Source organism: uncultured Aquimarina sp. (assembly GCF_947492405.1).
Classification (GTDB): Bacteria; Bacteroidota; Bacteroidia; order Flavobacteriales; family Flavobacteriaceae; genus Aquimarina.
In genome coordinates this window covers 115,343-173,013 of record NZ_CANLMP010000004.1, presented here as the reverse complement: position 1 = coordinate 173,013, position 57,671 = coordinate 115,343, and the positions used below count along the sequence as shown (strand labels likewise).

At 32.7% G+C, this 57,671-nt stretch carries 45 protein-coding genes and 12 tRNA genes (2 of these 57 running past the window's edge); 19 read left to right on the top strand and 38 right to left on the bottom strand.

Annotation, left to right across the window (positions count from 1 at the left end; translation table 11 throughout):
- The 3 genes from Q0829_RS15430 to Q0829_RS15420 all read left to right on the top strand — a co-directional run.
- Positions 1-193 carry the final stretch of a branched-chain amino acid aminotransferase gene (locus tag Q0829_RS15430; protein WP_298544692.1) on the top strand. 881 nt of this gene lie to the left of the window's left edge, so the window shows 193 of its 1,074 coding nt (coding positions 882-1,074); the start codon falls outside the window, past its left edge; the stop codon is at positions 191-193.
- A 76-nt stretch (positions 194-269) separates the two neighbouring features.
- Positions 270-2,369, top strand: a complete 2,100-nt coding sequence (locus Q0829_RS15425) for a thiamine pyrophosphate-dependent enzyme (protein WP_298544691.1) — start codon at positions 270-272, stop codon at positions 2,367-2,369.
- Positions 2,370-3,354: 985 nt separating this feature from the next.
- Positions 3,355-3,777 carry a lipocalin family protein gene (locus Q0829_RS15420; RefSeq protein ID WP_298544688.1) on the top strand — a complete coding sequence of 141 codons (423 nt, stop codon included), beginning with the start codon at positions 3,355-3,357 and terminating at the stop codon, positions 3,775-3,777.
- A 59-nt stretch (positions 3,778-3,836) separates the two neighbouring features.
- On the opposite strand, the gene Q0829_RS15415 is transcribed toward Q0829_RS15420, so the two are convergent.
- Positions 3,837-6,503, bottom strand: coding sequence for a TonB-dependent receptor plug domain-containing protein (locus Q0829_RS15415; RefSeq protein ID WP_298544685.1), 2,667 nt, complete (start codon positions 6,501-6,503; stop codon positions 3,837-3,839).
- 181 nt (positions 6,504-6,684) lie between these two features.
- On the opposite strand from Q0829_RS15415, the gene Q0829_RS15410 reads away from it, so the two are divergent.
- On the top strand, positions 6,685-7,107 hold the full coding sequence (locus Q0829_RS15410) for a lipocalin family protein (protein WP_298544683.1): 423 nt from the start codon (positions 6,685-6,687) through the stop codon (positions 7,105-7,107).
- Positions 7,108-7,162: 55 nt separating this feature from the next.
- On the opposite strand, the gene Q0829_RS15405 is transcribed toward Q0829_RS15410, so the two are convergent.
- The 10 genes from Q0829_RS15405 to Q0829_RS15360 all read right to left on the bottom strand — a co-directional run bounded on the left by Q0829_RS15405 (position 7,163) and on the right by Q0829_RS15360 (position 13,976).
- Entirely contained in the window at positions 7,163-7,837 is a 675-nt protein-coding gene (locus Q0829_RS15405; RefSeq protein ID WP_298544681.1) for a hypothetical protein, read from the bottom strand.
- A gap of 138 nt (positions 7,838-7,975) precedes the next feature.
- A complete protein-coding gene (locus Q0829_RS15400) occupies positions 7,976-8,443 on the bottom strand; it encodes a hypothetical protein (protein ID WP_298544678.1) in 468 nt (155 codons plus the stop codon).
- A complete protein-coding gene (locus Q0829_RS15395; protein WP_298544676.1) occupies positions 8,440-9,381 on the bottom strand; it encodes a FecR domain-containing protein in 942 nt (313 codons plus the stop codon). The genes Q0829_RS15400 and Q0829_RS15395 overlap by 4 nt, the downstream gene beginning before the upstream one ends.
- 16 nt (positions 9,382-9,397) lie before the next feature.
- Positions 9,398-9,910: an RNA polymerase sigma factor gene (locus Q0829_RS15390; protein WP_298544673.1), complete on the bottom strand. Its 513-nt coding sequence runs from the start codon at positions 9,908-9,910 to the stop codon at positions 9,398-9,400.
- A gap of 67 nt (positions 9,911-9,977) precedes the next feature.
- Positions 9,978-10,571 (bottom strand): DUF3575 domain-containing protein, encoded by a 594-nt coding sequence (locus Q0829_RS15385; protein ID WP_298544670.1) that lies wholly within the window; start codon positions 10,569-10,571, stop codon positions 9,978-9,980.
- Positions 10,572-11,032: 461 nt separating this feature from the next.
- Positions 11,033-12,133, bottom strand: a complete 1,101-nt coding sequence (locus tag Q0829_RS15380) for a slipin family protein (protein ID WP_298544667.1) — start codon at positions 12,131-12,133, stop codon at positions 11,033-11,035.
- Between the two features lie 1,155 nt (positions 12,134-13,288).
- Complete coding sequence (locus tag Q0829_RS15375; RefSeq protein ID WP_298544664.1) at positions 13,289-13,453, bottom strand: hypothetical protein; 165 nt, start codon at positions 13,451-13,453, stop codon at positions 13,289-13,291.
- Between the two features lie 27 nt (positions 13,454-13,480).
- Positions 13,481-13,801 carry a hypothetical protein gene (locus Q0829_RS15370; protein ID WP_298544661.1) on the bottom strand — a complete coding sequence of 107 codons (321 nt, stop codon included), beginning with the start codon at positions 13,799-13,801 and terminating at the stop codon, positions 13,481-13,483.
- Between the two features lie 22 nt (positions 13,802-13,823).
- Positions 13,824-13,896: transfer RNA gene (locus tag Q0829_RS15365), tRNA-Phe, on the bottom strand.
- Positions 13,897-13,902: 6 nt separating this feature from the next.
- Positions 13,903-13,976: transfer RNA gene (locus tag Q0829_RS15360), tRNA-His, on the bottom strand.
- A gap of 83 nt (positions 13,977-14,059) precedes the next feature.
- Between Q0829_RS15360 and Q0829_RS15355 the strand changes: the two genes are divergently transcribed.
- The gene (locus tag Q0829_RS15355) at positions 14,060-14,917 is read left to right on the top strand and encodes a bile acid:sodium symporter family protein (RefSeq protein ID WP_298544659.1); all 858 of its coding nucleotides are present in this window, start codon (positions 14,060-14,062) and stop codon (positions 14,915-14,917) included.
- Positions 14,918-14,959: 42 nt separating this feature from the next.
- Here Q0829_RS15355 and Q0829_RS15350 read toward each other — a convergent pair.
- The 10 genes from Q0829_RS15350 to Q0829_RS15305 form a co-directional block, all read right to left on the bottom strand.
- Positions 14,960-15,031: transfer RNA gene (locus Q0829_RS15350), tRNA-Ile, on the bottom strand.
- Positions 15,032-15,163: 132 nt separating this feature from the next.
- A tRNA-Arg gene (locus tag Q0829_RS15345) sits at positions 15,164-15,235 on the bottom strand.
- A 169-nt stretch (positions 15,236-15,404) separates the two neighbouring features.
- A tRNA-Leu gene (locus Q0829_RS15340) sits at positions 15,405-15,477 on the bottom strand.
- 10 nt (positions 15,478-15,487) lie between these two features.
- Positions 15,488-15,559, bottom strand: a tRNA-Glu gene (locus Q0829_RS15335).
- Positions 15,560-15,710: 151 nt separating this feature from the next.
- Positions 15,711-15,783 (bottom strand) — tRNA-Asp (locus Q0829_RS15330).
- A gap of 52 nt (positions 15,784-15,835) precedes the next feature.
- Positions 15,836-15,906: transfer RNA gene (locus tag Q0829_RS15325), tRNA-Trp, on the bottom strand.
- A 13-nt stretch (positions 15,907-15,919) separates the two neighbouring features.
- Positions 15,920-16,001 (bottom strand) — tRNA-Tyr (locus Q0829_RS15320).
- A 13-nt stretch (positions 16,002-16,014) separates the two neighbouring features.
- A tRNA-Cys gene (locus tag Q0829_RS15315) sits at positions 16,015-16,087 on the bottom strand.
- 176 nt (positions 16,088-16,263) lie between these two features.
- A tRNA-Ser gene (locus tag Q0829_RS15310) sits at positions 16,264-16,350 on the bottom strand.
- Positions 16,351-16,356: 6 nt separating this feature from the next.
- A tRNA-Lys gene (locus Q0829_RS15305) sits at positions 16,357-16,429 on the bottom strand.
- 964 nt (positions 16,430-17,393) lie between these two features.
- On the opposite strand from Q0829_RS15305, the gene Q0829_RS15300 reads away from it, so the two are divergent.
- The 10 genes from Q0829_RS15300 to Q0829_RS15255 all read left to right on the top strand — a co-directional run bounded on the left by Q0829_RS15300 (position 17,394) and on the right by Q0829_RS15255 (position 29,307).
- The gene (locus Q0829_RS15300; RefSeq protein WP_298544656.1) at positions 17,394-17,897 is read left to right on the top strand and encodes a hypothetical protein; all 504 of its coding nucleotides are present in this window, start codon (positions 17,394-17,396) and stop codon (positions 17,895-17,897) included.
- Between the two features lie 128 nt (positions 17,898-18,025).
- The gene (locus Q0829_RS15295; RefSeq protein WP_298544653.1) at positions 18,026-18,706 is read left to right on the top strand and encodes a hypothetical protein; all 681 of its coding nucleotides are present in this window, start codon (positions 18,026-18,028) and stop codon (positions 18,704-18,706) included.
- Complete coding sequence (locus Q0829_RS15290; protein WP_298544650.1) at positions 18,707-19,720, top strand: hypothetical protein; 1,014 nt, start codon at positions 18,707-18,709, stop codon at positions 19,718-19,720.
- A 22-nt stretch (positions 19,721-19,742) separates the two neighbouring features.
- Positions 19,743-21,290, top strand: coding sequence for a phosphate ABC transporter substrate-binding/OmpA family protein (locus Q0829_RS15285; protein ID WP_298544648.1), 1,548 nt, complete (start codon positions 19,743-19,745; stop codon positions 21,288-21,290).
- The gene (locus Q0829_RS15280) at positions 21,290-22,258 is read left to right on the top strand and encodes an ABC transporter permease subunit (RefSeq protein WP_298544643.1); all 969 of its coding nucleotides are present in this window, start codon (positions 21,290-21,292) and stop codon (positions 22,256-22,258) included. Before Q0829_RS15285 ends, Q0829_RS15280 begins: the two co-directional genes overlap by 1 nt.
- 1 nt (position 22,259) lies before the next feature.
- Entirely contained in the window at positions 22,260-23,069 is an 810-nt protein-coding gene (locus tag Q0829_RS15275; RefSeq protein WP_298544641.1) for an ABC transporter ATP-binding protein, read from the top strand.
- An 82-nt stretch (positions 23,070-23,151) separates the two neighbouring features.
- Positions 23,152-25,089 (top strand): AAA family ATPase, encoded by a 1,938-nt coding sequence (locus Q0829_RS15270; RefSeq protein ID WP_298544639.1) that lies wholly within the window; start codon positions 23,152-23,154, stop codon positions 25,087-25,089.
- A gap of 8 nt (positions 25,090-25,097) precedes the next feature.
- Positions 25,098-25,655, top strand: coding sequence for a hypothetical protein (locus tag Q0829_RS15265; protein WP_298544637.1), 558 nt, complete (start codon positions 25,098-25,100; stop codon positions 25,653-25,655).
- A 29-nt stretch (positions 25,656-25,684) separates the two neighbouring features.
- Positions 25,685-28,402, top strand: coding sequence for an AAA domain-containing protein (locus Q0829_RS15260; protein WP_298544634.1), 2,718 nt, complete (start codon positions 25,685-25,687; stop codon positions 28,400-28,402).
- Positions 28,399-29,307, top strand: coding sequence for a 2OG-Fe dioxygenase family protein (locus Q0829_RS15255; RefSeq protein WP_298544631.1), 909 nt, complete (start codon positions 28,399-28,401; stop codon positions 29,305-29,307). Before Q0829_RS15260 ends, Q0829_RS15255 begins: the two co-directional genes overlap by 4 nt.
- Here the strand turns inward: Q0829_RS15255 and Q0829_RS15250 are convergent.
- On the bottom strand, positions 29,299-30,621 hold the full coding sequence (locus Q0829_RS15250) for a hypothetical protein (RefSeq protein WP_298544628.1): 1,323 nt from the start codon (positions 30,619-30,621) through the stop codon (positions 29,299-29,301). The genes Q0829_RS15255 and Q0829_RS15250 overlap by 9 nt on opposite strands.
- 30 nt (positions 30,622-30,651) lie before the next feature.
- Positions 30,652-31,536 carry a methyltransferase domain-containing protein gene (locus Q0829_RS15245; protein ID WP_298544627.1) on the bottom strand — a complete coding sequence of 295 codons (885 nt, stop codon included), beginning with the start codon at positions 31,534-31,536 and terminating at the stop codon, positions 30,652-30,654.
- Positions 31,537-31,709: 173 nt separating this feature from the next.
- Here Q0829_RS15245 and Q0829_RS15240 point away from each other — a divergent pair, with 173 nt between their 5' ends.
- Complete coding sequence (locus Q0829_RS15240; RefSeq protein ID WP_298544626.1) at positions 31,710-32,999, top strand: T9SS type A sorting domain-containing protein; 1,290 nt, start codon at positions 31,710-31,712, stop codon at positions 32,997-32,999.
- Positions 33,000-33,410: 411 nt separating this feature from the next.
- On the opposite strand, the gene Q0829_RS15235 is transcribed toward Q0829_RS15240, so the two are convergent.
- From Q0829_RS15235 to Q0829_RS15190, 10 genes are all read right to left on the bottom strand, one after another.
- Entirely contained in the window at positions 33,411-34,802 is a 1,392-nt protein-coding gene (locus Q0829_RS15235; RefSeq protein ID WP_298544625.1) for a cytochrome c peroxidase, read from the bottom strand.
- Positions 34,803-34,869: 67 nt separating this feature from the next.
- Positions 34,870-35,775, bottom strand: a complete 906-nt coding sequence (locus Q0829_RS15230) for a hypothetical protein (RefSeq protein ID WP_298544624.1) — start codon at positions 35,773-35,775, stop codon at positions 34,870-34,872.
- Positions 35,776-35,987: 212 nt separating this feature from the next.
- Positions 35,988-36,734: a DUF547 domain-containing protein gene (locus tag Q0829_RS15225; RefSeq protein ID WP_298544623.1), complete on the bottom strand. Its 747-nt coding sequence runs from the start codon at positions 36,732-36,734 to the stop codon at positions 35,988-35,990.
- A gap of 696 nt (positions 36,735-37,430) precedes the next feature.
- On the bottom strand, positions 37,431-37,976 hold the full coding sequence (locus tag Q0829_RS15220; RefSeq protein ID WP_298544622.1) for a 3'-5' exonuclease: 546 nt from the start codon (positions 37,974-37,976) through the stop codon (positions 37,431-37,433).
- Between the two features lie 13 nt (positions 37,977-37,989).
- A complete protein-coding gene (locus tag Q0829_RS15215) occupies positions 37,990-39,015 on the bottom strand; it encodes a C45 family autoproteolytic acyltransferase/hydolase (RefSeq protein ID WP_298544621.1) in 1,026 nt (341 codons plus the stop codon).
- 57 nt (positions 39,016-39,072) lie between these two features.
- Positions 39,073-39,618: a hypothetical protein gene (locus Q0829_RS15210; protein ID WP_298544620.1), complete on the bottom strand. Its 546-nt coding sequence runs from the start codon at positions 39,616-39,618 to the stop codon at positions 39,073-39,075.
- Between the two features lie 4 nt (positions 39,619-39,622).
- On the bottom strand, positions 39,623-40,318 hold the full coding sequence (gene prfH, locus Q0829_RS15205; protein WP_298544618.1) for a peptide chain release factor H: 696 nt from the start codon (positions 40,316-40,318) through the stop codon (positions 39,623-39,625).
- A gap of 350 nt (positions 40,319-40,668) precedes the next feature.
- Entirely contained in the window at positions 40,669-42,060 is a 1,392-nt protein-coding gene (locus Q0829_RS15200; RefSeq protein WP_298544615.1) for an RtcB family protein, read from the bottom strand.
- Between the two features lie 959 nt (positions 42,061-43,019).
- Positions 43,020-46,154, bottom strand: coding sequence for a carboxypeptidase regulatory-like domain-containing protein (locus Q0829_RS15195; protein ID WP_298544612.1), 3,135 nt, complete (start codon positions 46,152-46,154; stop codon positions 43,020-43,022).
- Positions 46,155-46,405: 251 nt separating this feature from the next.
- A complete protein-coding gene (locus tag Q0829_RS15190) occupies positions 46,406-47,095 on the bottom strand; it encodes a DUF2064 domain-containing protein (RefSeq protein ID WP_298544610.1) in 690 nt (229 codons plus the stop codon).
- A 203-nt stretch (positions 47,096-47,298) separates the two neighbouring features.
- On the opposite strand from Q0829_RS15190, the gene Q0829_RS15185 reads away from it, so the two are divergent.
- Positions 47,299-48,429 (top strand): DUF6569 family protein, encoded by a 1,131-nt coding sequence (locus Q0829_RS15185; protein WP_298544608.1) that lies wholly within the window; start codon positions 47,299-47,301, stop codon positions 48,427-48,429.
- A 62-nt stretch (positions 48,430-48,491) separates the two neighbouring features.
- On the opposite strand, the gene Q0829_RS15180 is transcribed toward Q0829_RS15185, so the two are convergent.
- The 4 genes from Q0829_RS15180 to Q0829_RS15165 form a co-directional block, all read right to left on the bottom strand.
- Complete coding sequence (locus Q0829_RS15180) at positions 48,492-49,373, bottom strand: aldose 1-epimerase family protein (protein ID WP_298544606.1); 882 nt, start codon at positions 49,371-49,373, stop codon at positions 48,492-48,494.
- A gap of 66 nt (positions 49,374-49,439) precedes the next feature.
- The gene (locus Q0829_RS15175) at positions 49,440-50,102 is read right to left on the bottom strand and encodes a hypothetical protein (RefSeq protein WP_298544604.1); all 663 of its coding nucleotides are present in this window, start codon (positions 50,100-50,102) and stop codon (positions 49,440-49,442) included.
- 93 nt (positions 50,103-50,195) lie between these two features.
- Positions 50,196-50,336 carry a hypothetical protein gene (locus Q0829_RS15170; protein WP_298544601.1) on the bottom strand — a complete coding sequence of 47 codons (141 nt, stop codon included), beginning with the start codon at positions 50,334-50,336 and terminating at the stop codon, positions 50,196-50,198.
- Between the two features lie 223 nt (positions 50,337-50,559).
- Positions 50,560-51,954 carry an RtcB family protein gene (locus Q0829_RS15165; RefSeq protein ID WP_298544600.1) on the bottom strand — a complete coding sequence of 465 codons (1,395 nt, stop codon included), beginning with the start codon at positions 51,952-51,954 and terminating at the stop codon, positions 50,560-50,562.
- Positions 51,955-52,086: 132 nt separating this feature from the next.
- Here Q0829_RS15165 and Q0829_RS15160 point away from each other — a divergent pair, with 132 nt between their 5' ends.
- Positions 52,087-54,564 (top strand): SIR2 family protein, encoded by a 2,478-nt coding sequence (locus Q0829_RS15160; protein ID WP_298544597.1) that lies wholly within the window; start codon positions 52,087-52,089, stop codon positions 54,562-54,564.
- Between the two features lie 68 nt (positions 54,565-54,632).
- Here the strand turns inward: Q0829_RS15160 and Q0829_RS15155 are convergent, their stop codons facing one another.
- Complete coding sequence (locus Q0829_RS15155) at positions 54,633-55,271, bottom strand: hypothetical protein (RefSeq protein ID WP_298544595.1); 639 nt, start codon at positions 55,269-55,271, stop codon at positions 54,633-54,635.
- A 447-nt stretch (positions 55,272-55,718) separates the two neighbouring features.
- Here Q0829_RS15155 and Q0829_RS15150 point away from each other — a divergent pair, with 447 nt between their 5' ends.
- On the top strand, positions 55,719-57,671 hold the 5' end (the start) of the coding sequence (locus tag Q0829_RS15150; protein ID WP_298544592.1) for a fibronectin type III domain-containing protein. It continues 3,024 nt past the right edge of the window; 1,953 of the gene's 4,977 nt are visible here — the first part of the coding sequence; it begins with the start codon at positions 55,719-55,721; the stop codon falls past the right edge of the window.

The following is a 57,671-nucleotide window of genomic DNA, read 5'->3' as shown; positions in this document are numbered from 1 at the left end:
ATTTGGAACAGGTACAGCAGTGGCAATTGCGATGATCGAAGCAATAGGATATAAAGATGAAGTAATCACTTTGTCTGATGATAATCCGGTAAGCCAGGATGTAAAAAATACATTGGATGAAATGAAGGCTCAAAAAAGAGAAGATAGATTTGGTTGGATCGTACCTGTAACTATTGAAGAGAAAGTAGGATAAGTAGTAATTACGAAGGAAGAATGTAGAATTACGATTATTCGTAATTCACAAATCACACATCAAAAATTAAAGAGAGATGTTAGCTGAAAAAACAATAGCAAAAGAAGTTCTAAAAAAAGCATTTAGTACATTATGTACTGCTAAAAGCATGACAGAACTATATGAAGAAAATTTTAAGACGGTTTCAAAATACGTTCATGCAACATCCAGAGGACATGAAGCCATTCAGATTGCCGTAGCTATGCAATTATTACCTCAGGATTATGCTTTTCCATATTATAGAGATGATTCGATGTTGTTAGGGATCGGAATGAGGCCTTACGATTTGATGCTGCAATTGTTAGCTAAAAAGAATGATCCTTTTTCTGGAGGAAGAACCTATTATTCTCATCCAAGTTTACGGGATGATGACAAACCAAAAATACCGCATCAATCGTCGGCTACAGGAATGCAAGCAATTCCATCTACAGGTGTAGCTTTAGGAATGCAGTATAAGGAACTGGTAGGAATTGATCATTTTTCAAATAGCGATTTGAGCAAGAGTGAGATAAATAAACAGCCTATGGCTGCACCTCTGGTCGTATGTTCGTTGGGTGATGCATCGGTTACTGAAGGAGAGATTGCCGAAGCATTTCAGATGGCGGCATTAAAACAATTGCCAATTTTGTATTTAGTACAGGATAATGGTTGGGATATTTCTGCTAATGAAGCAGAAACAAGAGCGCAAAATGCCTATGAGTATGCAGCAGGTTTCCACGGATTAGAAGCGATTACTATTGATGGAGCTAATTTTACTGAAAGTTATGTAGCTGTACAAGAAGCGATTCGAGTTATAAGAGAAGAAAGAAGACCTGTTTTAGTTCATGCGAAAGTACCATTGCTAAATCACCATACATCTGGAGTACGAATGGAGTGGTATCGAGATGATCTGGAAGAAGCACGTTCCAGAGATCCGTATCCAGTATTACGAAATCAATTATTAGAAGCTGGTTTTACTGAAGATGAGGTAAATACGATAGAAGCTGAAGCAAAGGAAATAGTTGCAAAAGATCTTCAGGAAGCCATGAAAGCAGAAGATCCAACACCAGAAGATTTATTTACAAATGATTTTGCTCCAACACCAATTACAGAAGAAACTGGTGAACGATCTCCAGAAGACAAAGAGGAAGTCGTGATGGTGGATTGTGCACTGTTTGCGGTAGAAGAATTAATGAAAAAACACAAAGAGTGTTTGTTATATGGTCAGGATGTAGGAGGAAGATTAGGCGGAGTTTTTAGAGAAGCTGCAACACTGGCACAAAAATTTGGAGACGAAAGAGTTTTCAATACACCAATACAAGAAGCTTTTATTGTAGGATCCACCGTTGGGATGTCTGCCGTAGGACTAAAACCTATTGTAGAAGTGCAATTTGCAGATTATATATGGCCAGGACTGAATCAGTTATTTACCGAGGTAAGTAGATCTTGTTATTTATCCAATGGTAAATGGCCTGTATCTATGATTTTAAGAGTACCTATTGGAGCATATGGTAGTGGAGGTCCATATCATTCTTCCTCAGTTGAATCTGTAGTGACAAATATAAGAGGAATCAAAATTGCGTATCCGAGCAATGGGGGAGATCTAAAAGGGTTAATGAAAGCTGCCTATTATGATCCTAATCCTGTTGTGATATTAGAACACAAAGGATTGTATTGGTCAAAGGTAAAAGGAACAGATGCGGCTAGAACTGTCGAACCTTCAGAAGATTATGTATTACCTTTTGGTAAAGCCAATATAGTACAACAAATATGGCCACAGGATGAAGAAGAGACCATGACGGTAGTAACATACGGAATGGGAGTACACTGGGCATTAAATGCAACAAAAGATCTGAAAAATGTTGTAGAGATTATAGATTTGAGAACGTTGTATCCGCTCGATGAAGAAACGATTATGGAATCTGTAAAAAAAACTAAGAAGTGTTTAGTAGTAACAGAGGAACCTACTAATAATTCTTTTGCCAGAGCCTTGTCTGGAAAGATACAGGAAGAGTGTTTCCGTTATCTGGATGCACCAGTAATGACAATAGGTTCTGAGAATATGCCAGCTATTCCTCTAAATAGCACATTAGAACAAACTATGATTCCGTCTACAGAAAAAGTAAGAACTAAGATAGAAGAACTATTGAGGTATTAAGAACATATGTAGAAAATAAAGTAACCCTCATTTGTTTCACTACAAATGGGGGTTGTTTTTTAAAATAATTTTAAAAGTAAGATAAAACTTACAAAAATGATATTTTTTATAAGTTTTTACGTTAAAAAGCATTTTTTTTAGATAAAATACTCAAAAAGTTTGGTGGATTAAAGAATAGTTGTATCTTTACACCAGAGTTAATGAGTTAGTGCTTTCATTTCCCCCAAGATGAAAGTTTTTATAAAAAGTGAGTTTTAATTTTAGAATAAGCCCCTAAATTAAGATGATTTGTGTGAAGAAAAAGAGCGTGGAGACGCTCTTTTTTGTTTTTCGGTATTTCCTTGTTACGTATTTCTTTTTGTTATATACTATTTTCTGATTTTCCACATTTAGGATGAATGGATAATTTAGTAGTGCTTTTTATTTTTGTAACATAGACTATTTATTTTAAAAAAGTAAGATTAATACTACAATTTTATAGTATTAACGTGTTTTTAGACTATAAAAAGTATTTATTTTCGATAAAATACACAAAAATTTGGTGGATTGAAAAATAGTTGTATCTTTACACCAGAGTTAATGAGTTAGCGCTTTCATCCTCCCCAAGGTGAAAGCATTTTATAAAAAGTGAGTTTTAATTTTAGAATAAGCCCCTAAATTAAGATGATTTGTGTGAAGAAAAAGAGCGTGGAGACGCTCTTTTTTGTTTCTTATCATTTTTAATATGAATATGTCATTAACGATCTATTATTCGAATTTATAGTATTATAAATACTTACGAATAGAATTTCCAAGTAATTAATTTTTAGGATGTGTGAATAAACATTTGTTAGTGTACTTATTTTAAGTTTTCATATCTATAAAATGATGGGATTCAGTTTTTACATTGTTTTTATTTAATGGAGATAATTTTTTCTGAAAAACGGTAGGGTGTTTTGATGAATATGTGTTTTAGGGTTGTAAAAAACGAAAAACACAAATACTCATGAAAAAAATCATTTTATTATTCGCAGTCATTATTTCAGTATCTATGATCTCTTGTCAAACAGATGATGATGCAGGACCAGCTGATACACAAGACAAATTTATTGGTAATTGGAAAATAACACAAGAATTTGAAAATGGGGTTGAGGTATCAATACCTGTTTGTAATTTAGAAGATAGACTTACGGTAACAGCTGACCAGAAATTCACCTCAGTTCTTTTCGATATAGAAAATGGAAACTGTGTGTTGTATGATACCAGAATAGGTAGTTGGGAAAATTTAAGGGACAATATATATAGAATTTCTTTTGATACAAATCCTACGGCATCAAGAGAAATTACGATCACATTTTCTGAAAATACAGCAACTTTAGTTTTCAATACTGAATTTGGAGAGCTTATACAAATCTTGACTAGAATTTAATATTGTACAATTAGAGAACAAAGCTGTATACTATTATAGTTTTGTTCTTTTTATGAAAACTAAAAATTAAAGCGCAATACGACATCAGGAGTGAAGCGTAACGATTGATTGTCGAAACTTTCAATAAAAAAATTAAAATTATTATCTACATTTTCTACATTTTCTTGGTAACTCTGACTAATTACGTTTTTTCTATTGTAGATATTTCTTATCGAAATTCCTATCATCCCATTCCAATCTTTTTCTTTATCCCATTTAAATCGATACACAGCAGAAGCATCTAATCGATGATAATCTTTAAATCTGCTGGAATTAAGCCCTCTTGGGTCTGTGACTGTTCCATCTAGATCATCATCATTCCTAATAAGTTGTGTAAATGGCCTTCCTGTCGTATAATTCCATCCTAAAGCAAACTCGAAATGATTAACTTTTAGGGTTTGTGAGAAATTAAATACATGACGTTGATCAAAGTTTCCCCGATAATAAGAATCTTGTACTATTGGAAAAGAGCTAATTGTTTTACTCAATGAATATCCTGCCCAAAATCTATAATTATTGATCCTTTTTTTTATTAAGAAATCTATTCCTATCCGTTCTTCTTCTCCATAAAATATAATGCTTTCATCATCATCTGGGAGTGCTAGATCTAATATAAAATCGCTCAATGAAGATACGTCTGTTATTTTTTTATAATACCCTTCTATATCAAAATTCCAGCCGCTATGCGTATACAAAGCTCCTAGAGTGAATTGCATACTTTTTAGAACTCGTATAGGAGTATTCTCAACATCGTCACCTTCAAAAGAGTTGTTAGAAAGAATCCAAATATTATCAGAAACGGGTAAGGGTTGAACCTCTCCAAACGGACTGTTATTGGTACTATAATTATTAAGTTGCTGATTTTTTAATTCAGCAGAAGTGTTTAAAGTAAAGTTATCCCATAACTCATAAGAAGAAAACATTCTGGGCTCTACAAAAAAAGAATTGGTATTACTTACTTGAGAACCTCTTACTCCAATATTTATATAGGTTTTAGGAGTTTTATATTTATATTCAGAATAGATAGTATGATTGGTTCCATTTCCATTAATAGTGAATCGATTGTCAAAATTATCAAAATCACCTATAGTTCTATTGATGACTTCATACCCTGTTTGATTATAGGTAAATTGATATCCAAGATCAATAGCATGTTTTTTGGTAATAGGAATATGTAATGAATACTCACCACCAATATCTTTTACAGTATTAGTAGTGGTTTCGACATCTAGAACAATGTTCCCAGAATTATCTCGCTCATCGATTAAATTATATCGTTGATCATAAGAAGATAAGTAGAAATTTATGTTTTGATGTATGTAATTGCGGTATTTTTTATCCCAGTTTAAACTGAATCCCAGGTTTCTAATTTTAAGAACATCTTTAACGGAGGATGTATTCGGAGAATTTCGTATTGTTATTGTTTTGTTGTTATCAAGTCGGTTTTCGGCAAAAATAGAGCTTAATTTTATCGTATTATCATCATTAGGTTTCCATAACATCTTGAAATTCGTATCTGAAAAAGAAAAATCATCCTCTCTAGAACGTTCCTCTGCTGTCTGCCCATCATTAGCATCAGGAATATTAGCTCGTGTATTCTGAAATACTTTTCTAACTAAATTATTATAAGCTAGGGTTTGATATACATCTGTTGTAGATCTTCTGCCAGCTAACATAATTCCTAACTTTTTCGACAATGGTAGTTTCAGGTAGGCATCAGTATGAGTAAGATTAAGACCACCCCCAACTTGTAATTTTTCTGTAAGATCATCATCGGATTCTATAACTATTACACCAGAGATTCTATCACCGTAACGTACACTAGTTCCCCCTCTATATACTGTAACATTATTGGTGATAAAAGGGTTGAATGATGAAATCTGATTGAAAAAATGCCCGTTTTGATACATTTTGATTCCATCCCACAGCACTAAATTTTGTCCAGGTGTACCTCCACGGATGTGCAGTCCCGCTGGATCTTCGGTAGGACTGCTAATACCTGGTAGTAATTGTAAACTTTGTAATACATCAGGTTCTACAAGTCCAGGTAACACACGAAGTTTTTTAGTAGATATATTTACCGAAGCATCTTGATTTTTTTGAATTCCTCCAGTTAGATATTCCTTTACTAATACCTGACCTAAACTCTGAATTTCTGGCCGTAAACTAATAGTATCACAAGATGTTGTAGTTAGTTCTGAAACTTTAATCGTTCTGTTTTGATAGCCAAAATATGCTATCGAAATAGAATCCCATGGATGAAGTTGTAATTCGAAATTCCCCATGTTATCTGTAAGGTCAATGGTTTTCTTATTTTGAATGATATCTGCTTGTGGTAACTCAAATTTAGAAATGGCATCTATGAGAACTCCACAAATAGTGACTTTTTCAGTATTCTTAACTAAAATGTAGTCAGTCTCACTTACTTTTTGTAATAGGTAAGGAGTTTGAAGTGCCATAATGTTCTGAAGATTGGTAATCGATAGATTTATTTTAGTAAGCTTCAATGCTATATCTTCAATAGCTTTTACATCATATGAAAAATTAAACTCTAATTGATCCTCAAAAGTTTTCAGTATAAAAACTAAAGATTGTCTTTCGGTTGTAGTTGGTAAATTTATTTCTTGAGAATATGAAATAATAGTACAAAAGAGTAGTAGAACTGGAATAAATCTGGATAATTTCACCTAATTTTTAAGCTATGTTTTAAAATTTTTAAAGATAACTATTATAAATGATTCTCAAAGGAATCATTACTCTGTATGAAAACAAAAGAGATTAAATAATATTTTTAAAAAAAAGTAGGGTATTTTGATTTCCGTATGTTTTAGGGGTAGTAAAACATAAACGTAAAAAGATAAAAACGACATGAAAAAAATCATTTTATTATTCGTCCTTATTTCTACATTGATCACTTCTTGTACATCAGATGATGATGGGGCAAGACCAATAGATATGGAAGATCCAATTATTGCAACTTGGAAAACAACACAAGCATTCCGAAATGGAGAAGAAGCAATACTAGGACCTTGCTATTTAGAAGAGACTATTGTTTTTACTGATGATGGGAAATTTATGCGTTCTGCCTATGAGATAGAAGATGGAAATTGCGGAGAAGAGTATATAAATACGGGTATGTGGGAGAATCTTGGTAATGGTAGATATAAAATAACTCGGGATAATTCACTAGCTGATCCAACAGAGGGAACTTTTACATTTTCAGGAAATACTATGACCATAGTAACGAATGACCAACTTGGGGAATTCAGAGAGGTATTAACCAGAGTGTAAATTACAAAATAGGTAAAAAGGTAATGACTTATTTATAGTTGTTGCCTTTTTTTGATTAAAAATTAAAACGAACTACAAAATCTGGAGTAAAGCGTAACGATTTATTTTCAAAACTTTGTAATAGAAAATTTGCATCTTGACCAATTCCTTGACTAATGATGTTTTCTCCATTGTAAATGTTTCTTAATGAAAAACCAATCATTCCGTTTGTTTCTTTTGATTTGTAGATCTTAAATCTGAAGGTAACAGATGCATCTAGTCTGTGATACGATTTAAATCTACTGGAATTAATCCCTCTAGGATCTATAACTCCACCATCAAGGTCATTATCATCTGGAAATATTCTAGTAAAAGGCCTACCTGTCGCATAATTCCAACCTAATGAAAACTCAAATTGATTAACTTTTAGCGTCTGTGAAAGATTAAATACATGAGGCTGATCAAAACTTCCATTGTAATAGTTGTCTTGAACTAAAGGAAAAGAAGCGATAGTTTTACTTAGTGAATACCCAGCCCGAAATCTATAATTACGAATTCTCCTTTTTAATAAAAAATCAACACCTATTCGTTCTTCTTCACCGTAATATATAAGGGTCTCATCGTTATCAGGTAATGCTAAGGTTAGTATAAAATCGCTTATGGAAGATATATCTGTTATTTTTTTATAATAACCTTCTATATCAAAATTCCAACCTTTATAGGTGTACAATGCTCCCAGCGTAAATTGCATACTTTTTACAAAACGTATAGGAGTATTTTCGAGGCCTTCTCCATCAAAAGAATTATTAGAAAGAATCCAAATGTTATCGGAAACAGGTAATGCCGGAAAATCTCCAAACGGACTGTTATTGGTACTATAATTATTAAGTTACTGATTTTTTAATTCAGCAGAACTGTTTAAAGTAAAGTTATCCCATAACTCATAAGAAGAAAACATTCTGGGCTCTACAAAAAAAGAATTGGTATTACTTACTTGAGAACCTCTTACTCCAATATTTATATAGGTTTTAGGAGTTTTATATTTATATTCAGAATAGATAGTATGATTGGTTCCGATGTAATCTGTTTCACTTACTTTTTCCAACAGAAAAGAAGTTTGAAATTCTATTATTCCTTGCAATGAGCTAATAGATAGATCCGCCCTTGGAATGTTCAGTAATACATTTTTGATAGCTTCGACATCATATGAGAAATTAAATTGATGCTCATTCTCGAAGGTTTTTAGAATATGTATTAGTGATTGATTATCCGATTTTTGTGATAAATTTATCTCTTTTGAATACCCAAAAATGGTGCAAAAAAGTAATAAAAATGTAGTTGGTTTAAATAATATCACTTAGTTTTTAATTCTATATTTTTTGAATTTTTAAATATATAACTAATATTCATGGGGTCAAAACAGGTTTGCAATGCTTTGTCAAGATCATTATGTACAAAGAAACCAGAGAATACACGATTTAAATCAACATTAGGGTTAGTTGTAATTTGAATATCATATTGTCTTTCTAACTCTCCAATAAGTCGCTGAAGCGTAACTTGACTAAAAGTACTTTTACCGCTCATCCAACCAGGTTTAGATTCATTAACTTCCTCTGGTTCTAAGGTACCTTCAATAGTAGATTTAACACCTTTTCCAGGAGTTAGTATAACTGTCTGTTGCGAGTTGGTTACTTGTACTTTACCTTCAAAACAATCAACCTCCATAAGTTTATTTCTCGAATACACATTGAATTGTGTTCCTAATACAGTTACATCTCCATTCTTGGTTTTTACTATAAAACTGGATCCTTTGGCTACATCAAAAAAGGCTTCTCCTTTTAGATGAATACTCCTATTTTCTGTAAATGATTTTTTATTATATTTTATAGAGGAATCAGCATTTAAGGTAACCAATGAGTTGTCCGGTAATGTTAAGGTTTTAGTTTCAGCTATTTCAGTATGTAACTCTGTAGATGAAAAGAATACCGTTCTTAGACCGAACAAAACCAGAATAGCTGCAGCAGCTGCGTACCACCAAGGACGTAATTTAAGTACTTTTTTTTCGGGGGAGTTTTTATATGTTTTATTAAATTCTTTTTGATCTTTAAGCCCTTTTTCGACATCAAAAACGGGGCGTTCAAATTTTTCGGCATTGCGTAGAATGTCCTTGTAAGCCAGATAATCGCTCGAATTTTCGAACTCTTTCTTCTCTTCATCAGAAATATCACCCGCCAACCATCTTCCTAGAAAATTATCTTTGTCCATATTGTTTTTATTACTGCTATCTGGCTTCATAATAAGTTAAATTACTTTATATGTTGCCTATTTTTTTCCTTAAAATAATCAATGCCAAATGCATTCTTTTTTCTACTGCTTTTACCGAAATACCAAGCATTTCCGCAATCTCTTTATAGGTTTTCTTTTCGATACGATTTAAAAGAAATACTTCTCTTTGACCTTCTCTTAAATTATTTATTGCAATATTTAATCGTTCCATAAATTCTTTTTCTTCCATCTGAAACTCAGGAGACTCATTGGTATACGTTTTTTGTTCCGTTGATTTATATTTTAATACCGTTTTCTGATGCTTATAATCATTGATCGAAGAATTATTAGCTATTTTGTAAAGAAAACTTTTGGCTGCTCCAAAAATGATTTTAGAACAATTAGTCCAAAGTTTAGCAAAACTGTCTTGTACAATATCTTGTGCTTTTTCCATATCACCATATTTATAATATAGATAATAACATATTTTTTCTGCGTGCTCTCGATATAGTTGTTCATATACTTTCTCATCGCAGACACTAATTACATTTTCGGGCATTTTTAAAAATTTTGGTCAGTCATTACTATACCGTAGTGTCGTATATAATTTTGTTAATTTAATAATATTACCAAGAATAACCTATAGAAATTTCTGGCAACGCATCCAGGTATCCATTCCTTGGTCCCGAAAGTTCTTGTACAAATCGTAAGCGGTTCGCTGCTCCGATTGTAAATCCAGATTTAAAAACCCATTGATAACCTCCTTTTATAGTAGCTCCTATGACAGCAGTGTCATAATCTCTAAGATTAAATATAGATACGGTGTTATAATCTATATTTTTATAGCCTCCAATAATTCCAGTACCTATGAACCATCCTTTTGGAGCTTTTTTACGTTTGGAGAAATAATATCTAGCTCCAATTTCCAGTCCTATTTCATATCCAGAGGTACTCCTTTGAGTAACTAGAGATCCATTCTCAATAATATCTGAATTAGAAAAATCTCCATACCCTTGAAGTAATAAGGTGAAGTTATTTTTGAGAATGTGCTCGTATTCAAAACTTATTTCTCCAATTAGAAGTGATAAGGGTAGCATTCGGATGCTGCTTTTATAAGTAGTACCTACTGTTTCTTGTTCATTATTAGTATTTGTTTCTTGTGAGTATCCAGTACCTAGTAATGATACGATAAAGGTTAGAGTTAAAATTATTTTTTTCATTAATTTTTCGTTTTTTGTTTTAAAAATTACATTCCTAAAACAAAAAAGTAAGAATATACCCTACCTAAAAATGAAATTATTCTTTAGTAAAAAGTATTTGAAAGAAAAATACTACAAAATTAGATTTTTTGATCAGTTAAGAAAGATTAAATGCGTTTTTTTTAGATAAAATACACAAAAAGTTTGGTGGATTGAAAAATAGCTGTATCTTTACACCAGAGTTAATGAGTTAGCGCTTTCATCCTCCCCAAGGTGGAAGCATTTTATAAAAAGTGAGTTTTAATTTTAGAATAAGCCCCTAAATTAAGATGATTTGTGTGAAGAAAAAGAGCGTGGAGACGCTCTTTTTTGTTTTCAGATATTTTTATAAGAACAATTGGTAAAAATAGGTTACTATTTTCCAGCTATTACATTAAATACAAAAATGCACTGATCATAACAATCAGTACATTTTTTCACACTTACCTATTCACAGAGAATATGTCCTTCAGTTGTTTTACCATCCCACCATTTCCAGAAACCGTAATCTCGCCGATTTTATCGGCAATTTTCTCTACATATTCCATTTCTTTCAATTTGTAGAGCATTTCATTATCTTCCATCAGTTTAGCTGTATTTAGCAAACTTCTGGTAGATGCAGTTTCCTCACGCCTGGTAATGATATTAGCTTGAGCTCTCTTTTGTGCTACCAACACCTGGTTCATGATTTCTTTCATTTCACCGGTAAGGATAATATCCCTGATACCACAATTCAATACTTTCGCACCTAACTTGATTGTCTGACTTTTAGTAGCGTCCAGAATAGCATTTGCCATATCTTCTTTACGCTCTAAAAGTTCATCTAAGGTGTAATTTCCTACGAAAGCTCTAAGAGCTAATTGCATCGCGATGTATAATTGTTTTTCATATTCTTTATTTTCAAGTAAAGCTTTTTCGATATCTACTACTTTATATTGTATGTAGAAATTGATACGAATAGCAGCTTTATCCTTTGTCAATAATTCTTGACCTGAAATTTCAAGCTGTAGTTGACGTAAATCTGCTTTAGCAATTTTGATAGTTGTGTCATTTCTCCAGAAACGATATGTACCACTACCCAAAGTTTTAGCATATACATCATCTACAATAAGTACAGCTTTTTCATATGCAGCAACTTCAAAAACTCGGATATATTTATTGAGTGCATGATTGCTGAATAAAGATTTATCAATTTTCTCTGTAATATAGATTTTACTAAGATCTACTGTTGTAAATTCATATTCGTACAATCCTTTCCAAAGTGTGTATCTTCCTGCAGAAAATACACTTTTAAAGTTACCATTCTCATAGACCAATACAATTTCATTATCCTTTACCTCAATTAGGTGTAACATATCTTCCAACACTGTATCTTTTAGTAAGAGTTCCAGTGCTATTGGAGCTGCAAAGGGTTTAGATAAATCATACTGAATAACACGCTCATTAAATCCTAACCAATGGGTTCCTTGTGTTATAACACGATTGTAATCTCCTTTTCTGAAAACCAAGCCTACTTTGCCAGCATTGATTCTTACTCTTTTCATTTTTTTTCATTTTTAAGCCTTTTTATTTGAAAAAGACAGATTCAACATTAATTGGATGATAATCCCGTAACGGAGGTATTATCTATTTCCTTTTATCCGTATTAAGGATATTTAAAAGTTTTTTTGTTAAAAACGGTGAAAGCAAATCATCTTTTCAGTACGGAAATTATAGCTTGTGATATCTTCTACAATTAGTTTTTAGTATCGAGAAGAAAGAATATCTATCAAAAAAAGATAGTTAATTCTAAAATCTGAACACAAAAAAGTAATTACTTCTTAGTACCAACATTCTTAGTTTCTCAAAGAACCTTCAAGACTGTTCTTATCCCAAGAGTAGCATAAGAACTGATCTACTAGTCAACGTTTTTGTCTTTTTTACAGCTAGACCAGCTGTAGATCAGTTTTAGAAGATGATCTAAACTTCTTGAAAACGGATTTTGAGTCCATTTTGGCTACATTAAAAGTGTAGTGCTCTACCTACTGAGCTACAAAGCAAGTGGTGCTTTGACGGGAATCGAACCCGCGACAACCAGAATCTATTGCTCTAACCACTGAGCTACGGGACCATTTTTTACTTTTATAGCGGTCCCGATGGGATTCGAACCCATGACACATAGAGTTGCGACTATTTTTGGTGAATAGTCAAACCTTCAAATCAAGTTGAATATGAAGTGATCATACAAAACTGCAATACTTCATACAATAGTGCTATACAGAAACACCCAACAAGACTTGCTTGATATCTTGTTCCTGTGTAGACAGGAATCTTATTTTTTTATTATCCCGACCTAAGTCGGAGTCTCACTGTACCTCTTACCAGATTCGAACTGGTACTTTCGCCTAAGCGAACAGATTGGCTCTAAATGCGCTTCCCTACTTTGATTCTTGTTCATTTCGGTGCTTCTGCAAAATCTATTCATTAACGAGCAAGTCATTAACAACATCATCCAATCACTCCACGGTTACGTAAAGGTCTTTTTCCGCAGCACTTCCTTTTGTGCTAAAGAGGTTTTTATCAAAAGCCCTGCTACATTCCTCACCTATAGCAGGGCGCTACTACAAACCTTCATTTGTTTACCCCTTATAAAAGAAGGCTTGTTTAATTACTATGCAAATATTTAATAAATGAACGCAATGTATTTGCGTAGTAATTATTTATTTGTAAAAAATGCGATTTTGATCATTTTTACTATTGGGAGTATCTGTATCAGGATACAGAGCTTTGGTCATACTATTGATATAGATAGTAGCCCATTTTAAAAGTAAATGTTGTAAACCATTTTTTGTTTTTTGCTTTGTAATTGTTGGTTGTGTTTTCATGATATTAGTTTTTAAATCATATTTTAATTATGGATTATTTAATAGCTCATATTCGTGATCGCGTCTGTCGATTTCTCCTAGTGGACTTCCTTTAAAAATGGAGATGTTCTTAAAACCATTTTCTTTCAGAATTAATGAATCTTCTTTTTTAACAGCTCCTCTTCTAGAATTTCCGTAATCACCAGTAAGCTTTTTAGTAGCAGGATCTAGATCACCCCAAAGCTTATCTGGTTTGCCATTATCGATTGGTTCTACGAAATAGGTAATACCAGTAATTTTGGATTGAACTATGAACCTTCCTGTGTCTTCAGTTTTACATAAAAACCTTTGTAGTAAATTGTTTCTCATAGTTTTAAATTTTAATTGTTAGTGGAACAGATAGGATTTGAACCTATATCTTCGGATCTTCAATCCAACGCATTGACCAACTTTGCTACTATTCCTTTTTTGGGTGTACTCCGGGACTTGAACCCTGTTCTTCTCATTCACAGTGAGATGCTTTACCAGATAAGCTAGAGACACCATTTTATGGTTTTGTAGGTTTTGATTTTCAGAGTTTTGATAAATAAATCTTTATATTAGTCCATATATTAGAAAACAAAGTTTATGGATAATATTTCGACGATTATTTTAGCCGCATCCTTATTCATTATCATGTTAGGGATGGGGTTGTCCCTCGTAGTGGCTGATTTTAAGAGAATACTTATTTATCCTAAAGCAATTTTGGTTGGTTTAGTGAATCAACTTATAATCTTACCACTTGTAGGTTTTCTGTTAGCTTCTGCGCTGTCGCTAAAACCGGAAATAGCTATTGGAATTATGATATTAGCAGCCTGTCCAGGTGGAGCGACTTCTAATTTGATTTCTCATTTAGCTAAGGGAGATATTGCATTATCTGTAACACTTACAGCTTTTAGTAGTTTGATAACTATAATCACCATACCGTTCATAGTTAATTTTTCGTTACTTTACTTTTTATCCGAAGATCAAACTATTCAATTAAATGTAATTGAAACTATCATTCAGATCTTAGTTATAATTATTATACCTGTTGCTATTGGTATGATAATAAGAAAGTATAATGAGTCTTTTGCATTAAAGATGGCTAAACCGGTAAAAATAGCTTCAGCGTTAGTACTTGCTTTAGTTATTGTAGGTATTCTAATTAAAGAAAAAGACAACTTCATTTTTTATTTTAAAGAAGCTGGTCTTGTTGCTTTATTATTGAATGTTTTGACAATGGCTATCGGTTATTATTCTGCAAAACTATTTCGTGTTCATCAAAAAGGCGCCATATCTATTGGAATAGAATCCGGTATTCAAAATGGTACTTTAGCTATAACCGTTGCTATCGCGATACTTCATAATACTTCTTTTGCAATTGCTCCCGCTGTATATAGTTTATTAATGTTTTTTACAGGAGGGATCGCAATATTTTTGAGTATTCGAAACAGTAAAAAATAAAATACTATATATTGACCTTATTTTTTTGTGAATAGATAATAGCTAAGGCATTGGGAATCGAACCCAAGACTTCCGCGATATAACCACGGCACTCTTCCACTGAGTTATACCTTAGTTTGATGACCCGAAAGGATTACTCATTAGGTCAATATTTGATAATTTTGTATTTGTGAATGCACAGCATTTCGAACCTTTGCACCAAGAGTCAAAGTCTTGGATGCTGCCGTTACATCACAGATCAGTTTGTAAACTCAATAGGATTTGAACCTATACTTCAAGGGTCGTAACCTTGGGTGCTTCCATTTACACCATGAGCTTGTTTTGTACTCCACCTAAGATTCGAACTTAGACTGAACCGGGCTTAAACCGGATGCCTCTGCCATTTGGGCTAGCGGAGCATTATACCTTTTGCACTTTGAATTTATTCTAAAGCATTGGCAAAAAAGAGTATTTTATTGCGGTAAATTCAAAATGTAAATGGTATTAGTACAGGAAGAGAGATTCGAACTCTCAAGATCTTGATTCTAAGTCAAGCGCGTATGCCGTTCCGCCATTCCTGCATTAAAATTGTACTCTATAAGGGAATCGAACCCTTGTCTTCCGGTAGAAAGCCGGGAGCACTAACCACTATGCTAATAGAGCAATTTGTCTGAGAAGTCCCGCTATGGCGGGACGACCTCTCGCGTCCAAGGCGAGTAAACAAAACCACCGTTATCTTCTCAGATATAGCAGTACCGACGGGATTCCCTTCGACCTAGCTCAGGATAAACTTCTCATCCCGAGTCCTGCTTTGCAGTACCGACGGGATTCGAACCCGCGACCTTCCGAGAGACAGTCGGGTGCACTAGCCACTGTGCTACGATACTATATTCCCGTGAAGACGGGAATCTTTTAATACATAATCAGTATTTAATTTTGCGCGTTTACCAGGATTTGAACCCAGACTAAAGGTTTTGGAGACCTGCGTGCTACCTTTACACTACAAACGCTTTATAATTTTAGTGGGAATTATAGGATTCGAACCTATTCAGCTTTCGCAACAGTTTTACAGACTGCCCTGGCTCTCCAACTCCAACGAATTCCCTTTTTCGGGATTGAGACAAGAATGAGATTCGAACTCATAAAAGACGGATTTGCATTCCGTTGCCTTTGCCATTCAGCCATCTTGTCTTTATTAATTCAGAATTATGAATTCATAATTCTGAATTGGAAAGCGGAGGACAAAGGACTTCCCGCCTGCCAACCTATTTTCTAAAAACTGTGTCGGGCAGGGAACCTTCACTGCTGTTATGCAGACCTGTTTAGCAGACAAGCGCAACAAACCAATATTTGCCTATCCTCCGAAGCGGAAGAAGTGGGAGTCGAACCCACACGAGTCATTAGCTCCTAACAGTTTTCAAGACTGCGGCCACCGCCAATTGGCTTGCTCTTCCTTAAAGTTGACACAGAGGGATTTGAACCCACATCATCTCGATTAAAAGTCGAGTGCTTTTCCAGTTAAGCTACGTGTCAATTTTGGTTTTCAGTATGTCAATGAACTAATACTATCATCTTTAATTAAAACATAAAAAGTTTTAGAAATCAGAATGTTAGTTTTTGGGATCCCACTTTTCAGCAGGATGAGTTCAACTATTTTCTTTGTGTAATCCACAAAAGTGGATTTTCAAAGCAAAGTTTTACTCATAAAAAAAGGCGCCTTATTCGGGCGCCTTTATATATCTTGTGGTTGTATGTCGGTTTATAATCGCATACGTTTCCTTTCTATATAATAGACACCATGTATATTCCAATCGGAACAATATTCTCCTTGTTTGCTAAAGAGGCGGGTTAAACTATGTTGTAAACTATTCGGTATCATTCTTAATTTTTTATTGTTGTAAATAACGTAATCACTATTTATTTTTGTTTCGTTGTGATTGCGATGCAAAGATCAAAACATTTTTTTAATCTCCAAATTTTTTTCAATTTATTTTATTGATAATCAATTAGTTATGTTTGTTTTTTTGATATAGGAATCCCTGTCCGTTTTTCAACGAATATTGGATTTTTTTGCAATCGTCTGTCTCCCTGATGCTTACTTTCCAAAAACTACTTTTTATGTACTAATTAACTTTTAAACATTTTTTCAAAAAAAATTAATAAAAAAAGCGTCCAATTTCTTGAACGCTTGTACTATATCTGTTTTTTTATCTTTAAATCATATCAAAATAATAGTCAAAAATAGTTACAAAGCGTCCTTTTACCGGCATTAGATACTTCTATCCATCGGTAATCACACTGACTAAACAGTGGTTTCGGCATAATATGTAATCTATTTTTTGTCATTTCTAATACAAATATTGGATAATCTGATGGTATAATCCAAATTTTGAATGTGTTTTTTAGGGTTATAAAGCTAGTTTAGAATCGTTTTAGGTGATTTTTCTATCAATAGTATATAGCATTATATAAAACTATATTTGTACTTTTATCTACAATGACAGTACAAGATTTTATCAATTGGTTTGGCAATAATCCTAATTTAGTATTGGGTTACTTTGCAGTAATAATAGCATTTTCATTAATAGGTTTACTTTTTATAAAACCGTCAAACTTTAAACCACCTATTAATTATTTCTACGGAATTTTAATTTATACGGTTACGATACCGGGTTTATTAGCTTTGGTTTTACTACTATATAGTTTTTTCTTTCTTAAAATTAATCTATTACAATTAGACTTAATAACATACTTTGTTCCTTTGTTGTCTATGATTTTAACCTTAGTGATTATAAATAAAACGATCCCGATGTCCAGAATTCCGGGTTTTGGAAAATTATCAGGACTTTTCATAATTATTATGATAACATTCATAATTACATATATTTTACAGCGAATGTTTTTTGGTGTATTCTTCGTAGGAAGATTTCAATATTTACTATTGTTTTTCTTGGCTTTATTGTTTGGACTTAAAATTGCTTGGGATCGCATAGTAAAATGATTGAAAAATAATAATTGTAACATTTTGATGCTAGATGATACCTATATTATAGAGGTATATAAGGAAATACTTATCTTAGGTCCTTCTAAAAACACTTATTTTTTTAAATTTGTTTAAATTCACTAACCATGCTAAAAAATTTAAAGTCCTTATTTATAGTAGATGATTCTGAAGAAGAAAATAAAGAGACTTCTGAATCTACTGAAAAAGCTGATGTAAGTTCGGATAAAAAGCCAACTGCTTCGACACCACCACCGCTTCCTAATAATCCAATAAGTTCTTCCTCAGAAGGAGTGTTGGATACTAAAATTGTTGAAAAATTATTACAAGCGATAGAGAAAAATAATCTAGATGGTTTTGATTATTTAGAATATAAAAAATCTCTAAAAGCATTGGAGAAAATGCCAATGGATGAAGCGACCAAATATCGTTCTGCATTTGCGACAGCTTCAACAATGGGAGTGACTTTAGATAAGCTTTTACAAACAACTAATTTCTATATTGGAGTTTTAGACAAAGAAAATGAGCAGTTTATAGGTGCTTTTAAGAATCAATTTGATAGTAAAGTATCAGGTAGAGAAAGAGAAATTGCTCAGTTTGAATCAATCATAAAAGAAAAATCGGAGCAAATTAAAAAGCTAACGGAAGAAATTGCAAAACACCAAAATCAGATCAGTGATTTAAAAGCTAAAGTAGAAGAGAGTAATAGTAAGATTAATAAAACACAAAATGATTTTAAAATATCTTATAGTCATCTAAAAGCTCAGTTCGAAGAAGATATTGTTAAAATGCAGAAATACTTAAAATAAATGGACAACAACTCATTGAAACCAAAAACATTTTGGAAAAGACCCGAAGGTAAAACCGGGATGTTATTTATGGGACTTTTAGGAGCTGGTGGATTATACGGATTGTATAAAGTACTTCCTTTTCTAATTAATATTGTAGAAAATACACTATACCTAGGAGTTTTATTAGCTGTGTTAGGAGCATTAATATATATCGTATTAGATCCTAAGATGAGAAACCTTATTTTCTATATGTATAAATCTTTTATGCGTTGGTTAACAGGTCTTTTTATACAAATTGACCCTATAGGAATTCTTAAAAGTTATATTGATGATCTTCATAGTAATTTAAAGAAGATGAATAAGCAAATAGCTGTTTTAAAAGGACAGATGAAACGTTTGCAGACTATTATATATGATAACAAGAAGAACATAAATAATAATCTAAAACTTGCTAGCGCCGCTAAGGAAAGAGATAAGAAAGGAATTATGATTCTTAAATCCAGAAAAGCTGGTAGACTAAAAGAATCTAATATAAAGTTAGATGAGCTTTATAAGAAAATGGAAATTCTATATAGAGTTTTAGTCAAAATGTATGAGAATTCCGAGATTTTATTAGAGGATATAGAAGATCAGGTAATGGTTAAGGAGCAAGAAAGAAAAGCGGTAAGAGCTGGGCATTCTGCAATGAAATCTGCTATGAATATTATAGCCGGAAATAATGACAAGAAAGAAATGTTTGATCGCGCATTAGAAGCAATCGCTGACGATGTAAGTATGAAAATAGGAGAGATGGAACGTTTTATGGAAATGTCTAACAACTTTATGGATTCTATTGACTTACAGAATGGAATATTCGAGGAAGAAGGATTAGAATTGCTTGAGAAATGGGAGAATGAAGGAGTTTCTCTTATCCTCGGAAATCAAAAAGACTTGTTAGTTCACGATCAGCATAGTGTAGATCTGGACGCACCTATAGTTAAAACTAAAACCCAAAATAATCAGTACTCAGACTTATTTAATTTTGAGGATTAAAAAATAACACTAATCAAAAATCATGGCAAAAGGAAGATTAACACCGTTTTCAAAAATTTTAATTGTAGTACTTATTATTGGAGGACTATACTTTTTATTAAATAAACTAAGAGATCCAGCTGTAAAAGATAAGATAGAAGAAGTTACTTCTTCTTCTGATAAAGGAGAAACAAAAGAAGGATATAAAGATGTCATTAATGTAGGAGTAGTAACTTGGGGTGGATATGCTGGAGGGCAGTATTTCAATGAAGGCTTCAAAGCGAATACAGCATCGAGATTCTATAAAGATTATGGATTTAAGGTAAACTTCGAAGTTATTGATGATTTTGATGCTTCTAGAGATGCTTTTAAGAATGGTTCTATCGATTTAATGTGGGCAACAATTGATGCATTCCCGACAGAAGTAGAAGGGTTATCTCAATATCAGCCACAAGTGGTATTTCAGGCAGATTGGAGTCGTGGAGGAGATGCGATCGTAGCAGCTAGAGGAATCAATAAAGTAAGTGATCTTAGAGGAAAGAAAATAGCCGTTGCGCCAATGACGCCATCGCATTCTTTCTTGATTTGGTTATTAGAAGCCAGTGATATGACTACCAAAGATGTTCAATTGGTAGAAGTGCCAAGTGCAATTGATGCAGCAGATTCATTTAAGAGTAATACGGTAGACGCTGCTGTAGTTTGGAGTCCGGATGACGCAGATTGTGTTGCCAAAGTAGCAGGGTCTAAAGTCTTAGAAAGTACTAAAAATGCAACACATATTATTGCTGATGTATTTGTTTCGAAAAAAGAGTTTATTGAAACTCATAAGGAACAATTACAAGATTTGTATGAAGGATGGATGATTGGAGCTTCAGAATTAAACAATTCTGATAGCAATAAAAGAAAAGCAGCGAAGATTCTGGCAGAAGGATTGTCGCAACCAGAAGATTTCTGTTATGATGCTATAAACAATGTGCGATTAGCTACTCACGGAGATAATAAAGATTTCTTTGGGTTGAATTCAAATTATACAGGTGTTACAGGAGAGGATCTTTATAATAAAATGAAAGTGAAATATAATGCTCTTGGATATAGCACTGCTGGTGCAAAAAGCTGGAGGTTACTTTCTACAAAAGACTTGGTGAATAAAACATCGCTATCTGGTAATTCTCATAATGCAGAACAACAAAAACAGTTTACTGCAGTTGATAAAACATTAGAGAAAAAAGAATCACTTTCTTCTAAAAAAGTAAGTATTAGCTTTAGAACAGGAGAGTTTCAGTTAGATGAAAACTCCAAGCAATTAATAGATCTTCAGTTTACACCAATTGCAAAAGCATTTGCGAACGCACGTATCCGAATTGAAGGGAATACAGATAATGTTGGATCCAGAGGCCCTAATGTAGCATTATCTAAGAAAAGAGCGCAATCAGTTGCAGATTATTTAATCCAGCAGCATAGTATGCCAACAAACCGATTTATTATCCTAGGAAATGGTCCAGATAAACCAGTTCCTGGATGTGAGAGAAATCAAAATGCAGATTGTAAGTCTAAGAACAGAAGAACAGATTTTGAACTGGTTGTAGACTAATGGTAGGGATCAAAAAACTGTTTGAACTTAGAGGAAATTTAGAATCAAAGGATAAAGCCATTCTTACGGTGATTGGTGCTTTGATTCTAATTGGGTTGTGGTTTTTATTAGCCGAAGTTTTATCTACCTCCGTGATTACACAAGATGAATCTATTGACATTTCTAAGATCGCACAAAGTGAACGGAAATATTACGAAAATGATTCTCTTTTAGTAGCTAGTTATGATGCTCTGGAACAAATGAGTCTTGACGAGCTAACGGCATTCGGACTTAAGAAAAACAAGGTGTATCCTTTACTACCTTCACCAATTAAAGTAATCAAAGCTTTTCCTGATCTGAATCAAAATGATGATGTAATAGGAAATACTTTTTATTCTATCAAATTAAATTTTTTGGGATACCTAGTAGCGATTCTTGTATCGATACCTATTGGTTTTTTATTAGGATTAATCCCTTTGTTTAGAGGGTTGTTTAGTCAGATTATAAACTCCTATCGTTTTATTCCTTTAACCGCGGTAACAGGTATTTTTATTATGTGGTTGGGATTAGGGAGTGATATGAAAGTATCTTTTTTAGCATTTGGTATTATTGTGTATTTAATACCGGTCGTCATCCAGCGGATCGATGAGGTCCAGAATGTATATCTCAATACCGTTTTTACCTTAGGAGCAACATCATGGCAAACGATAAGAACCGTTTATATGCCATACGTTTTTTCTAAAATTATTGATGATATCCGGGTTTTAACAGCAATTTCCTGGACGTATATCACCATTGTAGAAATGTTGAATAAAGGAGGTGGAATAGGAGAATTAATCTGGACTGCGAAACGACAAAGTAGAATCGATAAAGCTTTTGCTATACTAATTATCATAGTGGTTATAGGGATATTACAAGATCGACTTTTTGTAATGATTGATAGAATATTATTTCCATATAAACACATAAATAAAGGAAACAAACACTAATATGGCATTACAGTTTACAGATACTCCTCAGGCTCCTAATGTTATAGAACTTAGAGGGATTTCTCAATCCTACGATGGAGGGAAAACCAAAATTATAGAAAACCTAGATTTATTAGTAGAGGATAAACCAATGCAAGGACAGTTTTCTGTCATATTAGGGATGTCAGGATGTGGTAAATCTACTTTGTTACGATATATAGCAGGGTTACAAGAACCAACTGCAGGAACTGTGTTGGTAAAGGGGAAACCTGTTAGTAAGGAGAATAGGGTGAGTATGGTGTTTCAGCAATATTCATCGTTGCCTTGGATGACCGTATTAGATAATGTTGGTTTAGGCCTACGTTTTAAAGGGATTTCTAAGAAAGAAAGAGACGAAAAAGCGATGGAGATGATCCAATTGGTTGGATTGGATGGCCACCAAAAGAAGTATGCGCAATATCCTACACTTTCTGGAGGACAATTACAACGTGTAGCGATTGCCAGAAGTTTAATGTCTAATCCAGAAATCTTATTGATGGATGAACCTTTTGGGGCATTAGATATTAAAACCCGTTTACAGATGCAGGATTTACTAATTGGTATTTGGGAAAAGTTTAGTCCTACGATTTTATTTGTTACTCACGATATTCAGGAAGCAGTGTATTTAGCAGATGATATTTATATTATGAAGCATGCGCCTTCACATTTTGTAAAACATATCGATATCGATTTACCATTTAATAGAACGAGAGAAACAAAGAGATTAGCGCACTTTGATGAATTAGTACATGAAGTAGAAGATGCAATGATGCAGATTGATGCTGGGAGTTAAAAGAGAGTTTTTTCAGATATATTGAATGTCAGTCTGAGCCTTTCGAAGACTATTGCGATCGTAACACTTCGACAAGCTCAGTGTGACATCAAAACTTATAGAGAATTTACTACGTATGACCAACAGAAAATACCATAAAGCCACAGATCAGTTTTTTTCAAAATTAACTCAAGAAGATAAAGCTTCTTTTTTTAAAGGAAAATCAGTTAATCCGTTAAAAATTCTGTCTATCTCATCTGCGTTTCCCACCTTGAGAATTAAAGATGAAGATTTGTTGGTATTGTATTCCTTAAAAGAATCTATTGATGAATTAGATCTTATAATTACTAATCAGAATATCCATATTGCAGAAACCAGTATTCCATTAGATAAAGATGTATTTCAGGATGTAAAGTTTAGTGCCTTCCCAAAAGAGCATGTCGCCTTATTAAATGATTTAGTAGATGATTTTTTATTAACCAAAAAAGATGAGAAAAAGAATTTATCCGATTTTACCAATAAGTTTAAGGATTTTGTAAACCAAAAAGAAGACACCACTCAAGAGTTTGATATCGATTATGAGTTTCTACAAATTCTAAAAAATGAAGGCGAAAAGATTCAGAATCTGGCAGAAGATTTAAATAATAACAAACGGTTTTCTAATACAATCAATGCTATTGTTCATAAGACTGATGATGCGCTAGAGTTTAAGGCAGAACATGTAATTCTTCAGGATATCATTAGAGTATTCAACATGATTTATCCATTGAGTGATAACAAGAATACGGTTGCAGATGCTAAGGTGAAATTTTTATTAGCATTTATGTTCGAGAAACTTCAGGGAAATGATATTATAGCTTCTTTGTCTATAGAACGGATTAACAAATTTGTTCAATCAGAAAAGTTTGATGAAAACATAGAAGTAATTAAAACAGCTAGTCTTTTTGATTTAGGCAATGAATATAAGAATGAATTTTTATTACCATCACTTTTAAAACGATTAGACAGCCAGCATTTTGCTAATTCAGCATCATTTTTATATAGAATAGCTTCTTTGATAACTAAAGCGGATGGGACAATCTCTGAGGAAGAGACAGCCTTACTGAAGAAGATCAATAGTAAATTACAACATCCTAAAGAAAAATTAGAAGGAGTAAAGCAAACAGAGATCGATGAGAATGAGACCTTGGATGATGTGATGGATGAGTTGAATGAATTGATTGGTTTAGATAATATCAAAACTTCCGTAAAAGAATTGTCTAACTTTTTGAAGGTTCAAAAGCTAAGAGAAGAAAAAGGACTGAAGAATGTGAACAATTCATTGCATTCAGTTTTTATGGGACCTCCAGGTACAGGTAAAACAACTGTAGCTCGTTTAGTGTCTAAAATATATAAGCACTTAGGGTATTTAGAAAAAGGACATCTGGTGGAAACCGACAGAACCGGAATGGTAGCAGGTTATGTAGGTCAAACTGCTCTAAAAGTAGAAGAAGTTATAAAGACTTCGTTGGATGGAGTATTGTTTATTGATGAAGCATATTCTCTGGCTAAGGATAATAAAAAAGACTTTGGTAATGAAGCCGTAGAGGTATTACTAAAAAAGATGGAAGATCACCGAGATCAATTAGTGGTGATCGTTGCGGGATATCCTGATGAGATGGAGGAGTTTATAGAATCGAATCCTGGACTACAATCACGATTTAATAGATACTTTACTTTTGATCATTATAAACCAAAAGAGCTAATCGGAATCTTTGAATTGTTTTGTTTGAAAAATGATTTTGTATTGGCAGACGAAGCAAAAGAAAAGCTAGAGTTTATCTTTGATAAGTTATACGAAAAAAGACACAAGAGTTTCGGTAATGCAAGAGTTGCTAGAAACTTGTTCGAAAAAATCATAGAGTATCAAGCGAATCGTATTGTATCTATTACACCACTCACAGAAGAATTACTAAAAACAATCGTTGAGGATGATATTCCGCCTATCAATCAAACCGTTGATGATTATTTAAGGTTTCAGAAAGACGAGGAAGAAGCTTAACTAGGCCTATGATATTTATTTTTTTAACAGTCGTTGGGTTTATACTTTTAATAATAGCTGTTAAGCTTTTTGTTAAAAAAAGTCGTCTAAAAGAAATCGTAGAAAGTAGTATATTAGAATTCCCATTGAAGTTTAATATCAATAAATCTGGAATGTATGCAATTTCTTTTGTTGGATTAACACCTGATTTTAATGTAAAGAATCTTAACCTTAAATTATCCTCATCAGAAAGCAGCAATTTGGTTTTACATGAATTTTTTTTTAAACCTTCTTTTCTAAGGAAAAGAAAAAGATGTTTTAGTCAGTGGTATTTTTCGGTAGATAAGAATGGAATATATGAACTTAGATTTGAAAATTTGGAGGAGTTTATGTCAAAACACCCCATTTTGAAATCTGAAAAAATTTTAAGTAACCGAAAATTTCAAACTGAAAAATTGAATATTTTAATTAAAGAAGGAATGAAAAATCAAGATTATTTTTTAATGATCTTAGCTGCTGTTTTTGGTTTCAATATGTTTTCTTTAGGAATTATAATGGGATTAAATAGACACTTGTTTCAAATCTAGAAATGTTTTATGATCAAAAATAGCCTTCTATGCACATAGAAAAAGTCTTATCGTACTATCAGGATTGTTATAAACAAGAATTTAGAGATAATGATATATTAAATTTTTTAGGAACAAAAGTTCATAAACGATTCTTTCTAAATACTATTGATCAACTCTATCGTGAGGAGGATACAACCTTTATGAAAACCAATTTTGGCGAAGAGTTGTATAAGTATCTTGAGATTCACCGAAAAGAGAAAACATTTATAGCCTGTAGTTTTTTTATCACTGGCAAGCTTACTTTTTTAGGTAAAAAGAGAACAATATGTGCTCCCTTAATTATTACTCCTGCTTCATTAGAAATTAATAATGAAGCATTATATCATATCAATTATAATTTTGAAGAAAATAGAACGAATGATGCTTTATTGAATGTGCTGAAATCTAATTATAACCTTGATGATTCGTTTGTTTTGGAGATAAAATCATTGATTAATGATCAGGAGCCTGGTAAACAAGATATAAGAGCAATTGCCAGAAAGCTCAAAGAAAATATAAAAATAGATACTATTGCCCTAGAAGATTTGCCTGAGCTTATCTCGGGAGAGAAACTAAGAAGTCATTTAAAATCTACCTCTCTAAAATTACTTCCCGCAATTGCTTTGGGTATTATCGAGAAATCAAAATCTAGCAGAAATGTTTTACATGAAATTGATGAGATAAAAGAAAGACATTTATTTAATGATACACTTAGAGGTTTCTTTTCCAGAAGAAAAGTAGATGTTGATAAAGAAACTAAATCGAGAGAAGCTATATATGTACCTTCTAATCTTAGTGAGTCACAATTAGATATTATTCAGGCCGTAAAATCAAATGATATTACCGTTGTAATTGGTCCTCCGGGAACCGGTAAATCGTACACCATTGCTTCGCTAGCTCTAGATCAAGTATACCATAATAAAAGTGTATTGATCTGTTCTAAATCCGATCAAGCAATAGACGTACTCCAAGATAAAATTATACAAGATTTAGGAGTAAAAGGGCTGTCTATTAGAGCAGGTTCTGGTAGAAGTCATCGTGCTACCTTAAGAAAGAAAATAGAATCAATTACCAGGTTTAGAAAATCTGGAGGGGATTATTTTATTCCTAAAAAGCAAGCTGAAATTGATTATGCTAAAAATAAAATAAAGGAGATAAGCGAAGAAATACAGGAAAGAGAAGGTAGAGAAATTAAAAATGCTGAGCTATTTTTGGATCACAAACCTTCTTTTTTTAAAAGATTAAAACGAAAATATGTCTCTAAAAAAGTATTAGAAGAATATCCTTTTTGGCAGTTAATAGAATTGTTAGATCATTATATTCATCAAAGAAATAAGCTGATTAAAGAGATCATTTCTTTAAAATATCAAGATAAAATTTCTAATTTATTACAGAAAGATCGAACTTTTTCTCAACTATTGAAGCTTGTAAAAACTAAAGATGTTGTAGAAAGAGATCGTTTATTTCAGGATATCAATTTTATATCAGTATTACAATGCCTACCTATTTGGATTACAAAGTCAACAGATGTTAGTAATGTGTTTCCTTTAGAAAACGATATTTTTGATGTAGCTATTATAGATGAAGCTTCCCAATGTGATATTACGACCATGATTCCTGTATTGGCCAGAGCAAAAAAAGTGGTCGTCGTTGGTGATCCAAAACAACTAAGACACGTTTCTTTTTTATCTAGACAGGTAATGGAAATTACTGCCAATAATTACGGTCTGATAAAGGGAGAGGATGTAATGAATTACAAGGAAACGAGTTTCTTGGATTATGCGATGGAACGACTTCCTTCTAACAGTAATATTCATTTTCTTGATGAACATTATCGCAGTGTTCCTAGTATTATCCGATATAGTAATCAGAAATTTTATTTTGATAAGTTAAAGGTGATGTCAGATTTACAAATTCATCATAAATCTTCTGCGGTACATTGGATATTTTGTGAAGGCGAAAAACTAAAAGATGGGACTAATCTTAGTGAGGCTAACAAAATTTTAGAAGATGTACAACAAATAATTGATCAGGAAATTCAGATTGCGGCTGGCGTAGCAACGACAATAGGTATTCTTTCTCCTTTTAGAGATCAGGTAAATTACCTAAAGAATAAGATAGAAGAATATGATCTTGCCGCGATAAAGAAACACAAAATAGCCGTTGGAACACCTTTCGAATTTCAAGGAGAGGAACGTGATCAAATGTATATCACATTTACCATTGATAACAACATAAGCAGTTCTGTTTTTCAATATTTAGATAGAGAAGATGTATTTAATGTAAGTATAACTCGTGCTAAACAAAAACAGTTTTTGTATTATTCTTTTGATCCTAAGAATTTTAAGAATAAACATTTATTAATTGATTACCTATCAGAGACTAGAATACATCATCAACATAATCGAGCGGAAGAATATATTGATAATTTTGCAACAGAAGTACACGAAGAATTAATTCAATTAGGAATCCAAGAAGAAGATATTATTGTCAATTATTCATTAGCTGGATATATAATGGATATTTTAGTAACTTTTAACCAAAGAACGGTATGTATTGATTTGGTTGGATACCCAGGAACATTGGAAAAAACATTTTCTATAGAACAATACAAAACACTCTTTAGAACACAAATACCTATTATAACGATACCGTACGCTTACTGGTTGCATAATAAGGAGGCATGTTTGGATCATATTGCAAAGAAAGTTAGAATTAAGAAATGATTACTGAAAAAGAAATATCAAAGCAAATAGGCAGAACTATTAAATCACCCATTCGGGTTGGTAGTGTTGCAGATTTAAGAATAAATGTAAGTTCTTTTCTTCACTTTTTTAAACCTTTTTTTTCTGCATTACAGGATGATGTATATTTAGTAAGAAGCAAACAAATCACCTTTTTGAAGACTAGTTTTTCTTCGGATTTGGATGCTATTGAGAAGCTTCATAAACCCTATTTTGAAGGCACACAATCAATAGATGCTTTAGCATATTGGATACAGCAATTAGATGAGAATCAAAAACAAGAATTTGATCAGTTATCTACAATTACAAGACAACGCAATATTGCTACTTTTTTGATTGAAATTTGGGATGATCAGTATTTTGCAGAAAGAATAGTATCACAAGGATTTGAGCAAGATGTGGATGATTTTAGAGTATGGAAGCGAGTTTTTAAACAAGCCGCTAGAGAAGCAGTAGAGAACGAATTGTTTTTTGAGTTACTTAAAAAAATGGCTGGTTTAGTCAAAAAGATACATCCAGAAGTACGTAAGATCCAAATCACCAGTCATTTTATGAGAACTATTTCTAAGGAAAAAATAAAAGGGGAAAATTCTCCAGAAGGAGTTCATGAAGATGGGGCACAATATATTATGTCTGCATTGGTAGTAAACCGACAAAATATCATTGGTGCCGAAAGTCAGATTTATGAAAAAACAACCTTAGATAGCAATGAACTCATCTATAAAAAAGTATTAGAACCAGGAGAATTTATTTTTCAGGCTGATACAGGCGAGGAGTTCACTTTTGGGAATGACCTTTGGCATTATGTGACGCCCATCGAGCCAGAAGATATTACAAAACCTGGAATACGGGATATCATCGGATTTGATATGGATATTTTAGAGTAATGGTGTTCCAGTAGTTTCTTCTAATACTTTGGATTCTTTTTCTATTTGTTTTTTGATAGATTTGAATTTAGTTTGATTATATAACATTTTTAATTCTTTTTGACCTTTTTCTTCAAAGCAATGTGCTAACACATAGATACAAGTTTTTCCTAATGATCTTGAAGAGGAACCGAGCCTTCTAATATCGGAAGTTGTATAACAACGCTCTACTATTTTTAGAATATGTTGAATGCTTTTTTTGTCATTATAATAGGCTGCGGATAATACTATACCTTTGACGATTTTTATATTCTCTTTTCTCATATGTGTATATACACAATAAGATCTATATCCAGGGTTCCATTCAATCTTTTCTCCAATAATTCGGATAGTTTTTGGTTTAAAGTTTGCTGCTATTTCTATCATTTTGTGAATTTTCTTTCTATAGATTAGAATACCATTTTGGGATATTTGATTTTCTATAGCACTACTTATTTCATTTGGGTGATTTAATTGGCTATGAGTGTTGTATATGTTAAGTATCTGTGATAAATAGCTATTTATTGGAACTTCTAAACTTTGAATATGTTTATTCACTTTGGTGCCAAAATAATCAGATAATAAAACGAAGACAGGGTATTCTCCTTGGCTTTTAAGAGAATTATTTAATACAATTCTTTCGACAATACTTGTAAAATCATTTTCAGAATAATTGCCTACTTCTCTGAAACCGTCGGATTTCATAAAAGTTTTCAAGTAAGTAACAAGAACATTGCTAATTTGTTTGTTATGACAAAACTTTTTTAGTTTGTTAAAAATTGTTGTAAAAGAAATACTGAATTGATATTTTAACGGAGTCCTAACTAGTTCTAATATTTTAATAAAATCTTCTTCATTTAGCGTTAATTTTGATTTTAAGATTAAATTGAATAATTCAATTACAAAACGAACTGGAGGTTTTTTTTCTGAATACTTACTTTCGTTTTCTTCAATAATATATTTGATGAGATAAAATAAAAATGATTTTTTAAAACTTGGATGTTGTTCAAATAAGAAACTATAAGAATCCAAAGTATTAAAAGTAATAGCCCATAAATTATGGTGCTCATAATCGGATTTTGACTTAGCCTCATTAAAAATTTCTAAAAGTAATTCTGAATGATTATTTTTTTTGTCCCATAACGCCTGATCTAATGATGTTTTGTCAACATCAACGATTTCCCTTTTTGATATATTTACATATCCACTATTTACGTGTTCTTGTTCTTTTTGATTAATTTTTAGTTTAGATTTCTTGACACCAAAAAGAAACGAAAGAATTTTGTCTATTAGCATTGTCTAAACAGTTAATAAAGCACTAATAAATTAGGATAAGACACAGCTGATATCATCTAGAGAAGAACCATAGTCAAAACTAAAGTCAATATGTACCAGATCTCCCGCTTTTACCTCTTGTGTATTGGTAGTTTTTAAAACAGTCGGTGGCATCAAACTATCGGTGCCTGTAAAATTAGATCCTTCTGTCACTTCTACATAAGATTCTAAATACAGTGCATTTACCGTTCCAGAGAACAACACAGGAACTGAAAAACTAAGTTTTACACCTTGTTTTTTTTCTTTTAATAATTCGATTTCGTTTACTAAAAACTGTTGGGTTAAGAACATCGGCTGATGTCTTGTGAAATTAACTGGATAATGATGAACATCAGCGTCAATTTCGGCTTCGCATAGTCGAGCAAAATTTACAATACGATTAGGGAATAATTTTCCACCAGGTTTTAAGAATTCTCGCATATGCTGAAAAATCTGTACCTGAAACTCATTAGCACAATAAATACTCATTAGTTCCCCAACTACAAAATCTACTTTTTCCGGTAAATCTACGGTTAAAGCATCTGCATATATTACTTCTACTTTATCTGCCCATGGATACTTGGCAATCTCTTTATTTATAAAAGGAATCAAGTCAGGATTATTCTCTATTAAGTATGCTTTTTTTACATGTGGCATATATAATTTGGTCAATGGGAGTGTACCCACACCAATTTCGCAGACAGTAGCACCCTTAAAATTATTATTGAGTTTAAATGCTCTATGAAAAGCATCCACACGTTGTTTATCAGTTTCCATAATCTTATAATAGATTTCCGGAAAACCAAAATGAGACTCATCGAATGTTTGCGCTTTTAGTAAACTATATTTTAGTGCATCGTAATTGTCAATGACTTCCTCAAATAATTTGTCTTTCATTCCTCTATGATTGTTTTAGTAAATATAATCATTATGAATTTTAAAAATATCAAGAAGAGAGAAACTTAAAAGTGAAAAAATTTTGTTGAAAGTTGAAATAAAAGGGTAGGGTGTTTTTAAAGTAATGCGTTTTACTAAAGGAAGCTATAAAACCAGACCTAATGCGCATTTCTATGAAACTGAAAATTATCAAATTAAAGGCCAATAATATATATAGCGGTATTCTTCTTGTACTATTTGTTATTTCGGGTAATATCAGTTTTTCTCAGAACAATAATACGTCATATATTTTCGGACATAGTTTGGTGAATCATAGCGCAGATCAATCAACACAGAATCGAAGTAATATTCCTGATTGGATGTATTTATTAGCGCAACAGGCAGATAATGAGTATTCTGTAGATGGTCAATTTGGGTTTTTACCATTACAAGCAGTGCCTCCGATTTTTCAATGGGGTTTTATTGATGCACCTAATACAAGAACAAACGAATCCAATAATGATTTTGGTAGCTGGGATTATGATAATACGATCGTTACACTGGCGAATTTTATTCAGCAAACAGCAACCCCTTCACAGAATGCATTTTGTGATCAACAATATATAGAAGACTGCAATCAAGATCCTAATGCACTGAGTTCTGTAGAAGCAGTATTACGTATTTTGGACTACGTAAGACAGGAAGAACCAGGGATAGATTTTTATATTTATGAAAACTGGCCGGAATTTAACGGAACGTTTCCACCGGTTTCTCAGGCTGAAGAAGATTTAGAATTCGGAGCATTTTATGATTATACCAGAGAAGAATTCCATGATTGGTGGATAACACTTCAGGATGAGGTATTGGTAGAAAGACCAGATGCCAATGTGAAATTAATTCCGGTTGGACCCATTCTAGCAGATTTATTTTCAGATAACGGAATATTAGCAGATATACGAGCAACAACCTTATATGAAGATGCTGCGCCACATGGATTTCCAGTGTTATATTTCTTAACAGCATTAATTCACTATTCGGTGTTATATGGAGAACGACCTCCAGCAAATTTTCAATTTCCGGATGCGGATTTAGCGGCTCCGATTCGCATTCCGGATATGGTAAAAAATAACTATACAACCATTGTAAATTTTATATGGAATAGTTTACAAGGATATACTTTTGATAATGGCGAAAGCAGAGTGTTTTTGTCAAACCAAGTATTATCAGTAGATGACCTATCAATACATACCCTAAAACCAATACTATATCCGAATCCTGGAAACGGTATTTTTAATCTTGAGCTACCAAATTCGACAATTTTTCCGGTAGAAGTAAAGGTTATAAATATGATCGGTCAAGTGATCGATGCTGTTTCCATTACTGATCATCAATCAACGAAGTTTAATTTAGATAAAAAAGGGACGTTTTTTCTAAAAATTATTGGTGATCAGTATTCGGATATTGTAAAATTAATTGTAAAGTAAATTTTATTCGTAGAATAAGTATCATGCTGAGCTCATTGACGAATTTGTGTTAAACTATTTTATTTGGGAAATAGTTTTCAATGAGCCGTAGCATGATTTTGCTGATAATGTAATATGGGTAATCTTAGGTTGGTAGGATAAAAATGTTCAACTTAATCCGTCTTATACCTGATTAGTGCAAAAGTGATTTTCGGATTTATAATGGTTTCGTTTTCTCATCATTTAGGAATAAATAAGAGAGACACTTATTATTAAAAAAGATATTTTCTCTTGGTTAATTAGAATAAATAACCCTGCTAAACTCATCGAATATGAGTATCCTATTTGGGGGAATAGTTTTTTAATGAGTCTAGTAGGGTTTTTTACTGATTGTGTTATTCTTACTATTTAAGTTTAGTACAACAAGTTTGCTTAACTACATCCCAGATCGATACTTGATTGTGCATCACTATTAGGAAAACAATTCTCCGAATTAATAGTTTGTGGTACATATCTTGATAAATTAGGATCTCTTAAGCCATTTTCGATAAATAAGACCAGATTGTTAATCTGATTCTCAGTGAGATCCTGAACATCTGTAAATAATCTATGCAATCTCTCTTGTGGAACCTCATTATTTTCCGGAATTCCGTTAAGTTTATATTCGACTATATCTCTGACAGAGGTAAAGGTGCCTCCATGACCAAAAACACCGTTGTCTATAAGATTATATAATGTAGGAGTTTTGAATTTATAGTAATCTCTTGGTTTGTTGGTAAATCCACCTCTTCCTCTTTTTACATCGGGGAAGTTAGTGTCATCCTGTACAACAGCATTATTAGAATCATCAAAATCACCCATTCCAAGAGCATAGAATTTTTTATCATTTAGAGCAGGCCCTGTATGACATTTAAAACATTTTGCTTTGCCAAAAAACATTTTTGCTCCTCTTTTTTCTTTATTCGTCAGGGCTGTATAGTCTCCTTTAAGCCATTGTTGCCAAGGAGATTGGTTTGGTAGTACGGTTCTTTCATAGGCTGCTATGGCTAGTCCAGCAGTTTCCCTAACGTACCTTTCTTCTTTTGGAACATCCGGAAAAGCTTTATTAAATAACTTTTTATAGTTAAAATCTTTAGCGAATTTTTTGTTAATTAATAATCGATGCACGTCTTGTCCTTTTAAAGCTTGAACTTCTACTCCTTGAAACCCCAGTGAATTTTCCGGGATATTAGTCCAATTGGCTTCGGTACCTTCATTTGTTCCTGTACCACCAAATTGTCCATTCCATAGCATTACATCTTGGTAAGCAACATTTAAAATAGTAGGAGAACGAATAGGTTGTATATCAATATCGGCGATAGCAATTGTATTATTAAAAATTCTACTTTCACCCTTTACGCCAAATCCTATGCCTCCTTCTCCAATTCCTTGTCTTATTCCGGCACTAAATCCTGCCGCTGCATGATGACAGGATGCACAAGAATAAGTAAATAAGTTTGATGCTGTAGTAGGATTTCCTCCTGTAGCGGTTTCATGAAAAAGTAGTTTTCCTAAGGCTACTTTTTCCGTTGTTATTGGATTTAATGGGTCTTGAGGTATATTAGCATAGTCATCGCTATTTGGCAATGTAAAAAAAGAAACGCCGACACCATCAGTTACACTATCCAATTTCGCTAAAAGTTTTGAATCTAACTCAGAAGGCTCTATAGTTGTTTTTAAGGAATACGTTTGATTTTCACTTGTTTCAGGGTTTAGTACTATATAATCATCATTTTCGCATGAGAACAGGGCGAAAATCATAACAAAAAAGAGTATCTTTTTCATGAGAATAATTTTTTGGTGGTTTTTTGTTTTTTATTGGTTAGGTTAGAAATTATAGATGAATTAGAAGTTATTCTATTTTGTATACTAAGCCTAAAGAAAAACCAGAGGCTCTATCAAAGTTTTTTCCACTCATATTGGTGGTGTATCCAGAGGAAATTCCGACACTCTGTTTATATATAGGAACATATAGATCAAAATAGAAATTGGTGTAATCTACTTCGGTTTCTGGTAGTGCTTGTGCGCCTCCAGCTTCAGCAAATTCTGGAGATCCAATATCAAATCCATCTAATGAATTCTGAGTGCCTATTTTTGCGTGTGCATAAAACCACTTGTTATAATACCCAAGTTTGGCACTAAATAATGTAGCATTAGGAATTTCGAAATCCGAATTATTTCTTAAACTATAAGCAGCTTGTAATTCTATAAACAGATTAGAAGCGGTTTTAAATTGTATGAAACCACATCCATCAAATGCAGTTGCTCCATTACCTAAAGAAAGTATCCCAGCTTCTTCATATCCTCCTACTGGTAAAGACACTCCTGCAGCGCCGCCGATAGCTACTTTTGACGAATTGCTAAAGTCTTTTTCCAACACTTTAGCTTTTAGAAACATGCTTAAATCTTGTACACCGCTCACTTCGCTTGTTTGAGATACAGGATCCAAAACTCCTGTTTCGTTTTGGGTAGAAATATAGGGTAAAGTAACCGCTGTCGATAGCCAGTTCAGGATACCATACTCACCATATATACTTACGATAGTTGAAGAGATTTCGCCCATATTCATAGGGTTAGATTTGGTTTCTGTGCTACCTCTAAAAAAGTTGTCATAACTTTTATAAGAATAAGAAGTAGCCACAGTAAGATCCTTCTTTTTTGGAAAAAAACCGTTGATAATGGTTTGAGCCGATATGGATGAAATACATACCAGACATAATATGGTTAATGCTTTTTTTGGGTTGATTGTGTTAGTCATAATAAGGTATTTAGGTTTTAAAAGTGTTTATGTACGTGGTTATATGAAATAATAAATTCTAAAAATTTCTTAATCAAATAGCATACAAGGATAAGCTTGTTAATGAATAGAAATTCATCACAACTTAGTTATTCTATAGATTAGAAAACTTTGCGCTTGTTTAATGTTAATTAGAATGTATAATTAACGGAACTGTAACCAAAAATCAAGGTTCAGTTATTGCTTGTTATTGGAGTTTTTTTGTCATTTTTGTTCAGATTCCAGTCGTAAGTAATATATTTTTTACTTATCGAATTATTAATTTTGACAGTTGAGTAGTCGTTAATAAAATCGATCACATTACTATGGTTACTGGTAAAATCCTCTTCATACCATTCGAATAATTGCGAAATTCTAACGGTTTTAGAATTTATTTGATTTCGCTGTGGGTCATTAATAAATTCACGGGTTCTTTCCTCAAGGGCAAGTTCAATATTAGAACTAGTATAAGCTCTATTCCATAATCGAGGAGATGACATGGACCCACAATTTAGCAGAAAGTGAATTCTAGGGTCAGAGAATTTTCTTAAGATATTGTGTTCAATATCATCTAAGCTATATCGGACCCCTTTTGATTTGAATGCTTTTCGTTTCCAGGGGTTTTCTATTTTGTTGATAGATTCTATTGGATATTCATCAATGATCATTTTCATAACTGTAGCGTTATATACATTAAGCCAATATGCTATTTTTTCATCTTTACTCCAATGATCTTCAGGAGATATATTTTGTAAATATCTAAAGTATTTATAGAAAACTATCACATCATTTGTGACTCCGTCATAATCAACCAGACCATTATCAGTTACATTAAGAACCAATATTTGATCCCAGGCTGAATGATCTACAATTTCCTGAGTCTGCGCTTTGAAAAATAATAGAGAAATTAAAATAAAGGAATAGATTTTAAGAGATTTCATTTTGTTAGTTTTTTTGGGGTTATTCAATATGTTTTTCAATATTGAAAGTCTAAATTAATAAAAAAAGAGACGTAAGACAGGTTGTTGCTGTTAGCTAGAAAATGAAAGAAATACTATTCTTACAGGTTTTTGAAATTAACTTGTAATTCATTTACTGTTAAACCTTTTTGCAAATTACGGTTGTTCCAGTTTAACGGTATTTTTCTATTTGTTGGGAAGTTCTATACTTGGTCTTGGATAAAATAAGCCTGTAATTTGTTCTTTTTTTAATAATACCCAAAACCTCTAAGCCCTTAATGTAGTGGATGATCAAAATTTTTATTGAAACGTAAATTTTTATTTTTTTTTGGTGAAATTTCACATCGTATTGATCAAATTATGTTAATGATTTGTAGTGAAAAATAATGGTGCAACCGTATTTTTTTTTGAAAAAAACACGAAAAATCATTAAAAACATGAAACCTTACAAAAAAAGTTAATTTTAACTAAAAATTAACTTTTATATACGGGTTTCGAGTAAACATATCTATGCGTTTTTACTTAGCTAGAAGCCCTCTAGGTAGTATAATATTGCGGAAAAGAGTAGCGGTTATGAAAAAACAAGGTGTATTTAATATTATTTTTGTTATGAAATTATTAAGAAATTATTCTATCATTTATGTAAGTAAATAGTATACTAATTTATAAGTTTTAAACCTACTTTTGGAGTAATGACCAATTTAAAATTTTGGCAATGTTTTTAGCATCATCAACACCTCTATGATGTGTTCCTTCTAAAGGAATATTTAAAATCCCTAAAGCTCCTTTCATTCCAACTTTTTTTTGTAATCCTTTTACCTTAGTAAAAAGTTCTTTTACATTAATATGATTTTGTGATAACGGGTATTCTATTTCTCTAAAACTACATTGTTTTTTCATCATATTTAGATCGTATAGGCCATAACTTGCCCATGTATGTTGGTGTCCTTGATATTTAGTTCTTATAATTTCACAGGCTTCAATAAATGATATTCCTTCTTGATTTAATAAATCTTGAGTTATTGTCGTCAATTCTGTACAAAAAGGACTTACTTCTGAGCGTTCTGGTTTGATCAAAATCCCTTGGTTTTCAGAAATTTCTCCAGTTTCTGTATTTAATAAACAGATACCTATTTCTATGATTTCATTTATTTGTCCTTGTGGTACAGGACCATTCCAGCAAGTAGCCTCCAGGTCTATAATTATAATTGTATTTGTACTCATATTGTTGTTTTTATCATTTTATACCTATCAACCTATGGTTGTAGACTGATAGGTATAATGTAATTCTAAATTGAATTTTATTTCCTAATAGACTCACAGGTTTTATTAATTTAATATTTCCAGAGTGATTATGAAATACCATTTGCTGGACAGTAATTCCCATCATTATGTTATCATCTTGCAATATTTTTAAACATTCCCGATCATTAAGCGGAATCTTCTTTAATAGTAATTCCTGAGTGTTATTATATCTTCCACAAGAAGTATCTTGTAGCATATTTCCGGTTGAAGAACTATTCTGAAGAAGTTTATAGTCATTAGTAACAATGATATAATCTTCTTCTGTTGTTCTCGTTGCGAACCTTTTGGGAGTTCTTTCAATGACCGCTTTATCTTCTTTTTTTATACCAGAAAGAAGGATCAAACAATCACTCATTATAACGGTATGCTCTATTTTATTCTTAGCTTCTTCGAATGTATTACAACTACATAAAATGTCTCTCAGTAAAAAGGAGATAGGGGCTGCGATTTCTGGAGAATCATTACTGGAAACTGCATTTAACGTAGACGAAAATTTTCCAGGCTTTGTTCCAGATAGAACTCCAATAAAACCTGGCCATCCAATCGATTTAAACACTGTTTTTCCATTTTTTTGAAAATCAAAAACTCTGGAATATTTACTTAATAAGTCATTTTTTGTGTGCCAATCTAGGTTTCTGGAATGTAATATTTCGGTTCCATTATAAACCGCAAATGCTGTACAACCTAAATAAAATTTTAATAGGTCATAGTATAAGTTTGCTATCAATATTTGATCAGGAGAGAAATCACAGATGGTTGCTATACCATCTATTTCTTTTAGGTACTCTTCAGATACCAATTGTTCTTTATATTCATTTACTGAATCAAATAAAATATCTGCTTCAACAAAATCATTGATGTAATATCGAAGAAGTTCGTTTACTTCTTTTTTATATGTTTTGAGAAATACCCATCTTTTTTCTGGGGGTAAATCTAAATTTACTATACATTCTTTCACATTATTATTTTTTTAGACCTACCAGTCTGTCCCAGCAGATTGGTAGGTCTGAATTGATTAATTCTTCTTTTTCTTCTTTGCTTTTTTAGAAGAATTTTTGTTTCCTTTTTTCTTGTTCTTCTTTTTAGGCATTTTGTCTTTGATTCTTTTTTCATCTCCTTCGATATCACTAATAAAATAATTATTGTAAGTGTTTACTTTGGCGATTTTTAGAACCTTAAGTGCTTTTTTGTACTCCTTTTTCTGTTCGAAAAGGATTCCCTTTTTTAAATATAATACAGCTTTATCGGTTCCTTTTAGCGTCAAGGCAAAATCAATCAGCTTTTCAGCTTCGTCATAATCTTCATTCCAAAGCAGCACATTGATGTATTTAGGATATACATCCAATGCATACATATCTTCTGCTAGTGCTTGTTGGTAATACTCTTTTGCCGTTTCATAATTCCTAAGATTTTCTGCATAGATCTGTCCCATTAAGCAAAGTGCTATTGGATTTTTATCATCGTAAGACAATGCATAGTTTAGAGATTCTACAGCTTCTTCTAAATTATATGGATATGCATCCAATGCCTGAAATAAATATTTATCTAATAAATTTCCCATGATGCTAGTTTTTTAATTCGTTGCGTAAATCTTTTTTTAATTGTTGACGATCCGACGCATACGATTGTTTTTTATAGTTTTTTTTAAAGTCAGTTCCCTTAAATACTTTAATGGGATTACCTCGTTCTACGCTTAGATGATTTTCCCATTGGTCATCTAGTGATTTTTGTAGTTTGGTAAGTTGACTTTGATATACTTTTTCTTTTAATCGTTCTATTGCGATTTTTTTATTTTGATGTTGTGATCTACTGTCCATAACCACTACCTGGTCTCCTGTAGGATGATAGGTAGCACGAACGGCAGAATTTACTTTGTTTACGTTTTGACCGCCAGGACCAGAACTGCGCATTGCCTGAAAAGAAATGTCTTTTTCATTTAGAGTAATCAGTTCAGTCTGTTTGATTTCATACATTCCGATAAACCAGTTTTTTCTTTTATGGTGTTTTCTATATTTAGACGTTCCAATCCATTGAATGGTTCCTAGCCACAATGCTAAAAAGGTGTCTACTTCTTTTCCTTTTAGTTGTATGGTTGCGGATTGTACGGTTCCATTTTCGGAACCTTTGTCTCTCTGCAGGATGCTATATGTAAATCCACTATTTTTAATTTCTTCTAGAAATAGTTTCAGTACTTGCGCAACAACCCAGCAACATTCTGCAGGTCCTCGTCCAGCGGTTATTTGAATTATTTTAGTTTTCATTTTGAATATTCTTATCAGTTTCTGTTCATTTTTTCCATCGATGAAAAAACGAACCAAAAAAATCTAGGCTTACGAAGGTTTGAATAAATTTATTGTTCAACACCTAAATTTTAGAAACTCGCTACGCTCAAACAGTCTAAAATTTCACGGTATTTTCACTTCAAATTTTACGTTAAACTTTCGATAGGCCATCATTCACTATTTTTTAATTTTTAGATTTCATTTTTTCCTTTTCACGTTAGGGATTGAGGCGGCATCCTTTTCTGTCACTTCGAGCGGAGTCGAGAAGTATGACAGAAAAGATATAGCCGAAAGCCCGACCCGCCGCGGCGGGAAACGCCCAAATTGTATTACTTATCCATTCGTACAATTTTTGGTGTAAATGTTCCTACTACTTCTACGAGTTCTTTCTGATTTGCCATGACTTTAGTAATATCTTTGTACGCCATAGGTGCTTCATCAATTCCTCCTCCAATTAAGGTAACATCATTTGCTTTTAATTGTTTTTTGATATCACTCTTAGTAAATTTCTCTTTACACTTTCTTCTGGAATGTAATCTTCCTGCTCCGTGGGATGCAGATTGCAAACTTTCTGGGTTTCCTAATCCTCTCACTATAAATCCTGGAGCTGTCATAGATCCCGGAATAATTCCTAACTCACCTTTAGCAGCAGGAGTTGTTCCTTTTCTATGCACGATACACTCCTCGCCGTTTACTTCCTGTTTCCAGGCAAAATTGTGATGGTTTTCAATTTTGGCAACTGGTCTTGATCCTAATAATTTTCCAATTCTAGCGTGAATATTATCGTGACATGCTTGTGCATAATCTCCGGCAAGATTCATTGCCAACCAGTATTCCTGACCATCGTGCGTACTAAGATCTAACCAAGCTAATTGCTGCACATGCTTTGGTAATGGACATTGTTTGGTTGCTAAATAGGTATAGTGTTTTGCAATATTGGCTCCCAATCCTCGAGATCCACTATGTGATAATACACCTATATAAGTACCTACATCCAGTCCCCATTCATTTGCTGTATCTGTAATAGCTACAGTTCCAAATTCTACAAAATGATTTCCTCCACCAGAGGTTCCCAATTGTTTATAAGCTTTGTCTTTTAATCTCTTTACTAGAGGAATGTTCTTAAATTCTTCTCTTTCAAAGATCTCGTGATCATGCTTTATTTTATGGGTTTCATACATACCGAATTTGGTGTGCTCAGACAATATATTTTCCAATTGATGTTTTTTTCCTTTTAAATAAGAGATAGCAATTGGATAAATCGTTAAACACATTCTACATCCGATATCTACTCCAACTCCATAAGGAATCACTGCATTTTTGGTAGCTAATACACCGCCAATAGGCAAACCATATCCACTATGTGCATCGGGCATTAAAGCTCCAGCAACTGCTACCGGTAATTTAAGTGCATCATACAATTGATATTTTGCCTGGTCATCGATTTCATTTTCGCCATAGATCTGAAATGATGACCTAGTAGTTTTTAAAGCATGTTTTTTTATTTCCACTGGCTTTAGTAAACTTTCAGCAATCTTACCCCATATGCCATCACCTTGATAAGCTTCGGGATTTAATAATACCTTTTTTGCTTCTATTAATATTTGTTCTTTTTTTACTCTTTTTTGATATCGATTAATCTGACCTAATGTCACATTAATACTATTGTTTTTTGGAAAGCCTAATTTGATTAAGTCTTTTCCGCTTAATTTCTTTCCCATGATATTGGAATTTTGGGTGTTTTCCGCCGCGGCGGATCGGGCTTTCGCTCATACTCCTCGATGACAACACTTCGACAGCACTTCGATAAGCTCAGTGTAGCAGCTCAGTGTAGCAGCTCAGTGTGACATCTGTGGGGTAACCGCTCTATCCCTAACACGATACATAATAATAATTCGATAAAATATTTCGGAATGGTTAACTCTCATTTTAAACCAAATTAATTAGGCAAAGAGTTATTAGAAATAAAAAGTCCGAAACTTTATTCTGGCTTCGGACTTTATATCAAACTGTTGTAAGCAGTTTATGAGTTATAGAAGTCTCGAAGCATATACATAAAAGAACCTCGTTCTCTTGATGTATCTGTGTATATGTCTGTAAAGGTCATAGTACTTCGGTTATTAATGATTTATAATTTTATGTTTTGCAACACTTCGACAATGCCTGTCCTGAGCTTGTTGAAGGGCTCAGTGTGACATTGCTGTATTGCGGTGCAAATATGAAATCTATTTTTTAAGTATGCAAATTATTTTTCAATTTATTTAATTGATTATCAATTAGTTGAGTTTGTTTTTAGGCAAAAAAAGCCCTGTCCGTTTATGAACGGATATTGACCAATTGGGTAACTAACTGTAGCTCTTATGAGTATCGCTCAAACAACATTGTATTTGGTGTTCATAGTTTCTGAAAATAATTCCATAAAAAAAGCGTCCAATTTTTTTGGACGCTCTTTAGAATATATCTTTTTCTAGTTTTTATCTATGCTTTCGATTCGAAAATAGCTTTATAGCGTCCTTTTTTATGTGTACAAAATAGATTCATAGATGTTTTAAACTTGTTTTTTTGTTCTCAATTTAGATGCAAATATGGGATTATTAAGTATAAAGTTCCAAATTTCAGGAATAATTCATTTCGATTCTGAATAAGATTACATTATTGGAATTCATTTAAGATATGATTTTTAAAACCCATATTTAATACCAATTTGTGCTCTCCACCTTGAATTTTGTAAATCTATATTCCAGGGTTGTTCATCTGGATCGACATTAAATTGATATTGCGGTTGTTCATTTTCTATCCCGACAAAATTGAGTAAACTAAAACTAGAATTCACTACATTAGGCACGAATACTAAGCGTCCCCAATCACGATTAATAAAATTAAATACATTGAGCATATCTAAAGAAAGTGTGATACTATGTCCATTTCTTAGTTGTTTTCCATATTGTAGCTTCATATCTAATTCGTGATTCCAAGGAGTTTTTGCTCCATTTCTTTCTACGTAATTACCTCTTCTGCTTCTTAAATAAGAATTGTTTTCGATATAATTATTTAATTGTTGCCATTGCTCGTTTGCTGTGCTAGTGACAATACCATTACTGTCTACAATATCTACTAGCTGTATTTCTGATTGGTCTCTGGGTACATATATTAGATCATTTCTAGAGGAACCATCACGATTAGGATCTCCTTGATATACAAATGAATATGGACTTCCGGAACGACCATTGTATAAAAATGAAATTGATGCGGTATTGGTTTTTCCAAAATTAATATCATAAGAATGGGTAGATACAATTTTATGTCTCAGATCAAAATTAGAAAAAGAAATAGCAGGTTCATTTCCAAAAACAGCCTGATTCCACTCGAAATTGGCGGCAGGAGAACTTCTCACCGTACTGGAGATATCTTTACTTTTACCATATGTGTATCCTACAGTTCCTCTATAATTCCCTATAGTTTTAGCGATGTTTGTAGTAATATTATAGCGATACCCTTTATCTGTATTCGTTAATAGAAATACATTGGTAAAGTTTGGATTGATTTTTATATCCTGACCAGTTTGCAAAAAGTAGGGGCGATTGTCTGCGCCAGCAAAATTTCCAAGTTCATTTCTTCGATTGATGGATTGAAAAAATAACCCATTTAATACCTCGGTATAAGTTCCTTCTACATGTACTGTCCATTGATGAGGTAGTTTTGCTTCAAAAGCTATATTCGTTTTCCATTCTCGTGGTAACGTAAAGTCATTATCAATTAGATTAATTTCAGTAAGATTGGGTTGTACACTTCTTAAATCGGCCAGATTTTCGGTAAGTGGAGTTGCATCCGTAGGTCGTAAATCAATATTAAAATATTCTGTTCCAGATATATATTCCACATAGGCAAACCATAAATATGGAATTCTACCAGAAAATAATCCAGTACCTCCACGTAATTTATATTTGTTAGCCGCATCTAGTGAGTAATTAAAACCTATTCTAGGATTAAATTGTGGCGCATTAGAAATTTTATTATCAAACTGACTAAATTCGGGTGTATTTAATACTTCTTGACTAATGGGTAAATCACTTGGTAGAAATTGAGCATCAAGCCGAATACCCGCAGTAAGAGAAAATCGATTGTTAATTCTAAATTGATCTTGTATGTATAACGCAGTTTCTATAACAGAAACAGTTGCAGATGGTTGACTAGTCACAAAATCAAAATCATTATTATTAATATTATAAACTCCGCGTACACGACTCGGTCTATCATCTAAAAAGTCTTGTACAGATCGATACTCCCATCGCCCGTTCCAAGCGGATAAAAATCCATAATCCACATCATGAAATTGTGCTAATCCACCTGCGGTAATTGTATGTTTTTGAGAAGTGTATGATATTTTATCTGCTAATTGCAGTGTAGAGAAATCGGTACTATATACAGAAGCTTCTCGGTAGGTTCCCGCGAATATGCGATTACTAGAATTAGATGCTATTTGGATATGCGGAAACACCCGACCATCAAAGTCTCTATCTTCTTTTACAGTGTTGTATCCTAACGTAAGTTGGTTGGTAATTCCATTAGTAAGATTAGATTTTAATTCCAAAGCTAAGCTATTGGCTATACTGTTATGACGATATCCCTGATTTCCAAAATTAAATATAGAAGAACTCCATTCTAAATTATCTGCAAAACTGTTTACATAATTATTACGCAATGTAATTTTATGCTGATCTGATAGATTATAATCCAGTCGAGCAAATATTTTGGTACTGGCAGTTTTAATGGAAGCGTCGGTAAAAGAACCAGGGTTATAGTTATATGCTGAGATTAAGCGATCCGCAATTAATTGTACATCTTCTGAGGAAATATTAGAGGTGGCACTACCAGGAGCATTTAATACTGGATTATCAGAAAGTGCCTGTTCTACATTAACATAATAAAACAATTTATCTTTTATAATTGGACCACCGATTCCGCCTCCAAACTGAACATCATAAAAATTAGCACTTTCTTGTTTGATTCCATCTGCATAGTTACCTAATAAAAGCTGATTGTTTCCATAGCCATATACTTCCGCTTTTGTGGTATTGGTTCCGTTTTTAGTTACCAAATTGATACTAGCTCCACTAAAATTACCAATACTTACATCAAAAGGAGCTAATTTTACAGAGAGTTCTTTTATAGCACCTAATCCAATAGGTTGTGTTCTAGATAGACTTCCGGGAGTTCCATTAGCAGAGGATCCGGCAGCTCCACTTGCAGGTTCCTGAAAACCAATAACATCATTATTAGCAATACCATCAATATTAAGATTGTTAAACCGATTACTGGCACCTCCAAAAGAATTAAGGTTGTTTTCTGTTAGATTTTTAGTGAGATCCTGAATACTTCTGTTGATAGTTGGAGTAGTTCTAAGTTCTCGTTTTCCTAGTAAGGTTTCATTACCATTTTTTTGATTTTTAGAAGACCCCGTCACTACAACCGCGTCTAGGGATACACTATCTTCTGACAACACAAAATTTTTAATGGTTGTATTTCCTAGTTGAATGGTAACATTTTCTTCGATGATGGTCTGAAAACCAACATATGAAATTTGTAATCTATAGGTATTAGAAGGAGATAGATTGGTGATATTGTAAAAACCATTTTCTTCAGAGATAGTTCCGTATTTATAGTTAGTAGAAACATCGATACATTGAATAGTTGCGAAGGGAATCGGGTTATTCTCGGCATCTGTAAGTGTACCCTGAAGCGTTCCTGTAGTTTCTTGAGAAATGATGAAATAGGGAGTAAAAAAAATAAAAATGATTTTAAGAAATAGTTTCATCTGTTTGTATGTATTGTTTTTAATTGTCAGATGGAATTCGCCAATAATCTTCTCGGTTGGTACCAACAAGTTTTTATGGCTCATTTCATAAATTAAAATATAGTTGAGCGTATCATTAACCATATAAGAAACCGTTTATCGAAACGCTCAAAAATGATGTAAGCGCATCAATGCACAATTTCCATAGGATAATTCGTATTGTTGTTAATTAAATAGGAGTATTGGATATGTAATGAATATCCTGTTATATACTATTGTGTAAGACTAGGAGATCCTTTGTTGTAATATATTCTTGAGAAAATACTTGATAAAAACACTTGTGTTGCATCAGTTGTTTTATCTTCTGTACGAAGTATTCTTTGTAATACACTTCGTAGTTTTTTTAATAAAAATGGAAGTGTCTTGTATATGTTTATGATATCCGAAAAATGATCCAAATCGTATAAAAAATCTAATTGAGAAAAAGATTTATTATAAGATTCGAGATAGGTGTAAAGATCCTTTCTTACGTTAGCAGTGTTCCAGGAAAATTTGGCAAACTCTTTTTTATGAAAAGCCTCTTTATGAATTCCTAAAAGATAGAACCCTCCATCATAAGAAGGGCCAATTACGGAGTGTCCTTTTTGTAAAGTTTCAACTGCTTTTAGTAAATGTATATTATTCAGGTTTGGAGTATCATTTCCTACCGTGATTACCGCGTGATACCCTTTCTTATAAATATCATTAATCGCATTAGAAAAACGTTCTCCAAAACCAGTTCCTGATTGTTGTTGCTCATTATATACAAAGTAATCTAATCCTGTTTTTTCAACTATAGAAAGTGCTTGAGCAGTAAGATCTGATTGTAATGAACTGTTTTTTAGAAAAGGTTTTCTCTTAATTTCTTCTTCTCGCGAAAGTGCAAAAACTAGAATTGCAATATTTTTTTTATTACAGATCAAAGATGTTCTTTAAGGTATTAATCGTCATACTCAGTCAAGATAAAGAAATAAAACTTACAAAAGAATGTGGATTATTTTTTTAATGCGTTTCTTTTAGGAGTTGCCTCAACCGTAAAAGTGATTCCCTAAATGAAAAGGTCATCTCACTCGATACGTATTGAGGATTGTCATTCAACTAGATACTTTTGAAAAAAAAAACAGTCATGAAGGCATACTCAATTATTTTACCCGTTTTTAGTATTTGTATTCTATTATTTGGTTTCAAAAAGATCCAAGTTTCAGAAAACCAAAAGATTACTGATGATTCAGGTAATGAACAGATTACAGACGGAATTAAAATTAAGGAAGGAATACGTGTTCAGAATCTAACGCTATTTATGATTACAGGTGAAGAAAAAATAGCTGGTGATATTTATAAAACCTTATCTGAAGCAATGAACACAAGAGAAGTGACAGTAAAAGAAACGGGAAATGTAAATCAATTGCTATTGGATAATAATAGCGATGATTATATATTTATTCATTCTGGAGATATTGTAAAAGGAGGGAAACAGGATAGAACAATAAGTTATGATGTAATTATTCCTCCAAAAGCTAAGAATGTAGCATTACAAAGTTTTTGTGTAGAACAAGGCAGATGGAGACAACGTGGTAACGAAACGCTTTCTTCTTTTGCCTCTAATACCAAAATGTTATCATCGAGAGAATTAAAACTTGCTGCAAGACACGAAAAAAATCAGAGTAAGGTTTGGGGAAAAGTATCGGAACAGCAACATCGTTTAAACGATAACCTTTCCAGAAAAAATGGAAAAACAGTAAATGTAGCCAATAACGCATCTAATACGAGCTTGCAATTAGCACTAGAGAGTGATGAATTGGATAGTGCAAAAAAAGAATATTATAATAAACTTAAGAGCTTAATAACCAAGGACAATACAATTGGATATGCATACGTAATTAATGGAGAAGTTTACGGAGTAGAGATCTATAATAATCAACGTCTTTTTAAGAGTTTGTGGGATAAAATATTAGAATCAGTTATAGTTGAAGCTATTAGCGAACAAAATGATAAAGATTATGAGGCTTGTACAGTAACGGATGTAACAACATTTATGGATGCGGTTAAAACGGAAAATAAAGGTGTGGTTAAAAACATTAATAAAACAACCAATTTCAGAACAGTTGAGAATAACAAAGGAAATATCGTTTTTACTACTGAAGATGCGGATAAAAAAAGATGGATCCATAAAAGTTATATGAAAAATGAAAAGACAAATGCGGCTCAATCTAAAGAAGATCTTCCCTACAGAAGAATACAACAGCGCAATCGTTAGGTGTGTAGCTATCTTTAGTTGTATTGAAGTCTGGATTATAAAATAGCAATATTGGCTTCATATCATCTACAATCGGTTATGGTGATTGTGTAGCTGCTGTTATGTGTTTTTCCTTCATCAAGTTTTTGGATCCCTTCTTTTTCTTCGATGTTTTGTGATGTTTCTTCTAGATCTGCATATCCTAACCAAGGTTCTATACAGACATATGGTGATTTGTGTTTTGCCCAAATACCAAGATCCGGAAAGTCATTAAAATCCATCGATAATATTGGTCCATTGGTTTTGTGAATAAGGGTTGCTTTTTTTGCATCGATATTCTTGAAAATTAAAGCATCCTTATCAAAAAGAGTATCAGTAAGCCAAATTTTATGATTATCTATTACAGAAACAGTATTATTAGATATAAGTCCTTTATCGCTTAATTGGTAACTTTGAGTATCATCAACATTTTCTAGCTTGATATAATAATCTTCATACGCTTCAGAAGAATCTAAAGGACAATTAAAAGCGGGATGCCCTCCAACTGAAAAAAACATGGTTTCTGAACCTTTATTACTTATGTTATGAGAAACAAGTAGCTGATTATTGATAAGTTCATAGCTAATAGTAAAACTGAATTCAAATGGATAACTATTCAAGGTTTCTTCTGACGAAGATAGAGAGAATGAAGCCTTAGTTTTCGAATTCTGAGTCCCTATAACATTTTTGTTATATCGTATAAATCCGTGTTTTGGCAATGAATAACTTTTTCCTTTGTAAGTATACATTCCATTTTTTAGTCCACCAATAATTGGAAATAGCACAGGCGCCTGACTTGCCCATATAGCTGGATCTCCTTGCCATAAAAATTCCTTGTTATCTTTTTTGGTTTTGATACTTGTGAGTTCTGCTCCTGTAGTATCAATACGAACAATAAGTTGATCATTTTCTATGGTATGGATCATATATGTATTATGATTGATTAGTAGTTATTGCAAAAGTAAAGAAAGAAGTAGCTAAAGTATATCAACTTATAAAAAAGGTTCTAAAAACCCAATCAACCTTGTTCCTGTAGCATTCCATCTTATTCCATGCCCGCTTGGAACCCGAATCTCGTATACAAATTCATGTTTGTAGTGATAGAAAATATTCCACCACGTTTTATTTTCTATGATTTCTAAAATACGTTTTCTTACTTTTTCTTCTTTTTCCGTTGGATTGCCTTTCATTTCTCCCCAAAAATGATCTTCTGATCTTCCGATATGCTTTTCCCAAGCTCTGGTAGCAATACAGATTTGATTATTAAAAGGAGTGAAACAGCTATCTAATAATGTTTCTTTTAATGGAGGGATTGCTTGCTCGTTTTTTAAGGTGGCTGAAGTCCATCGTTGTCCTATAAGAATCAAAAGATATTCGAATGGAGTTGTTTCTATAGTTTTTGCCCAATCTTTTGGTGTTGTATTTTTATCAGCTAATAATGCTTCGAAATTTTTAAAAGCTTCTGCTATTGTAGGAATTACCTCTTCATCAAAATGTGGTAGCGGATGGATATCCGGAACTCCAAACTGATGATAGTTTTCTAGGTTTTTAGAAAAATCCTGAAGATGTTCTTCTTGTAAAAAACCAGCATACTGTTCCTTCCAGGAATCTGAAAGGAATTGAGTGCTGTTTTGGATGGTTTCAAATAAATTCATTTTTTGTTTCCAAATTCTTTTAGGCTTCCCACCAAAGTGTCTTTTTATACAATGGAAATTCAATATTCTCACCCTCCATTTTTCTACGAAGAATTACTTTACATTGATTACGATGTTTTCTTCGTAAATATCTACGATACTCCCAAGAATTACTTTTCCACCAGATTTTGGCACTTTTGGTTCTCTTTTTTCTTTTATGACTTGTTTTGTAATTGTAAAATTTCTTGTTGTCATAAGATTTCATTTGTATTAAATTTTAAGTTAAAAACTTAATACAGGGTTCCTTTTTTAATTTGCATTTTAAGTAATTTTTATTGTAAACATCTCCCTAAATCCCTTCCTCCCTAATTGGCGGACAGGCTTTCGAAGAGGGACTTTTGAGCTACCTTCCTTCGAAGGAAGGGTTGGGGATGTATGTTTGTTTAACAAAGATTAGATTTCAGTTCAGACTCTTTCATTACTTATTTCTATTTCTTCTCTTCACTCTCCAAGGAGCATTGATACTAAAATCTCCAGCCATGATACATCCATAAGGCATCACTTCATCAATCACTGTTCCTAAACCAAATTCTGACATTTGATCTCTCACGGTTGCAGCATTTTTATAAGCACTTGGCAATTCAGAAATATCGATTTCTTTAGAGTAGAATCTAACATCCAGACCTTTGGTTTCGATCTCAAAGATTTCTTCTCTAGTTTGTCCTTCTTTATTTCTTTTATGTTGTGTTCTACTCATATTTCTACCAGCTCCATGAGGAGCAAATCCAAGGTTGTTATTTGTGGTTGCACCTTCTACGATCAATACCGGTTCCGCCATATTTAGCGGAATCAATCTTGGTCCCGTAATATCTGGCATAAACTTCGCATCTAGTGGAGTAGCACCTTTTGCATGGTAAAACAAATCACCTTCTTTAAAGACAAAATTATGTTCATTCCAGAATCTGTTTTCGGCTTCAATCTCCAATGCTTTTAAAGTTGCGTTATGAATTACTTCATGATTTAATTTTGTCCATTTTCTGATGGTTTGTAATGCTGACCAATAGGTCTGCCCTTCTTCTGTTTCAAAAGGAATCCAGGCATTTTGTTTTAAAGTATCTGGAGAAATATCTCTTCTGAACTTATCGGCAATATGCATTCCTTTTTTATATAATCTGGCACCTACACCTCTAGATCCGTGATGTGTAATCATCATGGTGTTTCCTGTTTTTGCAGATGTACCAACGAATAAGAAATGATTACCGTCTCCTTGTGTCCCCAGATGTTCTCTGGCCATACTGATATCTTTATCTTCTTTCAGAAAGAAATTAGATTTGAATTCAACTAATAATTCATCGGTTAACTTATACTGTTGCCCTCTTGGTCTTCCTCCAGGTCCAAAATGTGTGCTGGCGTGTGCAGCATCTAAAACCTTTTTAGGATCTGTTTTACCAAAATCAGTTAACATCACAGAGCAACAGATATCGGCACTATGCATTCCTGGATGAATGGCGTTTTTGGCAACTACCACAGCACCAACAGGAATAGTTCCTTTTGGACCAGATGGACAAGCATCAGGCATCACTGCACCGTTTACAACCGTTGGTGTCTTCATAAGCGTTTCCATAGAAGTAATTACCGAAGTAACATTATCTTCTTCTAGCTCATTCTCAGCTTTGATATTGATTTTGAAATCTATCGGAGTATTATATAATTCCTGGATAGGAGGCATTTTATATTGTTCTAAATATGCGTGCATTGCTTCATCAGCTAATTGATGTGTATTGATATGTGCAATTGCTTCTGGAAACCATTTCCCAGATCTGAATCCTAAATCAATCAATGTCTTTCCTGTAATGTTAATTTTATTTTTCATTGTTTTTCTAATTAATGAAGCAAAGATGAGATGATATTGCGCAATAGTTTTGCGTAGTTAAAATTAATTATAATAAATACTAATTTATTCACTAAATTAACCTTCATATTTTCAAATATAAAAACTAAACGATTGGAAAAAGATATTTCACCCCTTTTGATAGAAGCTATAAAAAACAATGAATTGGTGATATTTGTCGGGGCAGGTCTTTCGTTTAATTTAGTTAATAAAAAAGGTGAATATATAAAAGGCTGGGGAAACATGGTTTCCAAAATATTGGAAGAATTAAAATTACAAGGTTATAATGTTAAGAATTTAATTCCATTAATAGATGAAGATGGATATGACCCTATAGAAGTACTAAATCTTATTGAAAAAAATCATTTATTACCCAAAATTAAAATTATGGATTTTGCTAAATCTTTCTTTGATTTAGATGAAAGTAATGATTTTGATTCACACAAAAAAATACTTCAACTTTCAAACATAATTGTTACAACAAATTATGATACAGCTTTTGAATTGACAAACCCAGATTTGAGGAAAAATAAAGCTTATACAGGAAAGCATTTTGAATTAACGAAATTAAAAAAAACTGAAAGTCCACTCCTATTTAAACTACATGGTTGTTATGAAGATGCAGAGACTATGGTTTTGTTTTCTTCTGATTATAAAAAACTTTATGAAAGCGTAGATAGAAATGCTGAACATGTGCTTATCTCGTTAAAGAATTTGATTTATAATAAAACTGTTCTTTTTATTGGTTGTGGAATGGGAGATCATCAGATTAACACAATTTTTTCGGAAATAAAAAGAATCCAAGGAGATTATAATCAGCAGCACTTCATAATTACGAAAGAAGTTTTAGATAGTTCTCTCGATTTTTTAAATCCAATTCCTATAGATAATTTTAATGAAATTAATGAGATTATAGATTCTTTACTTGAAGCAAAAAAGACACATAAACTGCAAGAAAAAACAGAAAAACATAGATTGAGGAATCAGTTAAGTGAAGCACAGCGGGAATTAGAATACCTAAAAAACCTTAATGCGGATAAAGATAAAATTTTAAAAAGGGAAGGGCTTAAATATTTTTCCGAAGGGGTAATATTTCAATTGAGATCAGATTTTAAAAGAGCAATTGAGCAATATGAAAAATCAATTGAGCTATATCCCGAAAATAGTAATTCCTTTCATAATCTAGGAAGTGCATTTTGTTCTTTGGGGAGACAAAATAACAACTATAAACAAGTAGAAAAAGGTTGTGGTTTTTATGAAATTGCCACTAAATTGGAATCAAGTAGTATTAGTTTTCAAAACTGGGGAACTGCACTTGTTGATCTTGCAAAGTTTAAAAATGATTTAGAGATTTATGAGCAAAGTTTTCAGAAGTATGAAGAAGCTGCTTTGTTGGGGGATAATTCCTCTGTTTACTGTGAATGGGGTATAGCGATATTTACCCTGGCCAAGCTTAAAAAAAGTAAAGTTTTGCATACTGAGAGCTTTGATAAATTCCGCAAAGCTTTGGAGATTGATCCTAAAAACTACTCGGCTAATCTGAATTTAGGTTCAGCGATGCTGAGCTTAGCTTTGTTGGAAAATAATGAACACCTTCTCAAAACAAGTCTTGCAGAGTTCCAAAAAGCTGAAAATATAAATCCAAATGATAGTTTAATATATATAAATTGGGGTGTAGCGATTGAACAACTCGCTTCAAGAAAGAAGGATTTTTCTTTGTTTAATGATAGTTTTGATAAATTCGTTTTAGCCGAAAGTATTGATAAAAATAATTATCAGATATATCTTAATTGGGCCGGGGCAATGCATAATTTAGCTATTCTAAAAAAGAGTGAGGTATTTTTTCTTGATTCCTTTGCGAAATTTCAAAAAGCTGCCAATTTAGTGTCGGATGATCACGTGGTTTATATGAATTGGGGAGTTGCTTTGTTAGATTATGCAAGGTTTAAAAAGGATGAAAAACTCTTCTTAGAGTGTTTTGAAAAATTTAATAAGGCAGTAAGAATTGAACCTAATGATCATTTAATATTTCTTAATTTGGGGGCTTCATATCACGATTTTGCATTGTTAACTGGAGATAAAAATAAATTTGAACAATGCTTTACCAAATACGACGAGGCATCAAAATTAAATCCTAATGATGATGCGGTATTTTTTAATTGGGGGAAAGCACTTCAAGACTTAGCTCTACAAAAAAAAGATGAATCTTTGTATCTTGATTGTATTCAAAAATATAAAGAAGCTACTATTTTAAATCCATTGAATTATAAGAGTTATATAAATTGGGGAGCTGCAATTCAATGTTTAGCTAGATTGAACAAAAGTGAAGAACTTTTTGTAAAAAGCATTCAGAAATATGAAGAAGTAATATCTGTTCCTGAGTTTAGTAATTTTTCTTTTCTTAATAGAAGAGATGCTATTTCGGATTTAATTTTATTACTATTAGAAAATGAAAATAGGTCCAAAGCATTTAATTATCTGAAAGCTTATGTTGAAGAAAATAAAATAGATATTGTTTATATTAAATCCAACCCTAAGTGGGGAGAATTATTAAAGGATATTGATTTAGAAAGGATATTATCAAATACTTAATTGTTTTTATTCAAAAAAAATCCTCAAATGAAAATAGTCAATTGAGGATAATGAATAATACATTACTTTTATTGTCTTATATAAACTTTCAAATCTTCGCTTTTCTTCATGGCGTAAGACAGCGATTTATTACTAAATGATTTTTCTGGTTTATAATTAGTCAATGATAATACATTAGGAAGTTTCATACCCCAAGAACCCGATTTTTTACTTTCTCCGGGAACGATCATAACTACGTGACCATATGTTTCTGCAGTGTCGATGATTAAGGATAAGCCACCTCTGTTGGTATGCGCTAATGCCATATCTATATTTTTCTGGTCCACCGCCCCTAATTGTAACCAGTTTTTAGATTTTTCCGCAATTGGACGTATACTATCGTACACTACATAACCTAGTTTTGGGTCACTAAATTCAGTAAGTCCAAACGCTTTTGAAATTGTTTTGGTAATACTGTTTCTACAGTCATTTCGTTCGGTAGCCGTTTTTTTGCAGGTAATAAAATTTTCTACTTCTAAAGCTAAATCAAGGCTAGTAAGTTTAACACTTGGATTAATCGGATTTTTACTATCCGTTTTAAGATCGTTGCTGTTGTTGTTTTGAACAGATTCTGTTTCGTTTTCTGTATCACTTGTTTTTTGCTTTTGCTCATCTTTACAGGATATCATAAACAAGATTGAAAGCAATAGGAGTGGTATTTTTTTCATAGCTGATTGGTTTTAGAGGTATAATAATAGGTAAATTTTTCTTGGGTTCAAAGTTATTATAGATAGCTTATTAGAAATAAAACTAAGTAATTATAGCTGGTGAAATTATTCTTTATGTTCAGCAAATAAAATCACTAAAAATAGAATAGAGCTGAGTTTTGAAACAACGTTTCTTAATGCCGGAAGTGTAGATTATGGGTAATATACTATGTTTTATAGGTAATAAAATATTAGGGTTTTTTCATTATGAGTTGTTTTATTACTGTAAGGCTTTTAAAAAACTAAGAATTTTTTAATTAATTAACTAAAATAAAATAATATCCACATAAATCAATTAGGGGAAAAATCCCTTTTATTTAAGGGAAATTGCCCTATTATTTAATTTTATTGTATAATTGTAAAAAAAGATGCTAAAAAATTAAATAATAACTAAATTTTTAACTAAAAATGAAAAGAAAAATTACTCACTATGCGTTACTAGCCTTTGGTTTAGTGGCGCTACCAATCGGTTTCATGATTTTCTCCGGAGAGAAAAGTATTGAAAGAAAAGAAAAAAATGAAATAACAAGTTTGAGAGATCAACACAAAGATTTTTTGAACAAAAGTCCCTTTACAGAAACACTAAAAATGACTAGGGCGGAAAGAAAAGCGCAAGGGCTTCCTCCGAATAAGTATTTTGAACAATTGTGGGAATTATCTATTAATCCTGCAACCGGAAGAACAGAACCAGAAAAAATTTATGAGACTCAAGAGATGCTAAAGAGAGGCTTGTCTAAAAGAGCTCCTGGTGATGATGCTAATAATCCTTGGATTGAGAGAGGTCCTAACGATATAGGAGGTAGAACAAGGGCCATAATGTTTGACCCTAATGATTCTTCTAATAGGCGCGTATATGCTGGTGGTGTTAGTGGAGGTTTATGGGTAAATAATGATATTACCTCATCTACTTCTCAATGGAGTCGTGTACAGAATGTACCTGGGAATTTATCTGTAACATCTATTACAGTGGATCCTAGAGATTCTAACATTTGGTATTTAGGTACAGGAGAGCAATATACAGCAGGTGACGTAGTCGGTAGTGGAATTTATCGTTCTACTGATGGAGGGACAAGTTGGCAATCATTGGCGATTCCTCCTGCAGGAGCTGGAAGTTTTGATTTTAATGCCAGTAACTTATTTCTTTCAGGTATTTTTTATGTAAATGATATTTTAGCTTGGAATAATATCGCACAGAATCGTACAGAACTTTTTGTAGGGGTAGGAGCGCACGTATATGGAGATGCGGCAAACCCAACAAATTGGTTAGGGTTGCAAACTGCAGGATTGTACAGATCGATAGATAACGGTGCTACCTGGAATAGAATTGAATCAACAAATATGAGCTTCGTTTTCAGTGGAGCTGATTACTTCTTTATTCCCAATGATTTTGAAATCGGTGCGGATAATACATTATGGATGGGAACGATCACGACGCCAGGAATAGGTGGAGCAGGTGGAGGTAGAGTGTTTAGTTCTACCAATGGGGCAACCTGGACAGAAGCAGCAGGTTCACCATTAAATGATTCTAATAGAGTAGAAATTGAAGTTTCTACAACCGATGCTAATAAATTATACGCATTGACTCAAGGAAGTGGAAATACTCCGGTGCATATTTATAGAACTACGAATAAATTTGGATCGGTAACTGAAACCGCATTACCAAATGATGCAGACAATGGGATTTCTGCAAATGACTTTACTAGAGGACAAGCATTTTATGATTTAATGATTGAAGCGGATCCTACAAATGATGATATTGTTTACGTGGGAGGGATTGATCTGTTTAGATCTGCAAATAGTGGTAATAGTTGGGGTCAGATTTCTAAATGGTCTAACAATCCAGGTTTAGCTGGATTGCCAGTTTCTTTGGTTCATGCGGATCAACATGCTATGACATTTAGACCAGGGAATTCTAATCAGGCAATTTTTGGTACTGATGGAGGTGTTTATTATGCAAATAGTTTATCGACTGCTCAAAATTCTAATGTTTTTGGTGCTCGAAATAATAACTATAATGTGACTCAATATGTAAAAGCGGGTATCGGACCTGATGGAGCAGGAGATACTTCAGGGATTTTTACAGCGGGAGCACAAGATAACGGTTCACAAGCCTTTAGAAATACTGTCCCAGGAATTAATGGATCTGAAGAACTATCCGATGGAGATGGTTTTTACACTTTTGTAGATAAAGATGGTCAATATATGACAGCAACCTTCGTTAGGAATGTTATCTATAGATTTAACCTTCCTTGGGATGGAAGAGGAAGACGACAAGGAGGAGCAACTACCTTAGTTAGTGATCAATCCACTGGTGATTTTGTGAATCAAATGGGGTATGATAGTGATGCTAATTTCATGCTA

Coding starts and splice junctions, on each gene's coding strand:
- Q0829_RS15410 (WP_298544683.1), top strand. CDS start 6,685: ATGAAAAAAATCATTTTATTATTCGTCCTTATTTCTACATTGATCACT.
- Q0829_RS15275 (WP_298544641.1), top strand. CDS start 22,260: ATGGCATTACAGTTTACAGATACTCCTCAGGCTCCTAATGTTATAGAA.
- Q0829_RS15220 (WP_298544622.1), bottom strand. CDS start 37,976: ATGAGTACAAATACAATTATAATTATAGACCTGGAGGCTACTTGCTGG.
- Q0829_RS15405 (WP_298544681.1), bottom strand. CDS start 7,837: ATGCAATTTACGCTGGGAGCATTGTACACCTATAAAGGTTGGAATTTT.
- Q0829_RS15255 (WP_298544631.1), top strand. CDS start 28,399: ATGATTACTGAAAAAGAAATATCAAAGCAAATAGGCAGAACTATTAAA.
- Q0829_RS15155 (WP_298544595.1), bottom strand. CDS start 55,271: ATGAAAAAAATACCACTCCTATTGCTTTCAATCTTGTTTATGATATCC.
- Q0829_RS15245 (WP_298544627.1), bottom strand. CDS start 31,536: ATGAAAGACAAATTATTTGAGGAAGTCATTGACAATTACGATGCACTA.
- Q0829_RS15195 (WP_298544612.1), bottom strand. CDS start 46,154: ATGAAACTATTTCTTAAAATCATTTTTATTTTTTTTACTCCCTATTTC.
- Q0829_RS15420 (WP_298544688.1), top strand. CDS start 3,355: ATGAAAAAAATCATTTTATTATTCGCAGTCATTATTTCAGTATCTATG.
- Q0829_RS15295 (WP_298544653.1), top strand. CDS start 18,026: ATGCTAAAAAATTTAAAGTCCTTATTTATAGTAGATGATTCTGAAGAA.
- Q0829_RS15250 (WP_298544628.1), bottom strand. CDS start 30,621: ATGCTAATAGACAAAATTCTTTCGTTTCTTTTTGGTGTCAAGAAATCT.
- Q0829_RS15170 (WP_298544601.1), bottom strand. CDS start 50,336: ATGACAACAAGAAATTTTACAATTACAAAACAAGTCATAAAAGAAAAA.
- Q0829_RS15290 (WP_298544650.1), top strand. CDS start 18,707: ATGGACAACAACTCATTGAAACCAAAAACATTTTGGAAAAGACCCGAA.
- Q0829_RS15230 (WP_298544624.1), bottom strand. CDS start 35,775: ATGACTAACACAATCAACCCAAAAAAAGCATTAACCATATTATGTCTG.
- Q0829_RS15375 (WP_298544664.1), bottom strand. CDS start 13,453: ATGAAAACACAACCAACAATTACAAAGCAAAAAACAAAAAATGGTTTA.
- Q0829_RS15395 (WP_298544676.1), bottom strand. CDS start 9,381: ATGAAGCCAGATAGCAGTAATAAAAACAATATGGACAAAGATAATTTT.
- Q0829_RS15180 (WP_298544606.1), bottom strand. CDS start 49,373: ATGATCCATACCATAGAAAATGATCAACTTATTGTTCGTATTGATACT.
- Q0829_RS15380 (WP_298544667.1), bottom strand. CDS start 12,133: ATGAAAAGAGTAAGAATCAATGCTGGCAAAGTAGGCTTGGTTTTCAGA.
- Q0829_RS15385 (WP_298544670.1), bottom strand. CDS start 10,571: ATGAAAAAAATAATTTTAACTCTAACCTTTATCGTATCATTACTAGGT.
- Q0829_RS15300 (WP_298544656.1), top strand. CDS start 17,394: ATGACAGTACAAGATTTTATCAATTGGTTTGGCAATAATCCTAATTTA.
- Q0829_RS15210 (WP_298544620.1), bottom strand. CDS start 39,618: ATGGGAAATTTATTAGATAAATATTTATTTCAGGCATTGGATGCATAT.
- Q0829_RS15370 (WP_298544661.1), bottom strand. CDS start 13,801: ATGAGAAACAATTTACTACAAAGGTTTTTATGTAAAACTGAAGACACA.
- Q0829_RS15240 (WP_298544626.1), top strand. CDS start 31,710: ATGAAACTGAAAATTATCAAATTAAAGGCCAATAATATATATAGCGGT.
- Q0829_RS15390 (WP_298544673.1), bottom strand. CDS start 9,910: ATGCCCGAAAATGTAATTAGTGTCTGCGATGAGAAAGTATATGAACAA.
- Q0829_RS15280 (WP_298544643.1), top strand. CDS start 21,290: ATGGTAGGGATCAAAAAACTGTTTGAACTTAGAGGAAATTTAGAATCA.
- Q0829_RS15235 (WP_298544625.1), bottom strand. CDS start 34,802: ATGAAAAAGATACTCTTTTTTGTTATGATTTTCGCCCTGTTCTCATGC.
- Q0829_RS15200 (WP_298544615.1), bottom strand. CDS start 42,060: ATGGGAAAGAAATTAAGCGGAAAAGACTTAATCAAATTAGGCTTTCCA.
- Q0829_RS15425 (WP_298544691.1), top strand. CDS start 270: ATGTTAGCTGAAAAAACAATAGCAAAAGAAGTTCTAAAAAAAGCATTT.
- prfH (WP_298544618.1), bottom strand. CDS start 40,318: ATGAAAACTAAAATAATTCAAATAACCGCTGGACGAGGACCTGCAGAA.
- Q0829_RS15260 (WP_298544634.1), top strand. CDS start 25,685: ATGCACATAGAAAAAGTCTTATCGTACTATCAGGATTGTTATAAACAA.
- Q0829_RS15285 (WP_298544648.1), top strand. CDS start 19,743: ATGGCAAAAGGAAGATTAACACCGTTTTCAAAAATTTTAATTGTAGTA.
- Q0829_RS15165 (WP_298544600.1), bottom strand. CDS start 51,954: ATGAAAAATAAAATTAACATTACAGGAAAGACATTGATTGATTTAGGA.
- Q0829_RS15355 (WP_298544659.1), top strand. CDS start 14,060: ATGGATAATATTTCGACGATTATTTTAGCCGCATCCTTATTCATTATC.
- Q0829_RS15265 (WP_298544637.1), top strand. CDS start 25,098: ATGATATTTATTTTTTTAACAGTCGTTGGGTTTATACTTTTAATAATA.
- Q0829_RS15225 (WP_298544623.1), bottom strand. CDS start 36,734: ATGAAATCTCTTAAAATCTATTCCTTTATTTTAATTTCTCTATTATTT.
- Q0829_RS15185 (WP_298544608.1), top strand. CDS start 47,299: ATGAAGGCATACTCAATTATTTTACCCGTTTTTAGTATTTGTATTCTA.
- Q0829_RS15175 (WP_298544604.1), bottom strand. CDS start 50,102: ATGAATTTATTTGAAACCATCCAAAACAGCACTCAATTCCTTTCAGAT.